The organism is Desulfatitalea tepidiphila, from assembly GCF_001293685.1.
In the GTDB taxonomy this organism is placed as follows: Bacteria; Desulfobacterota; Desulfobacteria; order Desulfobacterales; family Desulfosarcinaceae; genus Desulfatitalea; species Desulfatitalea tepidiphila.
Map to the genome: position 1 here is coordinate 2,791,542 of NZ_BCAG01000003.1, position 48,501 is coordinate 2,840,042.

44 protein-coding genes and 1 tRNA gene (1 of these 45 cut by a window edge) are annotated in these 48,501 nt (G+C 57.6%); 32 read left to right on the forward strand and 13 right to left on the reverse strand.

The window, feature by feature from the left end; translation table 11 throughout:
* The 24 genes from DFT_RS16920 to DFT_RS17035 form a co-directional block, all read left to right on the forward strand.
* A protein-coding gene (locus DFT_RS16920) for a PP2C family protein-serine/threonine phosphatase (protein ID WP_152972033.1) crosses the window boundary here: on the forward strand, positions 1-41 show its 3' end. It extends 751 nt beyond the left edge of the window; only the last 41 of its 792 coding nucleotides appear in the window; its start codon lies off the left edge, out of view; the stop codon is at positions 39-41.
* A gap of 154 nt (positions 42-195) precedes the next feature.
* Positions 196-894 carry a type 1 glutamine amidotransferase gene (locus DFT_RS16925; RefSeq protein WP_054032321.1) on the forward strand — a complete coding sequence of 233 codons (699 nt, stop codon included), beginning with the start codon at positions 196-198 and terminating at the stop codon, positions 892-894.
* 33 nt (positions 895-927) lie between these two features.
* Positions 928-4,632 (forward strand): nitrate reductase subunit alpha, encoded by a 3,705-nt coding sequence (locus DFT_RS16930; RefSeq protein WP_054032322.1) that lies wholly within the window; start codon positions 928-930, stop codon positions 4,630-4,632.
* Positions 4,622-6,046: a nitrate reductase subunit beta gene (gene narH, locus DFT_RS16935; RefSeq protein WP_054032323.1), complete on the forward strand. Its 1,425-nt coding sequence runs from the start codon at positions 4,622-4,624 to the stop codon at positions 6,044-6,046. The genes DFT_RS16930 and narH overlap by 11 nt, the downstream gene beginning before the upstream one ends.
* Before the next feature lie 15 nt (positions 6,047-6,061).
* The gene (narJ, locus tag DFT_RS16940) at positions 6,062-6,643 is read left to right on the forward strand and encodes a nitrate reductase molybdenum cofactor assembly chaperone (protein ID WP_054032324.1); all 582 of its coding nucleotides are present in this window, start codon (positions 6,062-6,064) and stop codon (positions 6,641-6,643) included.
* Position 6,644: 1 nt separating this feature from the next.
* Complete coding sequence (narI, locus tag DFT_RS16945) at positions 6,645-7,319, forward strand: respiratory nitrate reductase subunit gamma (protein WP_054032325.1); 675 nt, start codon at positions 6,645-6,647, stop codon at positions 7,317-7,319.
* 47 nt (positions 7,320-7,366) lie between these two features.
* Positions 7,367-7,684, forward strand: a complete 318-nt coding sequence (locus DFT_RS16950; RefSeq protein ID WP_054032326.1) for a hypothetical protein — start codon at positions 7,367-7,369, stop codon at positions 7,682-7,684.
* Between the two features lie 9 nt (positions 7,685-7,693).
* Complete coding sequence (locus tag DFT_RS16955) at positions 7,694-8,803, forward strand: tellurite resistance/C4-dicarboxylate transporter family protein (protein WP_054032327.1); 1,110 nt, start codon at positions 7,694-7,696, stop codon at positions 8,801-8,803.
* 179 nt (positions 8,804-8,982) lie between these two features.
* Positions 8,983-10,167, forward strand: a complete 1,185-nt coding sequence (locus tag DFT_RS16960) for an IS4 family transposase (RefSeq protein ID WP_054032328.1) — start codon at positions 8,983-8,985, stop codon at positions 10,165-10,167.
* Between the two features lie 159 nt (positions 10,168-10,326).
* Positions 10,327-11,319 (forward strand): dihydroorotate dehydrogenase-like protein, encoded by a 993-nt coding sequence (locus DFT_RS16965; RefSeq protein WP_054032329.1) that lies wholly within the window; start codon positions 10,327-10,329, stop codon positions 11,317-11,319.
* 41 nt (positions 11,320-11,360) lie between these two features.
* Positions 11,361-11,918, forward strand: coding sequence for a hemerythrin domain-containing protein (locus DFT_RS16970; protein ID WP_054032330.1), 558 nt, complete (start codon positions 11,361-11,363; stop codon positions 11,916-11,918).
* Between the two features lie 13 nt (positions 11,919-11,931).
* Positions 11,932-14,217 carry a nitric-oxide reductase large subunit gene (locus DFT_RS16975; RefSeq protein ID WP_054032331.1) on the forward strand — a complete coding sequence of 762 codons (2,286 nt, stop codon included), beginning with the start codon at positions 11,932-11,934 and terminating at the stop codon, positions 14,215-14,217.
* 113 nt (positions 14,218-14,330) lie between these two features.
* The gene (locus DFT_RS16980; protein WP_054032332.1) at positions 14,331-15,359 is read left to right on the forward strand and encodes a uroporphyrinogen decarboxylase/cobalamine-independent methonine synthase family protein; all 1,029 of its coding nucleotides are present in this window, start codon (positions 14,331-14,333) and stop codon (positions 15,357-15,359) included.
* A 54-nt stretch (positions 15,360-15,413) separates the two neighbouring features.
* Positions 15,414-16,439, forward strand: coding sequence for a dihydroorotate dehydrogenase-like protein (locus tag DFT_RS16985; RefSeq protein WP_054032333.1), 1,026 nt, complete (start codon positions 15,414-15,416; stop codon positions 16,437-16,439).
* 19 nt (positions 16,440-16,458) lie between these two features.
* Positions 16,459-17,163, forward strand: a complete 705-nt coding sequence (locus DFT_RS16990) for an ABC transporter ATP-binding protein (RefSeq protein ID WP_054032334.1) — start codon at positions 16,459-16,461, stop codon at positions 17,161-17,163.
* Positions 17,156-18,394, forward strand: coding sequence for an ABC transporter permease (locus DFT_RS16995; RefSeq protein ID WP_054032335.1), 1,239 nt, complete (start codon positions 17,156-17,158; stop codon positions 18,392-18,394). The genes DFT_RS16990 and DFT_RS16995 overlap by 8 nt, the downstream gene beginning before the upstream one ends.
* A gap of 52 nt (positions 18,395-18,446) precedes the next feature.
* Positions 18,447-19,178: an outer membrane lipoprotein-sorting protein gene (locus DFT_RS17000; RefSeq protein WP_054032336.1), complete on the forward strand. Its 732-nt coding sequence runs from the start codon at positions 18,447-18,449 to the stop codon at positions 19,176-19,178.
* A 27-nt stretch (positions 19,179-19,205) separates the two neighbouring features.
* Entirely contained in the window at positions 19,206-20,480 is a 1,275-nt protein-coding gene (locus tag DFT_RS17005; protein ID WP_152972034.1) for a hypothetical protein, read from the forward strand.
* Positions 20,481-20,528: 48 nt separating this feature from the next.
* Positions 20,529-21,134 carry a CBS domain-containing protein gene (locus DFT_RS17010; protein WP_076750612.1) on the forward strand — a complete coding sequence of 202 codons (606 nt, stop codon included), beginning with the start codon at positions 20,529-20,531 and terminating at the stop codon, positions 21,132-21,134.
* Between the two features lie 12 nt (positions 21,135-21,146).
* Positions 21,147-21,683 carry an HPP family protein gene (locus DFT_RS17015; protein WP_054032338.1) on the forward strand — a complete coding sequence of 179 codons (537 nt, stop codon included), beginning with the start codon at positions 21,147-21,149 and terminating at the stop codon, positions 21,681-21,683.
* Between the two features lie 40 nt (positions 21,684-21,723).
* Positions 21,724-22,902: an FprA family A-type flavoprotein gene (locus tag DFT_RS17020; RefSeq protein WP_054032339.1), complete on the forward strand. Its 1,179-nt coding sequence runs from the start codon at positions 21,724-21,726 to the stop codon at positions 22,900-22,902.
* 126 nt (positions 22,903-23,028) lie between these two features.
* Positions 23,029-24,672: a hydroxylamine reductase gene (gene hcp / locus DFT_RS17025; RefSeq protein ID WP_054032340.1), complete on the forward strand. Its 1,644-nt coding sequence runs from the start codon at positions 23,029-23,031 to the stop codon at positions 24,670-24,672.
* Positions 24,673-24,806: 134 nt separating this feature from the next.
* A complete protein-coding gene (locus DFT_RS17030; RefSeq protein WP_054032341.1) occupies positions 24,807-26,012 on the forward strand; it encodes an adenylate/guanylate cyclase domain-containing protein in 1,206 nt (401 codons plus the stop codon).
* 44 nt (positions 26,013-26,056) lie between these two features.
* Entirely contained in the window at positions 26,057-26,626 is a 570-nt protein-coding gene (locus DFT_RS17035) for a flavin reductase family protein (protein WP_054032342.1), read from the forward strand.
* 327 nt (positions 26,627-26,953) lie between these two features.
* Here DFT_RS17035 and katG read toward each other — a convergent pair whose 3' ends face one another.
* The 10 genes from katG to DFT_RS17080 form a co-directional block, all read right to left on the reverse strand.
* On the reverse strand, positions 26,954-29,161 hold the full coding sequence (gene katG / locus DFT_RS17040; RefSeq protein ID WP_054032343.1) for a catalase/peroxidase HPI: 2,208 nt from the start codon (positions 29,159-29,161) through the stop codon (positions 26,954-26,956).
* Positions 29,162-29,363: 202 nt separating this feature from the next.
* Entirely contained in the window at positions 29,364-29,810 is a 447-nt protein-coding gene (locus DFT_RS17045) for a Fur family transcriptional regulator (protein WP_054032344.1), read from the reverse strand.
* 530 nt (positions 29,811-30,340) lie between these two features.
* Entirely contained in the window at positions 30,341-30,475 is a 135-nt protein-coding gene (locus tag DFT_RS27025) for a hypothetical protein (protein WP_268750681.1), read from the reverse strand.
* A gap of 229 nt (positions 30,476-30,704) precedes the next feature.
* On the reverse strand, positions 30,705-31,106 hold the full coding sequence (locus DFT_RS17050; RefSeq protein WP_054032345.1) for an SRPBCC family protein: 402 nt from the start codon (positions 31,104-31,106) through the stop codon (positions 30,705-30,707).
* A 108-nt stretch (positions 31,107-31,214) separates the two neighbouring features.
* A complete protein-coding gene (locus tag DFT_RS17055; RefSeq protein ID WP_152972035.1) occupies positions 31,215-31,685 on the reverse strand; it encodes a hypothetical protein in 471 nt (156 codons plus the stop codon).
* Positions 31,686-31,741: 56 nt separating this feature from the next.
* Complete coding sequence (locus DFT_RS17060; RefSeq protein WP_054032347.1) at positions 31,742-36,445, reverse strand: pilus assembly protein; 4,704 nt, start codon at positions 36,443-36,445, stop codon at positions 31,742-31,744.
* 80 nt (positions 36,446-36,525) lie between these two features.
* Positions 36,526-37,077 (reverse strand): PilX N-terminal domain-containing pilus assembly protein, encoded by a 552-nt coding sequence (locus DFT_RS17065; RefSeq protein ID WP_054032348.1) that lies wholly within the window; start codon positions 37,075-37,077, stop codon positions 36,526-36,528.
* An 11-nt stretch (positions 37,078-37,088) separates the two neighbouring features.
* A complete protein-coding gene (locus DFT_RS17070) occupies positions 37,089-37,496 on the reverse strand; it encodes a type IV pilus modification PilV family protein (RefSeq protein ID WP_054032349.1) in 408 nt (135 codons plus the stop codon).
* 31 nt (positions 37,497-37,527) lie between these two features.
* Entirely contained in the window at positions 37,528-38,439 is a 912-nt protein-coding gene (locus DFT_RS17075) for a prepilin-type N-terminal cleavage/methylation domain-containing protein (RefSeq protein WP_054032350.1), read from the reverse strand.
* 13 nt (positions 38,440-38,452) lie between these two features.
* On the reverse strand, positions 38,453-38,959 hold the full coding sequence (locus tag DFT_RS17080) for a GspH/FimT family pseudopilin (RefSeq protein ID WP_161807190.1): 507 nt from the start codon (positions 38,957-38,959) through the stop codon (positions 38,453-38,455).
* Positions 38,960-39,434: 475 nt separating this feature from the next.
* On the opposite strand from DFT_RS17080, the gene DFT_RS17085 reads away from it, so the two are divergent.
* From DFT_RS17085 to DFT_RS17120, 8 genes are all read left to right on the forward strand, one after another.
* Entirely contained in the window at positions 39,435-39,755 is a 321-nt protein-coding gene (locus DFT_RS17085) for a zinc ribbon domain-containing protein (protein WP_054032352.1), read from the forward strand.
* A 37-nt stretch (positions 39,756-39,792) separates the two neighbouring features.
* Positions 39,793-40,254: a phosphohistidine phosphatase SixA gene (sixA, locus tag DFT_RS17090; protein WP_054032353.1), complete on the forward strand. Its 462-nt coding sequence runs from the start codon at positions 39,793-39,795 to the stop codon at positions 40,252-40,254.
* 107 nt (positions 40,255-40,361) lie between these two features.
* Positions 40,362-41,282, forward strand: coding sequence for a YiiX/YebB-like N1pC/P60 family cysteine hydrolase (locus tag DFT_RS17095; RefSeq protein WP_083453565.1), 921 nt, complete (start codon positions 40,362-40,364; stop codon positions 41,280-41,282).
* Positions 41,260-41,982 carry a TVP38/TMEM64 family protein gene (locus tag DFT_RS17100; RefSeq protein ID WP_054032355.1) on the forward strand — a complete coding sequence of 241 codons (723 nt, stop codon included), beginning with the start codon at positions 41,260-41,262 and terminating at the stop codon, positions 41,980-41,982. Before DFT_RS17095 ends, DFT_RS17100 begins: the two co-directional genes overlap by 23 nt.
* 19 nt (positions 41,983-42,001) lie before the next feature.
* A complete protein-coding gene (locus DFT_RS17105; RefSeq protein ID WP_054032356.1) occupies positions 42,002-43,546 on the forward strand; it encodes a mercuric reductase in 1,545 nt (514 codons plus the stop codon).
* Between the two features lie 9 nt (positions 43,547-43,555).
* Positions 43,556-44,308 carry a DUF3047 domain-containing protein gene (locus DFT_RS17110; protein WP_076750614.1) on the forward strand — a complete coding sequence of 251 codons (753 nt, stop codon included), beginning with the start codon at positions 43,556-43,558 and terminating at the stop codon, positions 44,306-44,308.
* Between the two features lie 143 nt (positions 44,309-44,451).
* The gene (locus DFT_RS17115) at positions 44,452-44,904 is read left to right on the forward strand and encodes a DUF302 domain-containing protein (protein WP_054032357.1); all 453 of its coding nucleotides are present in this window, start codon (positions 44,452-44,454) and stop codon (positions 44,902-44,904) included.
* 517 nt (positions 44,905-45,421) lie between these two features.
* Complete coding sequence (locus DFT_RS17120) at positions 45,422-46,024, forward strand: hypothetical protein (protein ID WP_054032358.1); 603 nt, start codon at positions 45,422-45,424, stop codon at positions 46,022-46,024.
* Positions 46,025-46,099: 75 nt separating this feature from the next.
* On the opposite strand, the gene DFT_RS25970 is transcribed toward DFT_RS17120, so the two are convergent.
* The 3 genes from DFT_RS25970 to DFT_RS26300 form a co-directional block, all read right to left on the reverse strand.
* Positions 46,100-46,223: transfer RNA gene (locus DFT_RS25970), tRNA-OTHER, on the reverse strand.
* Positions 46,188-47,303, reverse strand: coding sequence for a tyrosine-type recombinase/integrase (locus DFT_RS17125; RefSeq protein ID WP_054032359.1), 1,116 nt, complete (start codon positions 47,301-47,303; stop codon positions 46,188-46,190). Before DFT_RS17125 ends, DFT_RS25970 begins: the two co-directional genes overlap by 36 nt.
* A gap of 459 nt (positions 47,304-47,762) precedes the next feature.
* Positions 47,763-48,501: hypothetical protein (locus DFT_RS26300; protein WP_161807186.1), on the reverse strand; the 739-nt coding region annotated here is incomplete at its 5' end.

The following is a 48,501-nucleotide window of genomic DNA, read 5'->3' on the forward strand; positions in this document are numbered from 1 at the left end:
GAGGCGCGGACAACATCACCGTTGTCCTGGCCCGGCCATGATCCCATCCCGACCAGGCCGGCTTTCCATGCGGTGCATGTTTCCTTTTGACATTTGACTTAAGTCAAGGCGTTCGGTTAAACTTCGTTTATCATTGATCCTGCCTTGACATTTCCTTTTCCTACGCCACTCCGAAACGGATACAGGGAGGCCTGAATGCGGGTACATGCCCTCTACCACGTTCCTTTTGAAGACATCGGCAGCATGGCGCCCTATTTCCAAAGGGGCGGCCACGGCGTGACCGTCACCCGCCTCTGGCAGGCGGAGCCGCTGCCGGACATGGCGAATTTCGACATGTTGATCGTCATGGGCGGCCCCATGGGGGTGCACGACGAGGCCCGCCACCCCTGGCTCGCCGACGAAAAGCGTTTCATAGAAGCGGCCATGAACCACGACAAAACCGTTCTGGGCATCTGCCTGGGCGCCCAATTAATCGCCCACACGGCCGGCGCCCCGGTCCGGCCCAACGGCCATCGCGAAATCGGCTGGTTCCCGGTCATCCGCGCCGATCAATCCCAAACGACCGTGCTGCGCGATGTGCTGCCCCCGGTCTTCGATGCCTTTCACTGGCACGGCGATACCTTCGACTTGCCGACCGGGGCCGTGCCCCTGGGATCGAGCCAGTCCTGCGTCAACCAGGGCTTCGTCATGGCCGACCGCGTGGTCGGCCTGCAGTTCCACCTGGAAACCACCCCCCGCTCGGCCCAGGCCCTGATCGACCACTGCGCCGAAGAGTTGGACGGCTCTACCTATGTCCAGGAACCGGCGGCCATGCTGGCCGACCCCCAGCGTTTTCAACAGATCAATGCCATCATGGAGAAATTGCTCGACGCCCTCTTCACACTTCACCCTTAAAGCTCCCCGCCCAGCGGGGCCCCGAGGTGTCCAATGAAAAACAGCCTGCTGAACCGACTGCGTTTCTTCCGCCCCAAAGGCTCCGCCCACGGCTGCAACGAGGAGACCGGCCCCGGCCAATGGACCCAGACGCGCTGCGGCCAGCGGGAATGGGAGGATCTCTACCGCCGGCGCTGGCAGTATGACAAGAAGGTGCGCTCGACCCATGGTGTCAACTGCACGGGCTCGTGCTCGTGGGACGTCTATGTCAAGGACGGCATCCTGGTGTGGGAGACCCAGGCCACCGACTACCCGGCCTGCGGCGACGGCTTTCCCAACCACGAACCGCGCGGCTGCCCGCGGGGCGCCACCTATTCGTGGTACACCTACAGCCCGGTGCGCCTGAAGCATCCCCTCGTGCGCTCGTGCCTGCTGGAGATGTGGCGTGCGGCCCTGGAAGCGAACGACGACCCGGTTTCGGCCTGGGCGGCCATCGCCGGCGATAACCAAAAACGCCGGCAATTCCAGCAGGCGCGCGGCAAAGGCGGTTTCGTGCGCGTGGATTGGGAAGAGGCCGCCACCCTGATCGCCGCGGCCCTGGTCCACACCATCCAAAAATATGGCCCGGACCGCGTTTTCGGTTTCTCGCCGATTCCGGCCATGTCCATGGTGTGCTACGCCGCCGGCGCGCGATTTCTGTCGCTCATCGGCGCATCCATGATCAGCTTCTACGACTGGTACTGCGACCTGCCGCCGGCCTCGCCCCAGATCTGGGGCGAGCAGACCGACGTGCCCGAAAGCGCCGACTGGTATGAAGCCTCCTATTTCATCGTCTGGGGCACCAACCTGCCCATGACGCGCACGCCCGACGCCCATTTCTACACCGAGGCGCGCTACCGCGGCGCCCGGGTGGCGGCCGTGGCGCCCGACTACGCCGAGTATGTCAAGTTCGCCGATACGTGGCTGCCGGCCCGGGCCGGCACGGACGCGGCCCTGGCCCTGGCCATGACCCACGTCATCGTCAAGGAGTTCTACATCGAGTGCCAGACTCCCTACTTCATGGAGTACGCCCGGCAGTACACCGACCTGCCCTTCGTGGTGGTGCTCGGAGAGGGTGCCGAGGCCTTAACGCCGGGGCGCTTGCTGCGCGCCGCGGACCTGGGCTTGACGACCAACAACGCCCAATGGAAAACCGTGGTGTACGACGCCACCGAAGGCGGCTTTGCCGTGCCCAACGGCAGCATCGGTTTCCGCTGGAACGAGGAGGGGCGCTGGAACCTCAAACTGGAGGCGGAGGGGCGGCCCGTCGATCCCCTGCTCAGCTTCGCCGATCAAAACGACGGCTGGGACAGCGTCGCCTTTGCGGTCTTCGCCGAGGCCGGGGCCGGCGTTAAAAAAGGATCAGTGCCGTATAAAACCTTGCCCACCGCCGGCGGCGAACTGCGCGTGACCACGGTTTTCGATCTCATGGCCGCCCAATTGGGCGTACGCCACGACAACGCAGCCTCCCCTTCGGACGGTTATCCATCCGATTATCCAATAGATTACAGCGATCCCAAGCCGTTCACCCCCGCCTGGCAGGAGGCGATCACCGGCGTGCCGGCCGCCGACGCCATCCGCGTGGCCCGCGAGTTCGCCGACAATGCCGAAAAGACTCGCGGCAAATCCATGATCTTTCTGGGCGCCGGCACCAACCACTGGTTTCACAGCGACATGATCTACCGCGCCATCATCAATCTCACCACCCTGTGCGGCTGCCAGGGGGTCAACGGCGGCGGCTGGGCCCATTACGTGGGCCAGGAAAAGGTGCGGCCTCAGGCGGCCTGGTCCCAGGTGGCCTTCGGCCTGGATTGGCAGCGTCCACCGCGCCAGCAGAACGGCACCTCGTTCTACTACTTCGCCTCCAGCCAGTGGCGCTACGACACCCTGCGGCCCGAGACCATCCGTTCGCCCCTGGCCGATGGTCCGGCGGCAGCCCACATGGCGGACTACAACGTGATCGCCGCCCGTCTGGGCTGGCTGCCATCGTACCCGCAGTTCGATCGCAACCCCATCGACATCGTGCGCGATGCCGTCGCCGCCGGCGCCGCCACGGACGAGGAGATCGTGGCTCACGCGGTGCAAAAACTCAAAGCGGGCGAGCTGCGTTTCGCCGTGGAAGACCCCGACCACCCGGCCAACTTTCCGCGCATGCTCTTTCTGTGGCGGGCCAATCTGCTGGGCGCCAGCGGCAAGGGCCACGAGTATTTCCTCAAGCACCTGCTGGGCGCCGACCACGCCGTGCTCAACACCGACAGTCCCCTGCGTCCCCAAGAGATCGAATGGCGCGAACCGGCCCCGGAAGGCAAGCTGGACCTGCTGGTCACCCTGGAGCTGCGCATGTCCACCAGCGCCATGTACGCCGACATCGCCCTGCCGGCCGCCGGCTGGTACGAGATGCACGACCTGAACACCACCGACATGCATCCGTTCATCCACCCGTTCAACCCGGCCATCGACCCGCCCTGGGAGACCCGTACCAACTGGGAACAGTTCAAGACCATCGCCGCCAGATTCTCCGAGCTGGCCGCCGACCACCTGGGCACGGTCAAGGAATTGGTGGCCACGCCCCTGATGCACGACAGCCCCGGCGAAATCGCCCAGGCCGAGGTGCGCGACTGGCGCCGGGGCGAGTGCGATCCGGTCCCCGGCAAAACCATGCCCAACCTGGCCGTGGTGTCCCGCGACTTTCCCAACACCTTTCGCAAGATGACCGCCCTGGGGCCTCTGGCCGCGTCGGCGGGCGTGGGGTCCAAGGGCATCATGTGGAAGGCCCAGGAGGAAGTCGAGGGGTTGAAGGCCTCCCTGGGCACGGTGGCCGAAGGGATCGCCCAGGGACAACCGGTCATGGAGACCGAGAAACAGGCGGCCGAAACCATCCTGATGCTGGCGCCCGAGACCAACGGCGCCACGGCGGTCAAATCCTGGGGCGTGCTGGAAAAGCGCACGGGGCTGGCGCTGCGCCACCTGAGCCTGCGCCGCGAAGGCGACCGCTTCCGCTTCGACGACCTGACCGCCCAGCCGCGCAAGATCATCACCTCGCCGGTGTGGAGCGGCATCGAGTCCGAAGAGCGGCGCTACTCGCCGTTCGTGATCAATATCGAGGAGAAGGTGCCCTTCCGAACGCTCACCGGCCGGGCCCAGTTCTACCAGGATCATCCCTGGATGCGCGACTTCGGCGAGCAGTTGCCCGTCTACCGGCCGCCCCTGGGCCGAACGGCCGACGATCCGGCGGGCGTGCGCCGCGAGCCGGAACGCGAAATCGTGCTCAACTACCTCACCCCCCACTCCAAGTGGTCGATCCACAGCACCTATTCCGACACCCTCACCATGCTGACCCTGTTCCGCGGCGGCGAGGCGATCTGGATCAATGACGCCGACGCCGGCAAAATCGGGGTCAAGGACAACGACTGGCTGGAGTGCTTCAACTCCAACGGGGTGGTGATGGCCAAGGCCGTGGTGAGCCCGCGCATCCCGCCGGGCAAGGCGTTCATGTACCATGCCCAGGAGCGGATGATCAACACGCCGGGTTCGGGGCTCTCGGGCAAGCGCGGCGGCACCCACAACAGCGTGACGCGCATCCTGGTCAAGCCCACCCACATGATCGGCGGCTATGCCCAGTTGAGCTACGGCTTCAACTATTACGGACCCATCGGGGCCCAGCGCGACGAATCGATCATCGTGCGCAAGGCCGGAAAGGTGGCATGGTATGAAGATTAAAGTCCAATACGCCATGGTGCTGAACCTGGACAAGTGCATCGGCTGCCATACCTGCAGCATTCCCTGCAAGAACGTGTGGACAAACCGCGAGGGCGCCGAATACATGTGGTTCAACAACGTCGAGTGCAAGCCGGGCATCGGCTATCCCAAAAAATGGGAGAACCAGCAAATTTATCGCGGCGGCTGGACCCTTGACGGCGAACGGTTGCAGCTCGTGGCCGGCGGACGGGTGCACAAGGGGCTGAACATCTTCCACAACCCCGACCTGCCGACGATCGACGACTACTACGAACCGTGGGATTACGACTACGGCCGACTGATCGACAGCCCCCGGCGCAACCATCAGCCCGCGGTGCGACCCCGTTCGCGCCTGACCGGCGAACCCCTCGACGTGAAGTGGGGCCCCAACTGGGAGGACGACCTGGCCGGCCTGACGGAAACCGGCGGCGGCGACATCAATTTCAAAAACCTGGAGATCCAGACCTACCTGCAATTCCGCAACGTCTTCATGTTCTGGCTGCCGCGACTGTGCGAACACTGCCTCAATCCGGCCTGCGTGGCATCGTGCCCGTCCGGCGCCCTGTACAAAAGGGACGAGGACGGCATCGTGCTGGTCGACCAGGAGCGCTGCCGGGGCTGGCGCTACTGCGTCTCGGGCTGCCCTTACAAGAAGGTCTATTTCAACTGGAAGAGCGGCCGGGCCGAAAAATGCATTTTCTGCTACCCGCGCATCGAGGCCGGCCTGACCACTCTGTGCGCCCACAGTTGCGTGGGCCGCATCCGCTACGTGGGGATGCTGCTCTATGATGCCGACCGCATCGCCCAGGCCGCGGCGACCCCGCGGGAGCAGGAGATCTATCCGGCCCACCTGGAGCTCCTGCTCGATCCGCACGACCCCGAGATCGCCCGTGCCGCAACAGCCCAGGGCATCGCGCCCAACGTGCTGGCCGCGGCGCAACGCTCGCCGGTGCACGCCCTGATCAGCCAGTGGCAACTGGCCCTGCCGCTGCATCCCGAGTTCCGCACCCTGCCCATGGTGTGGTACGTGCCGCCGCTCAGCCCGATCAGCAGCCATGTGGAAGACCCGGCGGCCACCGGCGAATTGATCGACCGCATGCGCATACCGGTGGCCTACCTGGCCAACCTGCTCACCGCCGGCGACGAGACCCCGGTGCGACGTGCCCTGGGGCGCCTGGCGGCCCTGCGCCACTTCATGCGCACCCGGCGGGTCGAACAGCGCGACGACACCCAGGTGCTCGATGCGGTGGGACTCGACACGACCGCCGCGGAAAAAATCTATCGACTGCTGGCCCTGGCTCCCCTGGCCGAGCGCTTCGTGGTGCCCACTGCAGCGGCGCAAGACGACACCCTTTACACCCGCCAGGGCCAATGCGGCCTGGGCGAAGCCCTTTAAAAGGAGGCGTACCCGATGACGACCGCAGCGCCGTCCAGCGATACCTTGCGACTGCTCTCCGTGCTGCTCGACTACCCGGACAACGGCCTGCTGATGGGTCTCGACCGAATTGCCGCCGCGGCCGAACAGATTGCCGAACCCGAGTTCAAGAGCGCTGCGCAGGGGTTCTTGGACTACCTGCGGGCGCACGCGCCGCTGCGCCTGCAGGAGAACTACACGGCCGCCTTTGACCTGCATCCGGCCGCGACCCTCAATCTGACCTATCACGCATACGGCGACAACGAAAAACGCGCCGCGGCCCTGGCGCGATTGCAGCACCTGTACGACCAGGCCGGCTGGGAGCGCACGGGCGGGGAACTGCCCGATTATCTGCCCCTGCTGTTGGAGTTTCTGGCGATCCACCCCCGGCCGGAAACCGCACTTCCGGTGTGGCAATGCCTGCACGCCACGCAAACCCTGGTCGCGGGCCTGGAAAAGAGTGCCCCGGCATACGCCATGCTCCTGCGCCCCCTGGCCCGCCTGGCGGCCGCAACCACCGGACTGGATGACGGCAGCAGCCAGACGCCGGTCCAGCCCCACGCCCACGAGGAGGATTAGCATGGACCTTTGGTATACGGTCATCTTTACGGTTTTCCCGTACGTGTGCCTGACCACCTTCGTGGTGGGCCACGCCTATCGCTACGTCACCGACCGGTTCGGGTGGAACGCCCGCTCCAGCGAGTTCCTCGAGAAAAAACGCCTCTTCGCCGGATCGGTCCTCTTTCATGCCGGCATCATCCTGACCGTTTTCGGACATGCCGGGGGCCTGCTCATCCCCCAGCGCGTGTTCGACCTGTTCGGCATCGATGCCCAGGGGCATATGACCCTGGCCTACTGGAGCGGCCTGGCCGTCGGCATCGCCGCCTTTGCCGGGGTGCTGCTGCTGGCCTGGCGGCGGTTGAGCGTGGCGCGCCTCAAGGCCGTCACCACCCGCAACGATCTCGTCGCGCTGGCAGGCCTGGTTGCGGTGATCGGCGTCGGACTGTACAATGTGGTGTTCGGACATTTCAACGTGCTGTACACGGTGGCGCCCTGGATCCGCGGCATCGTCACCTTCACCCCCGACCCTGGGCTGATGCGGGAGGTGCCGTTGAGCTACCAGATTCATGTCGTCGCGGCCTGGGCCCTGCTCGGCTTTTCGCCGTTCAGCCGCCTGGTGCACATCTGGAGCGCGCCCCTGTTTTACCTCCTGCGACCGCCCATCGTGTTCCGGCGCCGAGTGAGGCAATTCTGACCATGGCCGCTTTTATGCCAGTACCTGACGCGTGGGAGAACAGGCTTATGGCGTTGGACCGAGACCCCTTGAAGCGGACATTGGCGTGGGTTATCCTGCAATACCTGATCTGGACGTTGGTTTGCTCTTCGGCTGCAATGGCATGGGCGGCGGACGATCCCGGCGGATCGCGTCTGGCCGAAAATAGTGCCGGACAAGCGGTCGCAAGCGACGGTCAAGTCAACCTCCCCCCTGGGAACGATACGCCCGAAACCGATGCCGACCGGTTCTTCCGGGCCTATATGCTGCCGGGCACGGCCGTGCTCGTTCTGATTGTGGCAACCGTCCTGACGGCGGTCTTTTATCCCAAATCCGGAAAAAAGTAGGGTCTGCCCATGGAATCAAAGAAAACCAGCGCAACACCCGAAGCAAAGCGCCCCAAACCATCGGCGCCCGGCCGGGCCGTTTCCCAGGACATCATCGCCAGGGGCATCAAAGAGCTCAACCCGGCCTATTTCGCCCTGGTGATGTCCACGGGTATTGTCTCGATTGCCGCCCACTATCAGGGTTTCGAAAATATTGCATTGACCCTCCTTGGGATCAATGCTGTTGCCTACATGATTCTCTGGGCCATGTACATCGCCCGGATCGTTTGGTTCACGCAGCGATTCCGCGAGGATTTTCGTGACCACATGCTCGGCATGGGGTTCTTCACCGCCGTGGCCGCCTCTGGTGTGCTGGGCAGCCAGACGCTGCTGTTGACCGGCCGTTTCCCGGTGGCCGCGGTGCTTTGGTGCGTGACGGTGGCCCTATGGCTCTGTCTGATTTACGGCCTGTTCACCGGATTGATCACCAAGGAAGAAAAGCCCTCCATCGCCCAGGGCATCAACGGCGGATGGCTGCTGGCCATCGTGGCCACCCAGGCCGTCACCGTGCTCAGTACCGCCCTCGCTCCCTTTTTTCAGCTTTACCGGGAACCCGTTCTTTTTCTGGCCTTCATCACCTGGCTGTTCGGCGGCATGCTCTATATCTGGGTGATCGCGTTGATCTTCTACCGCTACCTGTTCTTCCATTTCTCCCCCCAGGACCTGACGCCGCCTTACTGGATCAATATGGGCGCCGTGGCCATCACCACCCTGGGAGGCACCGGATTGATCGCCAATGCCTCGGCCTCGCCCTTTATGCTCGAATTGACGCCCTTTTTGAAGGGCCTCACCCTTTTTTTCTGGGCCACTGCCACATGGTGGATTCCAATGCTTATCATCTTGGGTGTGTGGCGCCATGGGTTCCGGCGATTCCCTTTGCGTTACAGCCCGCTATTCTGGGGAGCGGTCTTTCCCCTCGGTATGTATACCGCCTGCACCCACCGCCTTGCCGAAGTCACCCAGGCGCCAATGATCGCCGTCATCCCCAAGGGATTTGTTTACGTGGCCATGACGGCGTGGCTGGCCACCTTCTTCGGAATGGTGCACGGCATCGTGGCGGGTCTATACAAAACCAAGTAAACTTCCAACAAATGTTTGATTCGAGAGAGGTGCTATTTTGAATGACAACGTCAAAACACTCTTGTCCAAAAACGGATTTAAAATGAAGTAATCCACTAAAATATTGAAAAAAAGCCCCCTTGTAAGGCATGGTTTAGCTGCGAAGAAAAACCGATAGCCAACAACAAGGAGGCACCCTGATGGTACGATATGCCAGTCTGTTTAGTCAATTGGTTGCTCTGTTTCACCGAGGTCAATTTCATGGTCTGGTCTTTCGTCACCAAGCCGAACGATATGCAAAGAGCTTCAACAGCTGGGATCATTTTGTAGCCATGCTATTTTGCCAACTTGCCCAAGCCAAGAGTCTGCGTGAAATATGCGGCGGTTTGTCGTGCTGCCTGGGCAAGCTGAGGCATCTTGGGGTAAAAAAGGCGCCCAACAAGTCGACCCTTTCCTATGCCAACGCCCATCGGCCCTGGCAGATGTTTCAGGACCTGTTTTATCAGACCCTTGATATGTGCAAATTGGCTGGCACCGGCAAACACCGCTTCAAGTTCAAAAACAAGCTGCTATCGCTGGACAGTTCGACCATATCCCTGTGTCTGTCGCTTTTCCCTTGGGCCAAATTCCGTCGCACCAAAGGAGCTGTCAAACTGCACTTGCTTCTGGATCATAATGGGTATTTACCGACCTATGCCTATATTTCCAACGGTAAAAAGCATGATGTCACGATTGCCCGCAAGGTGCCCTTGTCGCCTTATTCTATTGTAGCCATGGACAGAGGTTACAACGACTACAATCTGTTTGCCCACTGGACCGAAAACCATATTTTCTTTGTCACCCGCTTAAAGGACAATGCTGACTATACCGTCGTTGAAGAGCGCTCTGTACCGCAGCATAGAAACATCCTGGCCGATCAGTTAATCCAGTTCAATGGCCACTACGCCCGGAAAAAGTGTTCGCACATTCTTCGCAAGGTCGTTGTCTGGGAAAAAGAGCAAAACCGTCAAATCGTTCTATTGACCAATCATCTTGAATTTGGGCCAACCACCATATCGGAAATCTACAAGGATCGTTGGCAGATAGAACTTTTTTTCAAAGCATTGAAACAGAATCTGAAAGTCAAAACCTTCGTTGGTACCAGTGAAAACGCCCTCTACATCCAGATTTGGACAGCATTAATTGCCATGCTGCTGATCAAGTACCTTCAGTTCAGATCCAAGTTTGACTGGTCCCTATCGAATCTGGTGGCATTTTTAAGATGGAACCTTTTTACTTACAGGGACATATGGGATTGGATCGATAGTCCATTTGATGTTCTTCCCATAACTCCCAAGCCTGTCCAACATCTACTACCGTTCAGGGGTGTTGGACAGCATCCTTGAAAAAACTGCAACCTGGTACATGAAAATGAGGCCCTGTGATTATAACCACCCGAAATTATAACTGGCCCAGGCCACTTTCAGTTTTATTTTGGACAGCAGTGACGTCAAAAGATGAATCAAAACCCGAAGCATCCCGAAGCACGGGAGTCAGGAGCAATCATGGACATCACGACAACTTACTTAGGCCTGAGGCTCGCCAGCCCCCTTATCGTCGGCAGTTCGGGGCTGACCGGTTCGGTGGACAAAATCGCGGCTTTCGCGCGACATGGCGCGGGGGCGGTGGTACTAAAATCGATCTTCGAAGAAGAAATCCTCTTCGAGTACGAAGACATCATGAAAGAAGCGCAAGCCGAGGGTGTCAACCTGGATCAGTTCGACTATTACGACTACCATCTCAAAGGAAAACGGATAGACAAGTACATCGAATTGATCCGATCCGCCAAAAAGACAGTGGATATCCCGGTCATCGCCAGCATCAACTGCATCTTCTCCCACGAGTGGACCGCCTTTGCCGACCGCATCCAGGAGGCCGGCGCCGACGCGTTGGAGCTGAACATGTTCTTTCTGCCGTCGGACTTCGAGCGCTCGGCCCGGGAGCAAGAGGAGGCCTACTTCCGCGTCATCGATAAAGTTCTCGCCGCGGTCTCCATACCGGTAGCCTTGAAGATCAGCTATTATTTTTCCAATCTCGGGCCCATGATCCAGCGGCTGTCGCGCACCGGCGTGGCCGGACTGGTGCTCTTCAACCGCTTCTTCAGTCCGGACATCGATATAGATGCGTTGAAAGTCAAACCCTCCTTCGTTTTCAGCACGCCGGTCGAACTGGCCATATCGCTGCGCTGGATCGCCATCATGGCCCGCAAGGTCGATTGCGATCTGGCCGCCTCCACGGGCGTTCACGACGGCGAGGGCCTCATCAAGCAGCTTTTGGCCGGCGCTAAGGCGGTACAAACGGTGTCCAGCCTCTACCGCCAGGGGCCCGAGCATGTCGAGACCATGCTGAATAGGTTGAAAGAGTGGATGCAGTCCCACGGATACCAGCGTTTGGTGGATTTCCGCGGCAAGCTGAGCCAGGAGGCGGCCAGCAATGCGGCCGTTTACGAACGGGTGCAGTTCATGCGCTATTTCGGAGGTGAAAAGGACGTTACGTAAGTTACGATCTGCGGAAAGTCGACGTTTGAAAGGAGGTCCCCATGAAGGCCACCCAGGAGTTGAAAAACGAGCACCGCGGCATCGAACAGATGCTGCGGGTCCTGAGTGTCGTCGCGGAGAAAACCGAGCGCGGTGAAGCCTTGCAGGCTCCACATGTCGATGGCATCATGGAATTCTTGACGATCTTTATCGACAAGTGCCACCACGGCAAGGAGGAGGAGTTTCTCTTCCCGGCACTGGAAGCCGCCGGGGTGAAGCGGGAAGGCGGCCCCATCGGCGTCCTGTCGAGCGAGCACGAGCAAGGGCGTTCGCTGGTGGCCGGCCTTAAAAAGCATCTATCCGCTCACCGCGCCGGCGACCGCCGGGCTGCCGGCGACATCCGGAAAACCGTTCAAGCCTACGTGACGCTGCTGACCCAGCATATCGCGAAGGAAGACACCGTTCTGTTTCCCATGGCCGACGAGAGACTCGACGCCAAACAGGACGAGTCGCTTTTCGAGGCTTTCGAACGGCTGGAACGCGAGCGCATCGGTGCCGGAAAGCACGAGGCGTTCCATGCCCTGTTGGATGAACTTCAGAATACCTACCTGAGAAAATGATGGAGGGTCCCGAATGCACGCAGAGAAATCGCCCCGGCAGGAGCTTTCTCCCTGGTGGCGCCGCAGTGTGGCGCTGGTCTTCTTTATCGGCATGGCGGTGTTGATCTTCATTTCGGTGCAAGCCTATCGCCATGCGCCGCCCATACCGGCCAAAGTGGTCGGTTCCGGCGGCGAACCGATTTTCACCGGTCGGGACATCGAGACAGGCCAACAGGTTTTCTTAAAATACGCGCTGATGCAGAACGGCTCGATCTGGGGGCATGGGGCCTACCTGGGACCCGATTTTTCGGCGCGCTATCTCCATGAACTCGCTCTGGACGCCGGCAACGCGATGGCCCGTGAGCTGTTCGGCCGTGATCTTTCGGCGCTCGACGAGGGGCAACGTGCGTCTATCGACGCGCAGGTGGCGCTCCTGCTCAAACAGAACCGCTACAATGCCACGACGGATACACTTCTGTTTACACCGGCCGAAAAAGCCTCCTTTCAGCGGCAGTTGGGATATTGGGCGGACTATTTCACGCATCCCACAAATAACGGCGGTCTTCCAAGCAAATATATCGACGACCCGGAAGAGATCCGCCAGCTGAACGCGTTTTTCTCCTGGGCCGCCTGGGCCAGCGTAGCCAACCGGCCGGACAAACCCTATTCGTACACCAACAATTTTCCCTACGACCGTGCGGTCGGCAACCTTCTCACCAGCGACGCCATCCTGTGGAGCGCGCTGAGCGTGGTGATGCTGCTCGGGGGGCTGGCGCTGGTGCTGTTCACCTTCGGGCGGTTCGATTATCTGGGATGGAAAGGGGGAGAACAGGACATCCACCCCATCATGCGACCCGGCGAAGCGACCCCCGGCCAGAAAGCGGTGGTCAAATACTTCGTGATCGTGGCCCTTCTTTTTTTGGCGCAGGTCATGATCGGGGGCGCTCTGGCCCACTACCGGGCCGATCCCGGCGATTTTTATGGCATCGATCTGGCCCAGTTTCTGCCCAGCAACATCATGCGCACCTGGCACCTGCAGCTCGCCATTTTTTGGATCGCCACCGGCTACGTCGCCGGCGGACTGCTCCTGGCCTCCTCCCTCGGCCAGAATGAACCCCAGGGCCATACAACGGGCGTTCATCTGCTTTTCTGGGCCCTGGTGGTGTTGGTGGTCGGCAGTCTGTTGGGCGAAATCCTCGGTATTCACCAACTCTTCGGGACCTTGTGGAGCTGGTTCGGCCACCAGGGATGGGAATTTCTCGAACTGGGAAGGTTCTGGCAGGTGATCCTCGCCGTGGGCCTCAGCTTCTGGCTGTGGCTACTATATAGGGCAGTCGGGCCCGCCCTGAAAGACCCCGGTAAAAAAGAGATCGGCTGGCTTTTCCTTGGAGCGGCCGCCTCCATTCCGGTATTTTACCTGCCGGCCTTTTTCTTCGGCTCGACCACAAACTATGCGGTGGTCGATACCTGGCGTTTCTGGATCATTCACCTCTGGGTGGAGGGCTTTTTCGAATTGTTCGTCACCGTTCTGGTGGCTGTCACCTTCTACCAGCTCGGGGTCGTGCGCCGCATCAACGTGATCCGGGTCATCTATATGGACGCCATCTTGTTTCTCTCCGGGGGCATTATCGGCACGGCTCACCATTGGTACTGGACCGGCCAGACCAACTTCACCATGGCCCTGGCCGCCATGTTCTCGGCCCTCGAGGTGGTGCCCCTGACCCTCCTGACGCTGGACGCATGGGATTTCATGAAGTTGACCGGCACGCAGAGCGGTGCCAGCACAGCTCGCAAGGTGATTCCCCATAAATGGGCCTTCTACTTTCTGATGGCCGTGGGTTTCTGGAACTTCGTGGGCGCCGGCGTCTTCGGCTTTTTGATCAATATGCCGGTGGTGAGTTTCTACGAGGTGGGGACGGTGTTGACCCTCAACCATGGACACGCGGCCCTGTTGGGCGCCTTTGGCATGCTGGCCATGGCCCTGCTGGTGCTTTGCCTGCGCCATGTGCTCAGCGACGCCCAGTGGGTGGTTCCCGAAAAATGGGTGAAGGTCTCTTTCTGGGGTATGAACGTGGGCCTGGCCCTGATGGTCATTACCAACCTGTTCCCGGTGGGCGTGCTGCAAATCTGGGATGTGCTCACCAACGGATATTGGCATGCCCGGGGCCTGGAATTCATGGCCCAGGATCGTATCCGAATGCTGGAATGGGCCAGCCTGCCCTCGCACGTGGTCCTGATCGCCCTGGGTGTCGTTCCCATGGTGATCGCCGCGGGCCTGACCTATTTAAAGATCCGGCAGCCGGCCTCGGAATTGACTTAAGTCAAGACACCGGCCCCAGAATTCGTATAGGGTTGCAAGGCAAACCCAGCGGAACCGATTCACCTGAAGATGCAAAACACCTCTATCTGACCGGAACAAAGGAGAAAACGGCCATGCCCAACCCCATTCCCGGCAACCTGCTGACCACCGCCATGGCGGTGATGCCGCACACGGACGTGGACCGCGCCCTTCAAATGGCCCTGTCGCTCGACGTGCCGTTCTGGCCCCAGTTGCCCAACTACAGCTACTACGAAGACATGTACGTCCAGGCCGCCGAGCACTTTCCCGGCATTGTCCTGGACCTGGAAAAACGCAGCCTGCGCTTTTCTATGGACAAGTTCGCCGAGGAATTGGAAACGACGTTGATGCACTTCGACGAACCGGAGATGTTCGACATCAGCGAAACCTACTCCGCCGTCTACCATCGCTTCCTGGCCATGGACCTGGCCGACCGGCCGGCCATCCGGGGGCAGCTCGAGGGGCCCATCAGCTTCGGGTTCAACATCCTGGACCAGGACGAACGGCCCATTCTCTTCGACGATACCGTGCGGCCCTTCATGCTCGACTTCATGGCCAGGCGGATCAACGTCCAGCTCGCCCGGCTGCGAAAATTGAACCCCAATGCCTTCATGTTCGTGGACGAGCCGGGGTTGCAGTTTCTCTTCTCGGCCATGGCCGGTTACGGCGATCTCAAGGCCAAGGGGGACCTGGACCATTTTTTCGCCCAGGTGGAGCGGCCCCGCGGCATTCACCTGTGCGGCAACCCGGACTGGGATTTCCTGCTCAACCTGGACTTGGAGGTGCTCTCCCTGGATGTCTACACCAATGCGGAGGTCTTCGCCTCCTATGCCAAATCCATCGGCAAATTTCTCGATCGCGGCGGCGTAATCGTCTGGGGCATCGTGCCCACCGGGTTCGAGGCCTTCAGCCAGGAGGAGATCCCCACGTTGATCCAGCGCCTCGAAACGATCTGGACCACCTTGTGGGGCAAGGGGATCGACCGTGAACAATTGATCTCTCAAGGTATGATCTCGCCGGCCACCTGCTGCCTGATCAACCCGGACAAGGAGCGCACCGTGGAGCGCGCATTTGCCGCCGTCAATCAGATGGCTGCCGCTCTACGGGAGAAGTACCTGCACTGAACCGCAACGGCGGACAATGTATTTTAAGCTTAACCTGAATGAGAGGAGGTAGGCATGGATCTGACGACCAGTTACATGGGCATGGAGTTGACGAGCCCGATCATCGCCGGCAGCTCGGGCATGACCGGATCGATGGATCAGGTCAAAAGGCTGGCGGAAAACGGCGCCGGTGCCGTGGTGCTCAAGTCGATCTTCGAAGAGGAGGTGATGAACGAGTACGCCGATTTCATCAAGACCGCCCGGGTGCAGTACGGCGATCCCCAATACTTCGACTACGACGGTCAGCGCAGCCCCATCGAGTATTACGACTACGTGTTGCGCGAAGAGAATCTGAAAAAATACATCGAACTGGTCGAAGCGAGCAAGGCGGCGGTGACGATTCCGGTGATGGCCAGCATCAACTGCTTTTTCTATTCGGTGGAGTGGCTCTCCTATGCCGTGAACCTGGAAAAGGCCGGGGCCGACGGTCTGGAGCTCAACATGTTCTTTCCGCCCACCGACTTCGAACACTCGCGCGAAGAAAAAGAGGCCCTCTATTTCAAGATCGCCAAACAGGTGACCCAGGCCGTTTCCATCCCCGTGGCCCTGAAGATCAGCCCCTACTTCACCGACCTGGGCCCCATGATTCAGCGCTTATCCAAAACCGGCATCAAGGGCATCGTCCTGTTCAACCGCTTTTTCAGCCCGGATTTCGACCTCGACAAGCTGGAGGTCAAGCCGTCGTTCGTCTTCAGCACCCCGTCGGACCTGGCCCTCTCCCTGCGATGGGTCGCCGTCATGGCCAACAAGGTCGACTGCCACCTGGCCGCCTCCACCGGCGTTCACGACGCCGCGGCGGTGATCAAGCAGTTGCTGGCCGGTGCCCATGCCGTGCAGGTCGCCTCCTGCCTCTACAAGAACGGGCCGAAGTACATCCGGGAGATGCTCGACGGCGTCGAGGCATGGATGACCGGCCGAAGGTACCGCACCCTTTCGGATTTCAGAGGCAAATTGAGCCAGGAGCGCAGCGCCGACCCGGCAGTATACGAGCGGGCCCAGTTCATGCGCTATTTTGGCGGCAAAAAGAATGTGACCCTTTAAACGGACTGGAACCCTGAACATGACATTGGTCCAGGCATCGAATGTTTCCAAGGATTACGAGACCGAAGAGGTGACCGTCCATGCGCTGCGGGGGGTGACGTTCGACATCGAACCCGCCTCGTTCGTCTCGTTCGTCGGGCCGTCGGGCAGCGGCAAGACGACCCTGCTCAACCTGATCGGCTGCCTGGACAAGCCCTCGTCCGGGCAGCTGCTCGTGGCCGGCACCGACATCGCCGCTCTCGACCGGAAAGAGGGCGCCGCCTTCAGGGGCAAGCACCTGGGATTCATCTTCCAGGACTTCAACCTGATCCCGGTCCTGACCGTGTACGAGAACATCGAGTACCCCCTCATCATGGTGCAGAACGTCCCGCCGGCCGAACGCAGGGAACGGATCGCGAACATGATCGACGCGGTGGGCATGAGGGCCCAGGCCAACAAATACCCCCACCAGATCTCCGGCGGACAGAAACAGCGCGTGGCCGTGGCCCGGGCCCTGGTCACTCACCCCGCTCTGGTTTTGGCCGACGAACCCACTGCCAACCTCGATTCCCAGACCGCCTACACGGTGATCGCACTGATGAAACGCATGCGCGATGACCTCGGGACCACTTTCATCTTCTCCACCCATGACACCAAGATCGTCGGCGAGGCCGAACTCATCTTTCACCTCGACGACGGGTGTCTCGCGACCGGGGAAGGGAAAGGGGAGGCGCCGCATGTTTAACCTGTTCAAAATCGCCATGCGCAACCTGATTCGCTACAAGCGCCGTACCCTGCTCACCGCCTCGCTGATCACCTTGGGCGTCGTCTTCGTGCTGGTCTTCGTCTCGATCAGCGGTTCCTTCAAAGCCATGATGATCGGCCAGATCACCGATTCCATGCTGGGCCACCTGCAGATCCACCGCAAGGGATATGTCGCCTCCATCGACAACCTGCCGCTGAACCTCAACATCCAGCCGCAGGCGTACCGGCAGATCGCCGCCAGGCTCGCCGCCGATACCCGTGTAGCGGCCTTTTCGCCGCGCATCAAATTCGGCGGCATGTTCAGCAACTTCGTGGAAACCACCAACATCCGGTTGAACGGCATCGATCCGGAAAAAGAACTGCAAACGACGCCCCTGCTGACCGCCCGCATCGCCGAGGGAGAAAAGACGCTTATACCCGGCGAGCTGTGGGTGCCGGTCCTCCTGGCCAAAGGACTGAAGGTGAAACTGGGCGACACGGTGGTCATCGTGGCCACCAACGCGGATGGCTCGGTCAACGGCAAGCAGTTCACCGTCTCCGCGATCCTGGAGAGCGTCACCGGTCCCGGCGGCCGCGACGGCTATCTCCACATCGAGGATGCCGCCGACATACTTCGCATGAGCGAGGCCGAAATCAGTGAAGTGGTGGTTCGGCTGAAGCAATTCGATCGCCTGGACGAAGCCAGACAGCACTTGACCCGCGAGACGGCGGACACGGTGGACAAGCAAGGCCGGCCGATGCTCGAAGTCCACTCCTGGGAGCAGCTCTCGCCCTTTTTCAACATCGCCAGCATGATCGACGTCATGACCTTCTTCATCAAAATCATGCTCGTCGCCATCGTGCTGATCAGCATCATGAACGTGATGATCATGGCCGTTTACGAACGCATCCGGGAAATCGGCACCATCGCCGCCATCGGCACGCCGCCCGGCCGGATTCGGACCCTGTTTATCATGGAAGGCTTTTTCCTGGGCGTCATCGGCGCCGTCGTGGGCAACCTGATCGGCATCGGACTGGTGGTCGTGCTCAACCTGATCGGCATCGAGTTCGACTTCGGCCAGCAGAAAGGTCTGCTGCTCACCACCACCCTCGATCCCATGGATGTACTGGTCGTGTCGGTCATCGTCATCGCCGTGGCCGTGGCAGCCAGCCTCCAGCCGGCGTTCAAGGCCTCGCGCATGGAACCGATCCAGGCCCTCAGGCATGTGTAGGAGAACCGCCCGCGATGCCGATACCGTCGGCGTCCATCAAAGGAAGTGATTCATGCTTAAATTACTCGGATTCATTCTCACGCTGGCCATGGCCTGGCCGGCGCATGCCATCGACGGCAACGCGCTGCTCAAGGAGGTGGACCGCAATCTCAATCCCGAATCGTACGAGATGTACCGCAAACTCATCAACTTGGAGCCAGACGGCCGCAAAAAGGAGTTCACGCTCTTTTCGGTCAAGAAAGGCGCCGACAAGGTGGCTGCGCTGTTCCTGGCCCCTGCCAGCGAAAAGGGGCGCAGCACCCTTCGGCTGGGCGACAACATGTGGCTCAACATTCCCAACGTCGGAAAACCGATTCGCATCACGAGCCTCCAGTCCGTGGTGGGCGGGATCTTCAACAACGCCGACATCCTGAGCCTGGACTATGGCGATGAATACGACGTGGTCCAAACCGAACAGCCCGACCCGGCGCACTTGCTGCTCCTGCTCAAGGCCAGGACCCGCACGGTCGCCTACGACCAGCTCAGCATGTGGGTGGACAAAGTTCGGACCCTGCCGACCCGGATCGAATGCAAGACTGCGGATGGCATGTTGATCAAAACCCTGCACTTCAAGGAGATCAAGGATTTTGGCGGCGGCATCGTCCGGCCGTCGGTGATCGAAACCGACAGTCCGCTTTATCGAGGCTACACCTCGATCATGCTCTTTGCCGGTATCAAAAAGCGGGAATTCAAGGACGAGGTCTTCACCCTGACCTTCATGCCGAACCTGGAATCGTTGCGATAGATGAAACCTTTGAGGATTGCCTTGCTGATGATGGCACTGACCATTTTTCCGCACCGGAGCTGGTCGGAAGAAAAGTATACGTTCGATCTCGCCGAGATCGAGAAAAAGCCGTATCAGCTCGCCGGCTATGTCGAAGCCCGACCCGTCCTCTATGGCCTGGATCACGACGCCGCCCTGTATCGATTGCGTTTTTTCGATGATCCCCGGGGAAACACCCGCTGGGAGATCAATGGCCGGCTGCGGCTGGAAGGCAGTTACGAAAAGAGCATCTTCCGTATGTTTGCAAGAGTCAACACCGATCTGTCGTATGATCACGACGGCGGCGAGGAACGCACCACGGTTTACGAGGCTTATGTTTCGGCCAAGCCGTCGGCGTCGCTCAAGCTCGATGCCGGCAAAAAGACCCTGAAATGGGGCAAGGGATATGCCTGGAATCCCGTGGCCTTCGTGGACCGCCCCAAGGACCCGGAAGATCCCGAACTGGCCATGGAAGGCTATGTCATGGCCACCGCGGATTGGATCCGGAGCTTCGACGGCCCGCTGACGACCGTGGCGTTCACGCCGGTGCTGTTCCCGGTCTACGACCATGTCAACGACGACTTCGGCGAAACGGAAAAGCTCAACTTTGCCGGGCGGCTCTATTTCCTCCTGTATGACACGGACCTGGACGTGATGTTCATGGCGGGCGGGAGCCGGCCGGACCGATATGGTGTCGATTTTTCGCGCAACCTGACCACCAACTTCGAAATTCACGGCGAATACGCCTGGCTGCCCAACACCCGCAAGCTGGTCCTCGACGCCGGAGGCACACCGCGGCGAACCAGAGAAGATGCACACGCCTTCCTGGTCGGCCTGCGCTACCTGACCGGATTCGATCTGACCACTATCGTCGAGTTCTATCACAACGGTGCCGGTTTCGACAGGGAGGAGATGAAGGCCTTCTATGACCTCGTCGATCGCGGCTACGCCAGCTACCAGGACACGGGCAACGCCAGCGGGCTCGCCCAGGCCCTGCAACTGGCCGGCAGCGGTTACTCGCAGCCCAGCGCCATGCGCAACTATCTCTACGTCCGGATGAGCCAGAAAGAACCGTTCGACATCCTTTACCTGACGCCCGCGCTGACCTGCATCATCAATACGGACGACGGCAGCCTGAGCCTCACCCCGGAGCTGTTCTACACCGGCATCACCAACCTGGAGCTGCGCCTGCGGGCGAGCCTCATCGCCGGCGACGGCCGCAGTGAATTCGGCGAGAAGCAGAACGACTACCGCTTTGAAGTACGGGCGGGCTATTTCTTTTAAAAGGCCTGTAAGACCAACAACAACCTGCAACAGAATGGAGCATCACCCGTGAATGCAGCGAATCTTCGAGAGTGTGCCCCCGTCGATATCTCCGATGAGGACGTCATGGCCGCCATGAAAACTATGCAGGGCTATATCGACATCACCCCGGCCGACTTTCGGGAGGTCTACCGGGTGGCCTACGCCCTGGCCCAGGAACGCATGTTGAACGCCTTGAAAGCCGCCGACATCATGACCCCGACGGTCCACGTGCTCGACGCCGACGCCGATTTGATCGCCGCCGCCACCCTGCTGGCCGACAAGGGCATCTCGGGCGCGCCGGTGACCGACAGCGACGGCCGCATCGTGGGCGTGATTTCCGAAAAGGACTTTTTGCGCCGAATGGGCGCTGGTCCGGGCGGATCGTTCATGCGGGTCATCGCCCACTGCCTGAAGAGCAAGGGATGCGTGGCCACGCCCATGGCCGGCCGCACCGTGCGCGACATCATGAACGCGCCGCCCATCACGGCCGCGGCCGACATCTCCATCGGCGCCATCTCGGCCCTGCTGATGGAGAAAAACATCAACCGCTTGCCGATCCTGGACGCGGCGGGCAAACCGGTCGGCATCGTCACCCGCTCGGACCTGGTCAACTCGTTCTGCATGCTCGGATAGACAGGAGAATCCATGAAGTTTTTCGAAAAAATGCTGGGGCACACCCAGAGCCCGCCCCGGGTCGGCGCGGTGGAAATCCTCTGGTCCTGGATCGGCAGTTTCGCGGGCATCGCCCTGGTGGCACTGATCCATTACAACCTGCTGGACCGAACGGCGCTTTCCATGATCATCGGCTCGTTCGGCGCCTCGGCCGTTCTCATCTACGGCGCCATCCGCAGCCCCCTGGCCCAGCCGCGCAGCCTGATCGGCGGCCATGTGCTCTCGGCCGTGATCGGCGTGGCGGCCTTTCAGTTCCTGGGCCAACTGCCCTGGCTGGCGTCGGCCGCGGCCGTCTCCACGGCCATTGCCCTGATGCATTGGACCAAGACCCTGCACCCGCCGGGCGGCGCCACGGCCCTGATCGCGGTCATCGGCGGCGACAGCGTGCACCAGTTGGGCTATCTCTACGCGGTCATCCCCGCCGGACTGGGCGCCCTCGTCATGCTGATCATCGCCCTGCTGATCAACAACATCGCGCCCAACCGGCGATATCCCGAATTCTGGTTTTAAATCCCATAGATTTTTTACCCAACAGGAAGGAGTATTCGTCATGCAGAAAAGAAAGATCATGGAAAACATCTACTGGATGGGCGCCATCGATTGGGATCGACGGCTTTTCGACTCTTTGATTCCGCTTCCCGACGGTACCTCGTACAATGTCTATCTGGTCCAGGGCAGCGATAAAACTGCCCTGCTGGACACGGTCGATCCCCCTATGGCCGGCGAATTGCTCGCCCAATTGGCCGACGTGAAGAAAATCGATTATATCGTGTCGCACCATGCTGAACAGGACCACTCCGGCACCATCCCGCTCGTGCTCGAACGGTATCCGGAAGCCAAGGTGGTGGCGACACCCAAGGCCAAGGGCATGCTCATGGATATCCTGGACATACCGGAAAACGCCTTTGTCACAGTGGGTGACGGCGACACCCTCTCCCTGGGAGACAAGACCCTGAAATTCATCCACACCCCCTGGGTGCACTGGCCGGAAACCATGGTGACCTATCTAGCGGAAGACAAAATTCTCTTCAGCTGCGATTTTTACGGCTCTCACATCGCCACCACCGATCTTTTCGTCACCGACCAGGGCCGGGTGCACGAAGCCGCCAAGCGCTATTTCGCCGAGATCATGATGCCGTTTCGGACCATCATCGCCAAAAACATGGAAAAGCTCAAAGCGTATGAGATCGGCATGATCGCGCCGAGCCACGGCCAGATCTACGACCGTCCGGCCTGGATCCTGGAGGCCTACCAGGATTGGGTGAATGGTGCCCCGCACAACGTGGTCGTGCTGCCCTTCGTCTCCATGCACGGCAGCACCCGGCAAATGGTGGATCGCCTGACCGCCGCGCTCGTCGAACAAGGGGTCCGCGTGGAGCTGTTCAACCTGGCGGTCACCGATATCGGCAAGCTCGCCATGGCTCTGGTCGATGCCGGCACCATCGTCGTGGGCGTGCCCACCGTCCTGGCCGGTCCACACCCTTTGGCCGCCTATGCGACATTGCTGGCCAACGCCCTCAGGCCCAAGGCCAAGTTTCTCTCGATCATCGGCTCCTATGGTTGGGGCGGCAAGACCGTGGAAACCCTGGCCGGAATGATTCCCAACCTCAAGGTCGAGGTGCTGGATCCGGTCTTGTGCAAAGGGGTTCCCGCGGCGTCCGATTTTCAATTAATAGACCAACTGGCCGCCGCGATCGCTCGGAAACATGAAGAGAACGGCCTGCGATAGGCCGGTTAGATATAATAAATGAACAGGGTTAAGAAGAACGATCAAAACGCCGCTAAAATCATTTTTATTCACATATATGCATATAACGCGCGTATAATAGGAACGGACCAACTAAAGGAGTAAGCCATGTTTTGTTTTCAATGTCAGGAAACGGCCAAGAACACCGGTTGTACGGTCAGAGGGGTTTGCGGAAAGCCCGAGGAGACCGCCGATCTGCAGGACCTGCTGATTCACGTGTGTAAGGGGATCGGCCTGTATGGCGAGAAGTTGAAAGCCAGCGGTACAGTCGACAAGGACGCCGCCCACTTTATCGTCAAAGCGCTCTTTACCACCATCACCAATGTGGCCTGGAACGACGATGTGCTCGTCGAACGGATCAAGGAAGGCCTCAAGGTGCGCGATGCCGTCAAGGCCAAGGCCGGCGCCATGCCCGGCGCGCTTCCCGATTGCGCCACCTGGGCTGCCACGGACAAGCAGGCCATTATGGACAAGGCTTTGTCCGATGAGGTGCGCATCACGGCCGCGGCCAACGAGGATGTGCGCTCCCTGCGCGAGCTGCTGATCATCGGCTGCAAGGGCATCGCCGCCTACGCCGATCATGCCGCCATTCTCGGGTTCGAAAAAGACGAGATTTACGGCTTCCTTATGGAGGCCCTGGCATCGACCACCAAAGACCTTTCGGTGGACCAGATGGTCGGGCTGGTGATGAAAGCCGGCGAGACGGCTGTGACCACCATGGCCCTGCTCGACGAGGCCAACACCACCTCCTACGGCCATCCGGAAATCAGCCAGGTCAACATCGGCGTGGGCAAAAACCCGGGGATCCTGATCTCCGGGCACGACCTGAAGGACATGGCCGAACTGCTAGAACAAACCGAAGGTAAAGGCGTGGATGTCTACACCCACGGCGAAATGCTGCCGGCCAACTACTACCCGGCTTTCAAGAAGTACAAACACTTCGTCGGCAACTACGGCGGGTCGTGGTGGCATCAGAACCCGGAATTCGAATCGTTCAACGGACCGGTCCTGCTCACCACCAACTGCCTGGTGCCCCTTAAAAAAGACAATACCTACCTCGACCGGCTCTACACCACCGGCGTGGTCGGCTATGTCGGGGCCCCCCACATTCCCGACCGTCCGGCCGGCGGCAGCAAGGACTTTTCGGCCCTGATCGCCAAAGCCAAGAGCTGCCCGCCGCCCACAGAAATCGAAAACGGTACCATCGTCGGCGGTTTTGCCCGCAACCAGGTGTTGGCCCTGGCCGACAAGGTCATCGAAGCTGTGAAGTCGGGCGCCATCAAGCGATTCGTGGTGATGGCCGGTTGTGACGGCCGCCAGAAATCGCGCTCCTACTACACCGAGGTGGCCAAAAAGCTGCCCAAGGACACGGTGATCCTCACCGCCGGTTGCGCCAAGTACCGTTACAACAAGCTGAATCTCGGCGACATCAGCGGCATTCCGCGCGTGCTGGATGCCGGCCAGTGCAACGACTCCTACTCCCTGGCCGTGATCGCCCTGAAGTTGAAGGAGGCCTTCGGACTCAACGACATCAACGACCTGCCCATCTCCTATGACATCGCCTGGTACGAACAAAAGGCGGTGGCCGTGCTGCTGGCCCTGCTCTATCTCAATGTTCAGGGCATCCGGCTGGGACCGACCCTGCCCGCCTTCCTGTCGCCCAACGTGGCCAAGGTGCTGGTGGAAAAATTCAACATCAAACCCATCGGTTCCGTGGAAGAAGACGTCGCCGCCATGATGGCCGGGAAATAAAACCAACGGACCGGACCCTCGAGCCAAAAGAGCAAGAGACCGGTCCGGCATAACATCGGCTTGGGGCAAGCGGTGTGTATCCTCGTTTGCCCCGAGTCCCTTTCGCATCAAGAGCGCAAGGGGGAAGCGAAACGATGGAGAAATACTACAAGGAGAGATTCGAGGCCCAGCGCCGCCTGGCCAGAAAGGTGGCCCCCATCATGGAAGCCAACGAAATTCTAGAAAAGATGCGCTCGGAACTCAAGGAGATCGTTCCCGTGGCCATGGAGACCTGTATTCTCCTGATGGACCCCCATGCCATCGAATACACCCGTCCGCTCCAATGCGCTCTGTTCGACAAGCCGGTCAATTGCCTGCAATGCAAGCGTAACCGGCCGGCCGTCCAGAAAGCCATTGCACGGCGCAAGACCGTGGTGGCGCCGGGCGGTGCCCCGGTGTTACGGCCCGACGGCACGGTAATCGAGATCGGCCCCGAAGCCGCCCTGCCGGTGTTCGAGGAGGGAGAACTGCTTGCCGTGGTCAGCGTGGTTGCACCGCCCGGCACGCTCTTTTCCCGCAAGGAGTTTTTCCTGCTTCAGGATTTCGGGGAGACGGTCGGCAACCTGCTGGTCAGCGCCAGGAAACATTGGGCCGTGACCCAGGAAAAGATGCGCATCAACCAGATGCTGATCCACCTGTCGCCTTTCGTGCCCCACTCGGTGCGCAAGCTGGTGGAAAAAGACCCGGAAAGCATCGACCGCGAAAAGGAAAAAAAGGAGGTCAGCGTCCTGTTTCTCGACCTGGAAGGCTACACCAAACTCAACCTGGACCGGCCCGAGGATGAAGTCAACGCCCTGGTGGAACGCATCTTCTCCAGCTTCGTGGACCCTATTCACCGCTACCACGGGGATATCAACGAAACGGCAGGTGACGGTCTGATGATCATCTTCAAGGAGGACGACGCGCGCACCAATGCCGTCAACGCCATCAAGGCCGCCATCGATATCCAGGAGAAGAATCTGGCACTCAACCGTCAGCTCGGCCCCGGTGCCGATGCGGTCAACGTAAATATGGGGATCAACAGCGGCGAGGCCCTGGTGGGCATGACCCGCCTGAAAGGCACCCTGAGCATCCGCATGACCTACACGGCCACCGGATCGGTGACCAACCTGGCCGCCCGCCTGGCACAGCACGCCAAGGGCGGCGAAATCCTTTTCGCGGAAACCACCATGCGGATGATCCAATCAATGTGGCCCATAGAAGACCGCGGCACAGCCGCGCTCAAGGGCATCGACACGCCGATCCACATCTATGCACTGCCGGAACCGGTGTGGTGCGGGGCGCAGGTTTGCAACCTTTAAGCCTGCATGTCAACTGGCCTAAAAAGCCCGAAGGAGCAGGAAATATGAAAAAAATCAAGCTCGGCGCGCAGACATTCGTCTATCCCATGCCCGCTTTTTTGATCGGGGCCGATGTGGCCGGCAAAGCCAACTTCATGACGGCGGCCTGGAGCGGCATCGCCAACAGCAGCCCGCCCATGGCCACCGTAGCCTTGCAGCACCATCGCCATACCCTGAAAGGTATTAAAGAAAACGGAACTTTTTCTATCAACGTGCCGTCGGTAGATCAGGTCAGGGAGACCGATTACTGCGGTATCGTCTCCGGCGCCCGTAAAGACAAGACCAGGGACTGCGCCTTCGAGGTTTTCTACGGAGAGTTGGAAACGGCGCCGCTCATCGCCCAGTGTCCGTTGAACCTGGAGTGCAAGGTGATTCACATGTTGAACCTGGGCAGCCACACCCTTGTGGTCGGTCAGGTCGTGGAAACCCATGTCTCCGAGGCGTGCACGACAGACGGGCTGCCGGATGTGGCCAAGGTGAAGCCCCTGGTTTACAGCGCCGGCGCGGAAAAAGCCTATCACGGTGTGGGCGCGGCTCTGGGCCTGGCATTCAGCGCAGGAAAAGAGCTCAAGTAGCTCGTTCGCTTGTTTCCGCCCGCGATGTGATCATATGGGTCGATGCAGAGCATCCCTCTGGATATCCCGCGTTCCACACGGGTGAATGTTGACTGAACGTCCGAAAATGGTCGGCGGGGGGTCGAGACGCTGAAAGAAAAGGCGGCGCTTCGGATGTTGCCGAAACGCCGCCCCCATTTGTTGCCGATAGCTTCAGTGTGCGATCCTAACGGCCGAATTTTTGGCGATGGTGATCGCTGAAGACCTTCTCAGAAAGCGCCATGCGTGTACCCGTTTCCTGGGATGAAATCGTTCACCGCGAAGCGGGGCGAGCCGCATTCACGACGATCAGGCCAGGTCGAAGCGGTCCAGGTTCATCACCTTGTTCCACGCAGCGACGAAGTCGTTCACGAACTTCTCCTGGGAGTCATCGCATCCGTATACTTCCGCCAGGGCACGGAGCTGGGAGTTCGAACCAAAGATGAGATCGACGCGGGTGCCGGTCCACTTGAGTTCGCCCGTTGAACGATCGCGCCCCTCGAACACGTTTTCATCCGAGGTCGCTTTCCACACCGTGCCCATGTCGAGCAGGTTCACGAAGAAGTCGTTGGTGAGCGCCTCCGGCCGCTGGGTGAAAACGCCGTGCCGGGTTTGCCCGTAGTTGGTGTTCAGGACGCGCATGCCGCCGATGAGAACCGTCATTTCGGGAGCGGTGAGCTTCAGCAATTGGGCCCGATCGATCAGCAATTCCTCTGAGGACACGCTGAATTTGGCCTTGAGGTAATTACGGAATCCGTCCGCCTTGGGTTCGAGTACGTGGAACGCTTCCACGTCGGTCTGGTCCTGGGTTGAATCCGTGCGCCCCGGGGAAAAGGGAACGGTCACAGCGTGACCGGCGGTTTTGGCAGCCTGCTCGACGCCGGCGCATCCGCCCAGGACAATCAGGTCGGCGAGGGAAACCCGCTTGCCGCCGGACTGGGTGCCGTTGAACGCCTTCTGTATTCCCTCGAGGGTCTGAAGGACCTTCTTCAGTTGGTCGGGCTGATTGACCTTCCAATCTTTTTGTGGGGCAAGACGAATGCGCGCGCCATTGGCACCACCTCGGTAGTCGGAACCACGGAAGGTGGCGGCCGATGCCCAGGCGGTCGAAACCAGTTCAGATACAGTCAGTCCCGAAGCAAGAATTTTCCCTTTCAGGTCGGCGATGTCTGCTGCGTCGATCAGCTCATGGTCGGCAGCCGGCACCGGGTCCTGCCAGATCAGCTCTTCTTCCGGGACCTCCGGGCCGAGGTACCGTGAGCGGGGGCCCATGTCGCGGTGGGTCAGCTTAAACCAGGCGCGGGCAAAAGCATCCGCGAATTCTTCGGGGTTTTCCAGGTAGCGGCGCGAGATCGGCTCGTAAATGGGATCGAACTTCAATGAGAGGTCCGCCGTTGTCATCATGGGACGGCGCTTCTTGGACGGGTCGTGGGCGTCGATCACCATATCCTCGTCATCCACGTTCTTGGCCAGCCACTGATTTGCGCCGGCCGGGCTCTTAACCAGCTCCCAGTCGTATTTAAACAGCACCTTCAGATAACCCATGTCCCATCGGGTCGGATTCGGCTTCCATGCGCCCTCGATGCCGCTGCTGATGGTGTCGCCGCCTTTGCCGCTGCCGTAACTGCTCTTCCAGCCGAGACCCTGCTCCTGGATGGGGGCGGCTTCGGGTTCGGGGCCCACATGCGTCGCAGGGCCGGCGCCGTGGCATTTGCCGAAGGTGTGCCCGCCCGCCACGAGGGCGACGGTCTCTTCATCGTTCATGGCCATGCGGGCGAATGTTTCGCGGACGTCGCGTCCGGAAGCGATCGGATCCGGGTTGCCGTCCGGTCCTTCCGGGTTTACGTAGATCAACCCCATCTGAACGGCCGCCAGGGGGTTTTCCAGATCCCGCTCGCCGGAGTAACGGCTCTTGGGCTTGTCGCTCGTGGCCAGCCACTCCTCTTCCGAACCCCAGTAGATGTCTTCTTCCGGTTCCCAGATATCCGAGCGCCCGCCAGCGAAACCGAAGGTCTTGAATCCCATCGATTCGAGGGCGCAGTTGCCGGCGAGTATCATCAGGTCGGCCCAGGAAATCTTTCGGCCGTATTTCTGCTTGATCGGCCATAGCAACCGGCGCGCCTTGTCCAAGTTCACGTTATCGGGCCAGCTGTTGAGCGGGGCAAAACGCTGGTTTCCGGTACCCCCGCCCCCACGGCCGTCGCCCATGCGGTAGGTGCCTGCACTGTGCCACGCCATTCGTATAAAGAGCCCACCGTAGTGCCCCCAGTCGGCCGGCCACCACTCCTGCGAATCGGTCATGAGCGCATACAGGTCCTTCTTCAGCGCCTGCAGGTCGAGCTTTTTGAATTCCTCAGTGTAATTAAAGGCTTCTCCCATGGGATTGCTCAGGTTCGAGTGCTGATGCAGAACCTTGAGGTTCAACTGATTCGGCCACCAGTCGTGTATCGAGGTGCCGCCGCCGGCAATGGGTCTCTTCATTGCGCCCGTTACAGGGCACTTGCTCTCTTCACTCATAATGCCTCCTTCTTTCTCTTTTTTCGATTCATACACTACGCTTTCGCGATATCCTGCTCGGTGTCCATCCACCGGCCAACATCGCGACAGCGAACCTATGGACGGGATTCATCTTTATTAAAGATCGAACTGTCCCATCTGTTCCATTGATAAATATGAATATTAAATGATAATCAATACCAATAACAGGTGAAAAAATATATTACGCTTTCTCTGATGCCATGCAATCGCTGCATATACCGAAAAAGTCCAGGCGGTGACTCAAAATTTTAAAATGCGTCTCTTCGGCAACCTCTTTTTTCATGATGTCCATACTATCCAGATCCGGATCGACGATTTTTTTACATCTGATACAGATGACGTGCGGATGGGGGTGAGGCTTGTTTCCATCGTACCGGTTGCTCCCATCAGGGAACCCCAGTTCAAGAACCTCACCAAGCGATTTAATAAGTAAAATATTTCTGTACACAGTTGCAAGACTCATTGTCGGAAAATCGCCTTTGACAAGATCATAAACATCCTCAGCGCGGGGATGGCCATCACTTTTGGCGAGAATACCAACGATAGCCAGCCTCTGGGGTGTAATTTTGTGGCCATGATCCCTAATTTTTCGGACGATGGTCTCAAATCTCTCTTTAGGATCTGCCAACCGAGGTTCCTTTTCTCAATTAATATTTGTTATCAAATAACATCGTCTTTCCTTTCCGTCAATACCCATTTTGTTGGCTCGTGTGCGCAACTTTCCGGCTTTAGCAAAATGGCTCAGCCAACCTCTCGGCAATCTGGAAATCGCCGGCATTCTCGAACGCCATAAAAAGCCCGGGCCACGTCAGGTGGGACGACGGCTGGCCCGAAATCGGAGTTGGGCGATATGCTTCCCCCAGACGACCTGTCTGCTCAGCTTTAATGAAAAAGATGGCAAATCAGGATAGTATGACGCCATGCCTGGCACACAGCAAAAGGGCAGAGCCTCAATAGAGGCCCTGCCCTTTTTTTTAACCGAAACGTCCGCGTATCGTGATTTTCTGCCTGTAATGTGATGAAGCTCTGCCGTTGAACCTTTTTCAGCTAAAGTTTACATCCTGCTCCATCTACCTGTCCTTTAATGCACCGATTGACGAAGTAACCTAGTACCGATACGGTCAGCATGATTCCGATCATAAGGCACCTTCCTTTTTGCTATCCCTGAACGTCGATTCCCATATCGCACCCCAGATGCTCGTCTGGGGTGTCGCACTTGAAATTCGCTTCGCGGGTGTCTACGTGTCCTTCGTTGCTCTCATCAAAGTAGTCTTGCACGCTATTGTCGGCCATGATGTCACCTCACTGATGATTGGTTGGTTTGGGGTATTCATTCCTGCTGTGTTGGACATAAGGTGCGTCAGCATGAAAGAGATGCAATGCGGACCGAATAGGCGCATATTGAGAGGTAAAATCTACCATACGCAATCCAGCCAAGGCCGGTCATTTACTACCCTGGTGCGGAAAAACACTATCAAGGCATCACCAGCCATGCGCAATCGTTCAGTGCGGGGGAAGGATCTCAGGGAGTCGATTTATCCAGTGCCTTTTTGATTGCCTCGGTGCACTGCTCGACGGTCTCGCGGATGGGGGCGGCAATCTCGTCGGGCAGCACATCGGTGATCCATACCAGACGGGTCCGGCCTTCGGTTCCGGCACAAACCTGGAACGAAGCGTTGTGGTGGGTGGCCCGGCCGCCGACTGAAGCGTAGACGAGCCGTCGGGCCTGGTCGTCGATGGTGACAATCAGCTCGCGCACCAACAGGCCGCTGGCAAAGGTAACGACCCTGCAATTGCCATCCATGCGGGTATCCGCCAGAACACCCGGCACGAGGCGCGTATGGACGGCGGCGACGTCGCGAACCGCGTCCCAGACGTCGTCCGGATCGGCCTGGAGGGAAATCTCCTTGTAAATTGTGGCCACGCCGATAGTTTCCGCGTTTCTACGTCCTGTTGCAGATTTTTGCCAACGAAGGTGTGTCTTCACAATCTCCGCTGTTCAACCCTTAACAAGAAGTCATTCCATCAATGTCTATTCTGGTGTTTCACTCGTCCATTGCCAAGCGGCGCCGTCGGCAATGCGTTTAATGTCAATACGGAACGCCACGCGCCGACCCTTTTCGACAGCGTAGCTCACTTGGACATCGCAGGGGACCAACATCTCTTTTAGGCCCACTTCTTTCCCATCCGGGCCTATGATTAGGGTTTCAGGACTAACCTTGAACTTGCCACCTAATGTGTAGACCCATTGCAGGCTCTTTTTACTAATGGTCACATTGGCTTTGGAAATGACAACACCAAGGCCCCCTCCCTCCTCGTTGTTTCGAACACTTTTCGGGGGTGCTGCCGTAGCCGATACAGAAAATGCCAGAAAAAGCAGGGCCATCCCTATCGTTAGAAAATCAGTCGCGGCGAGCCTCAAATTTCTCATCATATTATATTTTTTGGTATAAAATCTCATGGTTGTGCTCCATTTTGTATTTTCTGATGTAGTCGTTGCCATTCCTGAAACGCCCCCTTTTCCCTGTTTAGATTACACAGGGAAAAGGGGGCAGCTTTTTATGGACAGGGTTGAGGCCCGGGTTCGACTTGCACCTTGCCGCTCTTGAGCACGCCGGGGTTATCCTGCTCAAGTGGTTTGATTGCACCCGTAGAGGTCTGAATATAAGCCCTGGAACCTTCCTCGCGTCCAACATGGATATTGGGCGTAATAGTCATGCCCTTTCCTAAAGAAGCTCTCTTGAGTACCAGAGCATCGCTAACGCTCACATCGGTCGGGTCCAGACCGATAATCGATTGGTAATAGGCCGTACCGGTGAGGTAATAAAGGGCGTAGACCATGCTTTCCCCATCGAGACCGCAAGGATCGTCAGTGGGTACATAGCTGGTAAATGTCAATACATCACCCGCCAGTACGGCTTCACCCAAATTCCGTTCGCCTGCTTTGTAATCGAGGTCGATTCGCCAACCGCTGTAATTGTTCTGGATTTCATCGACCAAAGCATAAAAGTCGCTGAAGCCCGTGACCGTACTACCGTTGTTGTAAACTTTGACATTGGTGGTATCCAGCAAACTGGTCACGGCGACCTGGTTGTGGTTGAACTTCTTTTCACCGCTCACGAGCGTGTAAGGTTCTTTTACACCGTAGTAGGATTGCTGGTCCGAATTTAGCTTATCATCCTGGGAGTAGAAACGACCAGTCCCGAAGAACAGCCAGCGATTTTCGGACTTGTCCACGCCCGCCATTGCATGGGCCATGATGGGCTGGCCGTTGCTAAGGGCGGGGCTGCTTTTGTCGGTCAGATCCAGCAAGGTGCTGTCGAGGGTCCAGTTGGCCGGATTCTTGGGATCGGAGCCGTTCTCGAAAACGAACCGCCGCATCTTGCCGTTCCATCCGTCTGCGTGGTTCCCGTAACTGACACCGAAATAGGCTGCATCGGCGGTAAAATTCAGGTCCCAATCCACGGTAATGGGCTTGGAGATGCTGCTCTCCTCCTCCGGGAATTGCACCAGGTAATGCGGATCAGCCGAAGCTGCGGCGGTGTAGGTTTTGGGGCCGCTGCCGGTGAGGGCGACCACCTTGCCGTTGTTGGCCAGTTCCACCAGATCGATGGCATACATGACGGCTTTTTGAGTGCTGGTGCCATCGATGAGGGCATCATAATTGGCGCCATTGTCTCCAGCGTCATCCTCCGAAATGGGTCCTGATCCGAAGAACAGGTACCACTGGTTGGATTGTTCCGTGTAAGTGGTCTGGTTGAAGTCTCTTACGGTGATGACGCCCGGATGGCAGGTTGTAAAACCAAGCTCCGGAAATGTGATCTCGGCCAGCAGTTTGGGCGGCTGTTCCGGATTGGTGATATCGAAGATGGCGAAAGCCGAGGTCATGGCTTTATCCACAGCGGCATTATAGACGCCATCTTTTTTATCGATGTCCGCGGCGATTTTACCGCCGCCAAAACGCATGCCGCACACCATGAGCGTGGCCCAGCCATTGGGGTTGGTAGAATCGGTGGCCCCTTTGGACGGGTAGATACGGGCATCGAAAACACGGGGCTGCAGGTCCATGTAGTAGACGTGCTGGTAATCCGGTTGGGTGCGCCAGTACAAATGGGGGAGCAGGTTGAACGGCACATAGGCCCACAGTTCCGCGCCCAGATCGAACTCATGGTAGGGGCCGCCGTCAGTCACCTCGACGCCGGAGTTGTTGTAGGGCTTGAGGGCGAACTTGTTCTCGCTGGCGCTGAAGAAGCCGGAATTGAAAGCATGCACCATGCCGTCATTGGCGCCCACGTATACCACGTTTCGCCGGAATTGGTATCTTTTGTAGAAGGCGGAATACCCCTTGTCATTATAGAGCAGGTCGAAATTCTCCGACGGTGCGCCCACTACCGTGGGCGTGGAGTAGACAATATCCCCAAGCCGCCAGGTTTCAAAAGTGCCGTCTCCCTCGGCGTCGTACTGGCGGTTGCGGAAAGCGGCAATTTCCAGGCCGCCGATGGCATCGGAAGCCTGGTCCTCTCCCCGCGTGTAATTGACCACCCGCCTGAGTTGCCGGCTGACCAGGGACTCAAAGAGGGTGTCCGTAGGAAGAATGGGCGGATTATAAGGTTGATAGGGATGGATATAGGCGAAAAAGTCGGCGGGATCGCTCACCTGGGACCAGCTGGGGTCACTAGACGCCACGAAATCCTTGGTCTCGCCGCTGTCCGCCACCATGTCACCGTCTGCGTCCGCAAAGGTGAAAATATATCGCTGTTCAGCAGTGGACGTATAGGATCGTTGATTGACTGCGTCGGTCAAATGGTTGAGCCAATCGTTGGAAGACCAGAGGTAACTGAGGTCGCTCATTTTGAATTCGGATTTGCCGTCTATCGTGAGAGGCCCTTCATCGTTGTCGTCAAAAATCCCATCGGCGTTTGTGTCTCTATACTTTTGGGCGGTCTCTTCTCCAAAGTAGATAAAGAGGTCTTCGTCCAAATCCAGTTGATGATTGCCATTGGTGTCTTCCCGCACGTTGCCGTGGGCATCGGCCAACAGGGAATGGACCTGGCCCACCCATTTGACGGTATTGCCGTTGATGGTTTCCGCGGGATAGAAGATGGATTGATAGATGGCACCCTCACCGGACCGGGAGTTGGAGACGACCGAGGCCGCCGTACCCGATGAGGCGCGTTTTAAAATGCTCTCGATGGCCGCCAGCAATTGCGCCTCCAGCTCATAGCCGTCGGTGGCTTCGTAATAGGTGTCGGGAACGCCGTCGCCATCCGCATCCCACTCCATGCGCTGGTCGGCCGGGTCGGTGTAGGTTCCGTTGGGTAGACCGTCATCATTCAAGTCCTCGAAACCACCGTTCCGGGCAGCATCCATCAAAAGGCTGCGGCCGTTGGGATCCTTGTCAAAGGCGTAGACCGTATAAAGCAGAAGATTTTGGATATCCGTCAAATCCGAACGCAAATCCGAAGTGCGTGCGTAAAGAGCGACATCGTCCAGGTAGTCCGTACCCCCGGAGGGATAGTTGCATCCGCTGCCTGTGCTTTCGTTGCAGGAGGTGAAGTCTTTGTTGTCGCCGTCGAAATCCTTAAGGAAGCTTGGAATTTTGCTGTCCTTGGTAGAGGCGCCGTCGGTGAGAAGCAGGATAAAACTCTTGGCGCAATATAATGAAACCTGATCGTCCTTGTCCCAGTATGGATCCTTTAGCGTGTTTTTACCGATACTGAACAATTGGGATTGATTGGGATAATCGAGGCCCGAAGCCACCGGCTCCTGGGCAAAATACTGTGTTGCCACGTATAATGTTTCCGCCAGGGGTGTCCAGGTGTTGCAGGGCATGCCTTGCAGCCCTGGCAGAAAGTTTGTGCCGAATCCATTATCGATAGGGTTCTGCACATAGCCGCCGCTGTCACCACTACCGGTGCCGCTGTTGAACCACATATTCCCCCAGCGGGCCCGGTCGCCGATGCGCTGCAACACGCCGGCCAGGTTGCCCTCGTAGAAATCCCTGGGCTCGATGGCGATGTATTTTTGAATATCGAGCTTGTAATTGGTGCTGCTGACGTTGAGATATCCCTTCTCGGTCACCCCGTAAGAATAACTGCCTTTGTATGGGGATGTGGCCGGTCCGGAAGCGCTGGAAAAAGTTTTCCAGTAGGTGCCGTAGCCATAGGCTTCGGATTCACACTGGTTCTGCTGGTTTCCGCCACCCGTGCGCGATGTGGCCTTGCCGCCCATGAGCACTTTGCGCAGCACATCCACCCGGCGCATGGCCATCCAGTTCATCCAATTACCGTCCCACAGGCCGTTGCTCTTCACCGCCGGCGCGATATCGCTGTCGGTGATGGTGGCTGCGGCGCCGGTCATGGTTTGCACGTTCCAACTGTTGGTGGATGGCACGTAGCTGATCTTTTTGTATTTGGGCCAGAAGACATTGCTGCTGTATGTGTAGAAATAATCCGGATTGAAGTATCCGTAGTATCGGGTTCCGGCAGCCTGGTCAATATAGGTGACATGCAGCATCGGACCGATCGCCTCGCCGCTTTCCCGTGATTGGGCCTCGCGGTGGCCGGTAAGCGTCGGAAAGGCGGTTCCATCGAACCGGAAGAGCATGGCATTTCCGGCTGCCCAGCCGCTGCGACCTACCAACGCCTGCACAATGGCCGTCAGATCGGGAGTACTATAACGCGTGCCGGCGACCCAGTCGCCCGGTGTCCATGCGACTTCCACTGGGGGGGCAATGACCAACCGGTCGGAAATATTGAAATCATCCGAGACATCGAGAAAAGGCGCATCGTCGGCGTCTTCCGCCCGGATGACCAGGTCGGTAGTCACGGAAGTGCAGCTCGTTTTTGCGGTGAATTCGATACGCGCCGATACGATGGTCGCATCTTTCGGCAGTGTAACGTTCTGAAAACGAACAGCGACATAATCGCTGCCGAAATCCAGATCGTTGGCGCTGCCGCCGCCGTCGCGCATCGCACCGCTGGTCGGGCTCTGTTCCATGTCGTCTCTTTCCAGGACCACGGGAAAGCTGACGGTGGTCCCGTTATAGGGGGTGCCGGTATATCCGTCCGCATAGGCGAGGGAATTCATACTGCCCGAATTGTCCAGGGCGATCATAATATTGGGTTTGGCCGCATTGGTGGCAAACACAGGCACCTTGACATATTCTTCCATGGTGGGCGTTTTCCAGTCGGCATGACTCGGGCCGGCAGCAGCCCAGGTGATTGCAACAAGCAGAATCAACTTCTCGAAGATGCGTTTCATATCAGTTCTCCATGATTGTGATGATCTGAAGTCTGCACGCCCTTTAAGGCGAACAACCGTTGAGTGTCGGTCGGTTTGCTTCAAATCACATGACGCCAACCGGTGACCACGCGTGCCTGGCTGTTGGCCGGCCCCCGTCCTAAACCGCTGATGGTGTAGACTCTTTGGGTGCCACCCTTCGCCGAAGTCTTTCCCCGTCCCGCATATCCCTCATTCATATTGTCCCCACTTCCAGGCAACGGTCCGACAGTACAATAGGTGCATGCCGTAACATTGGATTCAGACAATTCCTCCATCTCGACATCGGTACCAACGCCCACCATATTTTCCCAAAAGTCGGTTTTATGGATGAAAAGGTCGGCAGAATTGCCAAAGTTGAAAGGCGTTGCCTCAGCACCAAAATCGCGATTTTCAATATTTTGCTCGATCAATTCCGGCATCAAACCATCGCAAACCGCTTCGGTGGCATACCAAGTCATCTTATGCAATTTGTCATGAGAGGCCACTTGCAACTCGATGGTGGCGGTTCTTGTGGCAAGAACACCGATCACGGTGACCACCGCCAGGATAAGCACCACGATAACCAAAGCGGATCCATTTTCGTTATGAAGCCTTTGATGATGACGATTCATATGCACCTCTTTTAAATGATATCTTGTTTGATATAGACCAAATTGAGGTTTTTGGGAGTGCCGCGTTCCAGCCAGTTCACCGTGACATCCACGCGCATGGTGTTCCGCACGATCGCATCCCGTTGGACGTTGTAGGTAATGGTATAATTACCGTTTTGGATCGGGCCGTGGGCACCTTCGGTGAGATCGGCGTCCGTCATGTAGTCCAGCGGCCTGAGGTTTTCCACTTGATTGGCCGCGACATTGGCCCCCTGGGTCAGACTTTGCGCAGTGCTGTTCCCATTGATGGAGCTGATCTGCATGCTCGCCGCCGCGAGCACGCCAACGGTGAAAACAAAAACGGCAATAATGGTTTCGATCAGGGTGAACCCCGCTTCAGTCTTCTTGCGGTTCTGAATCGTGCGCATCGAACGTTTCATCTCGGCAACTCCTTTTCCCGGAATTCCCGGGTTAAATGCCCATGTAGCGAAATTGGACGGTATGATCCATCAACTGTCTTCTGAAGTTATCTTGAAAACCACCGGCTTGGGCGGGTACCACCCGATCGCCCACCACAAACTGATCGGTACTGTTGTATTGTGGATCGATGTTGCGAGTCCTGGCCACCATCCAGATTCGGACCATGCGTATCTGGTTGAGGGGGACCGGTGGATTGATAAGACCCGCCGCGCCATCTGCCGCCTCGATGACGAAGTTGCCGCCGGCATCGTTGATATCGATGATGCCATCGTCGTTGGTGTCCAAATTGGTATCCAGCGTATTGTTATTGTCCGAATCCACGGCCCAAATGATATTGTTATTGGGGGTTCGGTCTAATTCACCGTCCCCATCGGTATCGATAGCAAAGGCGAATCCGATCGCGTCGATACCTTCGGCCACCAATTGACGTTGACCGTTCGTATCCCTGGCTAAATCGAAGATGTTATCCGCATTGTCATCGTATAAGAGGTAGGAAAAAGTCGGTTCATCCAGGATGCCATTGCTGTTTGTGGCCGCATTGTTGGGATCGAAATCGTAAGCGAGAGTCAAAGCAGGGCTGCCAAGCGGAGCTGCCGTTACAACAGGCGCGGTAACTTCATTGGTGATGTCGTATCGACGGACGTCGGTGATGCCGAAAAGCCCTGTCGACTGAGGATCATACCCTGCGATACGGATGTCCTCCTCCAGGATATAAACAGCACCCCGCAATTGCTGCTGCATTTGCGCCACCTGACGCACCATGTTGGCGGCCCGTTGCTGGCTGATGGAATTGGAAACCATCGCGACCCCTACGATCGATGTGACGATGATGGCAATCAGCAGCTCTATAATCGTAAAACCCTTGTCGGTTGACACGATTGAATGACGTTTTTTGGCGTCCATGTGGCGTGTTCTCCTATGTCCAGGTTCCCGTGCCGGGGTTGTAGAGTTTCTGGGAGATGCCGCCGGCTGCAGACACCCTCAAACGAAAAGTGAGATTTCCATTCTGATTGGTCACCAAAATGGCGGCTGGAATCGTAGTGCATAGCCCTTGAGGGTTGAAGGTGATCACACCGGATGAAGCCTCCGGAATATTGGTGAAAGCGACACCACCGGGATACCGACCCAAGTCGACGACTTCTCCGTTCAGGGAGATGGTATATTGATTGGCGGCCGGCGCGTTGATCGTAATCGTGCAGTTGGCGTTTTCCTTGATGGCCATCAATTTCGCGCGTTGGAGATCCATCAACAACTGATCGGCCGCATTGCGAACGCCTCTTTCACGCAACCAGGTCAGGGTTGAAGGCGCAGCTATGGCCAGCACGATTGCAGCGATGGCGATGACAATGACCAGCTCTATGAGTGAGAATCCAGATGTTTTCTTGACATGTTTCGAAATTCCGTATCTCGTGCACTGTTTCATTTTGCCCTCTGCATGTTGTCGTTTGTTGCGCATCAAAAGATTCACCGCCGAATTAAGCAAAAAGCGTACCTAAATAGGGAAACCGCCATTTCAAAGCGGACTGAAATGGCCAATTTAGTAATTTATTTTATTTATTTCAATATGTTGTAAAATTTATAAATATTGGAAATACGGCTGCGGCAGGGCATTCGATCCCCCGACAAGACAAAATTTGGCTCAAATACTCTTAAAAAGTTTAATAGTCGGCAAGGGTAGGAGATTTCAAAACCAAATAAACCGGTCGAGGTCAGTCACCCTGTGAAACAGAATTGAACACGGGCACGTTTAAATCATTTAAGGGTCGGCTTCGATGATTGAGCAAAGAATCTCCACTACGGGTATCATGGCGCCTCCGTGAACCCACCATGGCTTGACCAACACCAATGGGATCATCATAATACAAACGATCTCAAAAAAAACAACGGGGCAAAAGGGCATGTTTTTCTTTATCGCCGGCGTGCAGCCCAGAAAAAGGACCATCGACGCCACTCCGCGGCGCTGCCCGCGATGCGGGCTGAATCAGGCCGCCGTCCAACGGGTGGATCACTACTTCAGCCTCTTCTTCGTGCCCCTGGTCCCCGTCAAAAGAGGCGAGCCGTTCTTGTATTGTCGACACTGCAATTCTGTGGTGGGAGATGGCCGGGGCGTTGAATTTTCCCAGATATCGCCTAATGAAAAGCCGCCCGCCTGCCGGCGATGCGGGCGGCCTCTGGATCCAGACTTCGCCTACTGCCCGTACTGCGGTGAGCGCCGGTGACCGCTATAATCGGGCTTAATCAAGACAGGAGGCTATCATGGCACTCTACCTGGTCCAACACGGAAAGAGCCTTTCCAAAGAAATCGACCCGGGGAAAGGGCTCTCCGAAGAGGGGATCGCCGAGGTTCAACGGATTGCCCAGGTGGCGGCCGGCTATGGTTGCAAGGTGACCCAGATCCGCCACAGCGGCAAAAAGCGCGCCCGACAGACCGCGGATATCTTCGCGTCCCACCTGAATCCCCAACATGGCGTCACCGACATCGACGGGCTCAATCCATTGGATGACGTGGCCGCTTTCGCAGCGAACCTGCCGGTCGAAGACAATCTCATGCTGGTCGGGCATCTGCCTTTTATGGAACGACTGACCGCCTATCTGATCATCGGGGTCATCGAGCCGGCAGTGTTCAAATTTCAAAATGGCGGCATCGTCTGCCTCGACCGGCATCCGGACTCCGGAAAGTGGATCATCAAGTGGGCGCTCATGCCGAATATCGGTTGAAAAGATAATGAAGGATCGGGGGCTGGTCTCATTGGCTTTGGCCGGATTGTTGCTCCAATTCAGATGATGGCAATATGTTTAAGGGAACCCATTGGTGAGGACTGGATATGGCCAGCATAAGAGACGCGCGACCCCAAAAAGAGATGAGTCTCATCGGGCGGGCCCTTCATAAGCGGCTTAACAGGCCTGTTGAGTCCTATGAGAAGCGAATGGTCAACAACATGACCACCTTGTATCAGGTCATCCGCAAGGGAGACATCGTGCTGGTCGAGGGCCGCGCGGAAATCAGTCGAATCATCAAACTGATGACCAACAGCACCTGGAGCCACTCGGCCATATATGTGGGAGACGCCCTCGAAAAATCGACCGATGAAAACGTCAAAAGGACATTGAAATATGCAGAAGAACCCCATCGCCGGCACATGCTGATCGAGGCAGATTCGGTAACTGGTGTCGCCGCTGCGCCCCTGAAGAAATACGCCGATGAAAATATCCGCATATGCAGGCCCTTTGGTATCTCGACGCAGGATTTGGAAGTCGTGGTCGCCGAGGTCATCACAAACCTGGGGAAGCATTACGACCACCGCAATATTCTCGATCTGGGCTTGATGCTTCTCCCCTCTTTCCTCAATCCTTTTAAAAAGAGAACCATCAAAGCCTGTTTAGGGGGCTGCTCGGAATACGAAGTCATTTGTTCCGGAATGATCGCCAAGGCGTTCCAAAAGGTCGGATATCCGATCCTGCCCGCCTTGTCGAAGACCACGGATCCCGCCAGACACGCAGCAAAGAACCCTTTCGGGTCGGCTTTGGTCATGCGCCATTACTCCCAGATCGTACCGAGAGATTTCGACCTGAGTCCCACTTTCGAAATCATCAAACACAACCTTTTCGGCATGGATGGTTTTGATTATCGGTCCATTTGGGCGAATGGCGGCCAACCGGGGCAGCACCTTTTAGGGTGCGACCTGTTAGGGACGGCGACTCCTGCGGAAAGGACGGGCGGCGATGGCACAGAAAAACCGCAATAAATGGATCGGCAAAGCGCCCGTGGTCGGGCTGATCGTGCTTGGCATGCTCGCCTTCTGGTATCTCGAGCTGGGGCAATATCTCTCCCTCGACTATATCAAGTCGTCCCAGGAAAGATTTCAGACACTCTACCAGTCCCACCGGGTGCTTGTGATTGCGGCCTACATGGGGATTTACATCCTGGTGACAGCCCTGTCCCTGCCCGGGGCCGCGGTGATGACGTTGGCCGGCGGCGCGCTGTTCGGTCTGGTCACCGGAACCGTGGTGGTCTCGTTTGCCAGCACCATAGGCGCCACCCTTGCCTGCCTTGTATCCCGCTTTCTGCTCCGCGAATGGGTTCAGCGCAAATTCGGCGAAAAACTGGCGACCATCAATGCCGGCATTGAAAAGGAAGGCGCGTTCTACCTGTTTTCCCTTCGTCTGGTTCCGATTTTCCCGTTTTTTGTGATCAATCTGGTCATGGGCCTCACCCCCATACGGTTGTTCACCTTTTTCTGGGTGTCGCAGATCGGCATGCTGGCCGGGACCATCGTCTATGTCAACGCCGGTAAGGAGCTGGCCAGGATCGATTCCTTGTCCGGCATTCTGTCGCCGGGGGTGCTGATCTCTTTTGCCCTGCTTGGAGTGTTCCCCATCACCGTGAAAAAGCTGCTGGCGCTTTACAAACGCAAGTTGCGCGTTGGGTTGAAAAAATCCGCCTGATCGAAGTTGGAGACAGAACATGTCAAACAAAGAGCCAGACAAAGAAAACGATAACACTCTCGTGAGTCCCTGGGATGCGCACAACCAACGACTGGCGTCCCATGTCCATCCGGTGGACTGGAAAAACCCCAAACCCGCTTCGCGCTACAACCTGGTCGTTGTCGGCGCGGGAACCGCCGGTCTGGTGTGCGCGGCGGGCGCGGCGGGTCTGGGAGCCAAAGTCGCCCTGATCGAGCGCCACCTGATGGGCGGCGACTGCCTGAACGTGGGCTGTGTGCCATCCAAAGCCATGATCCGGGCCGCGCGGGCCGCCGCCGCCGTGCGCGGTGCGGGCGATTTCGGTGTGCATGTTCCGGAGGGGGTAACGATCGATTTCGGCGCGGCCATGGAACGCATGCGCCGTTTGCGGGCGGACATGGCCCCCAACGACTCGGCGAAACGCTTCAGCGAACTGGGGGTCGATGTGTTTATCGGGGAGGGCCGGTTTGTCGATGCCCACACGGTCGAGGTCGCCGGCGAGCGACTGACCTTTAAAAAGGCGGTCATCGCCGCCGGCGCGCGCGCCGCGGCGCCCCCCATCGACGGATTGGACCAGGTGCGCTACCTGACCAACGAGACCGTTTTTTCCCTGACCGAATTGCCCAGGCGGCTGGCCGTCATCGGCGCCGGCCCTATCGGTTGTGAAATGGCTCAAACCTTTGCCCGCTTCGGCTCGGACGTACTGCTGGTGGAAACCGCGCACGGCATTCTGCCCAGGGAAGACGCCGACGCTGCCGGCATGGTTCTGGCGGCCATGCAAAAGGACGGTGTCAAACTTCTGTGCTGCGGCAAGCATATGAAACTGGCCAAGGCCGAGGGCGGAAAAATCCGACTGTCGGTTGACTCTCACGGCAAAGCGTATGATGAAGTGGTCGATCACCTGCTGGTTGCTGTGGGGCGCGCGCCGAATGTCGAAAACCTGGGACTTCAAGCCGCAGGTGTCGCCTTTACCCACAAAGGCGTGCAGGTCAATGAACGCCTGCAAACCACCCAGCCCGATATTTATGCGGCCGGCGATATCTGCTCGCCCTATCAATTTACCCATGCGGCCGACTTCATGGCGCGCATCGTCATCCGCAACGCACTGTTCTTCGGCCGCTCCGGCACCAGCGCCTTGAACATCCCCTGGTGCACCTATACCGAGCCCGAAATCGCCCATGTCGGGCTGTACGAAAAACAGGCCCGGGAGCGAGGCATTGACATCGACACCTTCACGCGCGACTTGCGCGAAGTGGACCGCGCGATTCTCGAAGGCCACACCAACGGACTGGTGCGGGTCCATGTGCGCAAGGGCACGGACAAGATCGTCGGCGCCACCATCGTGGCGGCCAACGCGGGCGACATGATTTCAGAAATCACACTGGCCATGACCCACAAACTGGGTCTCGCGCACATCGCCAACACCATCCATCCTTACCCGACACAGGCGGAAGCGATCCGGCAAATTGGAGACGCATACCATCGCACGCGGCTGACGCCCGTCGTCAAATCCCTTATTGCGCGATGGATGGCGTGGCGCAGATAAGGAGGACGAGTGGCGCTTATCCCCAAAACGGTGTTATACGTCTTCCTGATATCCAACGTGGCGTTGGCCACCGGCCTGCAGGCCGCCGAAGAGGTGTTCCTGCGCGAAGACTTTGAAACCCTCGACGCATGGGAGCCATTGTATTTTCGCGGGATAGACCGGCATACGGCTTATACCATCGAGCAGCAGGAAGGATCGAACGTCCTGGTTGCGAGGAGCAGTGACAGCGCCTCGGCCATGGTCCACAAACAGACGTTCAATGTCGCCGAGTTTCCAATACTCCACTGGCGCTGGAAGGTAGACAATGTCTATGACAAAGGAACCTACCGGCTCAAATCCGGGGACGACTATCCCATCAGGGTGTATATCCTGTTTGCCTATGACCCCGATACCGCGGGTTTCGGTATGAAGATCAAGTATGAGCTGGCTAAAGCCCTCTACGGCCGCTATCCGCCGCACAGCTCCCTGAACTATATCTGGACCAGCCGGCCCGAGGAAACCGATCCCGTCGCCAGCCCGTTCACGGATCGCTCGATGATGATCCCCCTCCGGTACGGATCGAAAGACGTCGGCCGGTGGGTGGAAGAGACCGTGAACATGCTGGAAGACTTCAAGCGCATCTTCGGCGGCCATCCGCCGGCTGAAGCGTCAATAGCCGTCATGAACGATTCCGACAATACCGGTGAGAGCGCCACCTCCTACATCCAGTTCATCGAAGTACGGAAGAGCGCCCCTGGCGGCAAAGATGCGCGACAGGAGTGATACGGCCGGCTCTACGGATGTCCATGGCGCCGGGATCACTGTCATCATCGCTCCAAAAACCCTGTCGAGCTTTGTAATCACATCAACGACACGGACCTAGATTGGCCAGAGGTGACAGAAGTATAAAAAGAAAGGAGTCTCCCATGAAAACATTTCATGTACTCGTGGCCGTCGTATTTTTCGCGACATGTTCCATCGCCGTCGCAGCCGATGGATTGGTCGAAGTAAAAAGTCCTTATAGCGTAAAAAAGACAGTAGACCGGCTCGAAGAGATCGTTCGACAACGCGGTTTGAACATATTCGCCCGGATCGACCATGCCGCAGGCGCGGCGAAGATCGGCCAATCGCTTCGGCCGACCGAACTGCTCATTTTCGGAAACCCGCAGGGCGGCACACCGCTGATGACGTGCGCCCAAACAGCGGGTATCGATCTGCCGCTCAAGGCACTGGTTTGGGAAGATGCGTCCAGGCAGGTCTGGCTCGGCTACAATGACCTGACCTACCTTGCCCGGCGCCATGCCGTCACAAATTGTCCGGTGGTTGAAAAGCTGCGGACGGTCATGGCGGCCATCGCCGAAGCAGCGGTCGCCCGCTGATAATGGACGATCTCCATTGAGCACCGACCACGGTGACCAGGCTATCGGGGAGCGTGCCGCGCACGGATTCATTGGGCTGGAGGTGTTCGAGTTTGCTCATCGTGAGAGGCTATAGCATGTCGTGAGGATTAATTGCAGAAGACTGCATCCGGGAGCCATCTAATTACTCATCTCAAAACCAAGTGATTAAAATATCAAATACGATCGAACGCATATTCCATTTAAAGCACACTTTGTCCCAATCGTCGATTTTTCTCTTTCTTATTTGCCGTTCTAATATTTATCAGGTATGAATATAGGATTGGTACGATCGGTGGGCCTGTTAATACCATTGACAATCAAGCCTATTTTTGGGAGGAAAATTCTATACCATAATAGATGTACCAGGAAATTTTTTTGCCCAATCCCTGCAATCCTCATTTGACATATCGCAACACGAACCTTGGCCGGACTAGAAAAAAGAATAAAGCTCCACCAAAAGCCTAAAAGTATCTTCTACAGAATGGAAGTGGCTGCGATGTCCGAAAGCATAGTTGTTCAATTGATCGGAGGGGTATTCACCCTCCTTACAGCGGTTGTAACAATTATTCTACAAGCCAAGATTAGTCGTTCGCAAACCGACAACCGATCTCACTCGTCCCACCCCGGTTCTGATTTGGAAGAAAAGCGACCAAAGGCCAATCGATGGTCCGCCAACCCCATCGCGACAGCAGTTTTCCTGTCAGCGTTATTTCTCATCGGCGTGACATTGATCAGGTTCGTAATACAGACTTCACCCGGACTAAATCGCAACTACGCCGACCTCATGCTCTTGGTCTTCACTTTTGCACTCATACTATTTTTCGCTTGGGGAGATGCTGTTTTTTCTCTTTTCGAACGTCAAGCAGCCATTCAACTCAAGATCCTCGCTGTCTACACTGGGATTAAGCTCTCGTACATATTTCAGTACCGGCAAGAATGTTTAAATGGTACACAATATCGTAGCTGGTTCTGCCCAAACATGGGCCTACCGCTCTATTTTGACTTTTTTTTCAACGGTTGGAGGCTTTGGGCGCTGATGGCTGTGATTGGAGGCCTTGCTGTCGAAGTGATGCATCGTACGCGGGATCAACGTACTTAATCCAATTGGGCAGAATGTCTTATTTCGACACTAAAAAAGGGGCCGCCCGATGAAGGCTGCCCCCTTGTTTTTATTTGGTGCCGGAGGTCGGAATCGAACCGACAAGGGCTTGCGCCCGGCGGATTTTGAGTCCACTCAATCCCGATGTTTGCATATAATTATTTCAGCTACTTACTTGTGCCGGTTCATCCATTTCTGCCATTTTTCTGCCATCTGGCCTCGGAATCTGATTCAGGATTTTGCGCTTGTGATCGGCGCCGGCGGCCTCGGCATACCACATGGGCATCGAGTAGTCCCTCCAATTGCCCAGGACGCGCAGCGTCTCCACGTCTCCACCGTTCTGCAGGAACATGCTGGCCCAGGTACGCCGGAGAATATGCCACGCTCGACGTGGTGGTAGGTCCACCCCTGCCCTTTTGGCTGCCTCGATAAATCCACCATGCAGACCGGTCTTAAATGGGTTGCCGTTGAGCATACAGAACACATGCTCCCCGCGCCGGTCCTGGCCCCGGATGATCTCCATGGCCCGATCCGACAATTCTATCTCCACCGTGTTGCGGTTTTTCGGATCGATCACCCAGGCGGTACCGCGCTCCAGATCCACGTCAGACCACTTCAATCCAGTGATCTCTGAAATACGCCATCCGGTATTATATGCAAACTCGATCATATCTCTTTTAACCGGATGCTTCATCTCGGCCATGATCGCGCCAACCTGCTCAGGCGTCAGGCATCCGGGCTTTTTGGGTCTGGCGATACGGTAACGGGAAACCTCCAGAAATGGATTGATGCCATTGAACTTGCCCCACAGCTTTGCTTTCTGGTAGATCTGACTTCCCAGGCTCAGATACTTGTTGACCGTGTTTTTGGACACTTCCTTGCCCTTGGCGATCTTGAATTTCTCCACCATGAACGGTGTGATATCCGATAACAACTTGCCCTTGAAAAACTCCTTTAAGATGCCGATGCGGCCCTTGTCGGTGCGCTTATCCTTATTTTCTTTCGACCAGTTTTCAAGGTAGGTGTCGGCAGCATCTTCGAACAATACCGGACGCCGGCCGTCATGGATGGAATAGGCTTTGTTGAATGCCCCCCTCTTGGCGTCGGCTATCTCGATGCTGCGGGCATCAAAGGCGCTCTGTTCACTGGTGGCATCTTTAAGAATTTTTCGGACGCGGGCGCCGGACTGCGGATGAATATAGTCGATGCCGTAGGACACACCCTTCTTGCCATCGACCCGGTACACGCCAGGATATTTTTTTGATTTGGTCACTGACATGAAAGCCCCCCTCGCTTGCCCCATTGAGGTGATCCCACGGGCAGGCCGGTGGGGTTCCGGCTTTTCGCCCCGTCGAGCTATCCCGTGGGCAGATACTTTCATCTATACATGGCATTGCAGTTGTGGTCAAAACCATATTCATGGTATCGATTCAGTCACACCTCAATCAAAGGGCATCTGATAATGAAAAGAGACGATGTTAAGAGGTCTATGCCTCATCTATGTGACCAATGGATAAAGGCCAGCAATAAAGAAAGTACTCCACTCAATCAATTGGGCTTTTACGACTTCTATCAATGGCTTCAGGAAAACCACAGGGAATATATCGAATTCAGAAGTGAAGCTGGCCCAATGTACGATCTTGAATTATGGTTCGATCAGAATTTCAAACAGGCTTGGTCAAGATAAAAAAGGCCCCGGCATCCACCAGGGCCTTGTCATGTCAATGGTGGGGTCAACTCACGCCGGACAAGCCATCGCCTTATAATATCTCGACTCGATCCCTCGGTGAGATACCGGGCGCCTTACGACCTGAGCGTACCGTTCGGCAATTCTCATGAATGCCTGCCGATGGGATAGTCCTTGGTCGACGTAGTTCTCGACCATGTTCACGACCTGCCCACGGGTCAGCTTGCCATCAATAGGGGGGTCATCGATAGGGGTTTCTTCCTGGAGTTCCTGGCCATCGAATAACGCCGCGTAGGTGTCGGCCATGCGCTTGACCTTTTTGTTCACTACGTCTCGGTCCCGGTTGAACATGCGGGCTACCTCGACCTGAGTGAAACCGAACACATTGCACAGCAGGAAAAATTTTTGATCGTCGTTAAATTTATCGGGCTTTGTGGCCTTGATGCCCTCGCGCCTGGCGTCCAGGGCCTCGATGATGCGCTCCACATGCTCCACGGCTTGACTGTACATGGAGACGATGCTGTTTTCCTCGACGCCATACTTTTCGGCCAGCAAGGGAATCGGCAGCCTGTTGAAAAACCGATCCACGAACACGGCCGTCTTTCTCAGACGTAGGTCCTCGGTTCGATATTCGGGGATGTCATCAGTTGAAAAATCATCAACGGTCTTTTGCCGGGTCCGTCCATCGTTTCCGATGGCTGAGTCCTGAAGTTCGGTGAAATGAACTTCCTGAGTCCTTGGATAGAGCGTGATCGAATCATGGTAATGCTTTTCCATCGTTCGACGATTA

What these genes read in the sequence shown, in the direction of transcription:
- DFT_RS17070 (WP_054032349.1), bottom strand. Translation starts at nt 37,496, where the DNA reads ATGAAACGTTCGATGCGCACGATTCAGAACCGCAAGAAGACTGAAGCG.
- DFT_RS17030 (WP_054032341.1), top strand. Translation starts at nt 24,807, where the DNA reads ATGGAGAAATACTACAAGGAGAGATTCGAGGCCCAGCGCCGCCTGGCC.
- DFT_RS17085 (WP_054032352.1), top strand. Translation starts at nt 39,435, where the DNA reads ATGTTTTTCTTTATCGCCGGCGTGCAGCCCAGAAAAAGGACCATCGAC.
- DFT_RS17055 (WP_152972035.1), bottom strand. Translation starts at nt 31,685, where the DNA reads ATGGCAACGACTACATCAGAAAATACAAAATGGAGCACAACCATGAGA.
- DFT_RS16950 (WP_054032326.1), top strand. Translation starts at nt 7,367, where the DNA reads ATGGCGTTGGACCGAGACCCCTTGAAGCGGACATTGGCGTGGGTTATC.
- DFT_RS17100 (WP_054032355.1), top strand. Translation starts at nt 41,260, where the DNA reads ATGGCACAGAAAAACCGCAATAAATGGATCGGCAAAGCGCCCGTGGTC.
- DFT_RS17020 (WP_054032339.1), top strand. Translation starts at nt 21,724, where the DNA reads ATGCAGAAAAGAAAGATCATGGAAAACATCTACTGGATGGGCGCCATC.
- DFT_RS17060 (WP_054032347.1), bottom strand. Translation starts at nt 36,445, where the DNA reads ATGAAACGCATCTTCGAGAAGTTGATTCTGCTTGTTGCAATCACCTGG.
- DFT_RS17075 (WP_054032350.1), bottom strand. Translation starts at nt 38,439, where the DNA reads ATGGACGCCAAAAAACGTCATTCAATCGTGTCAACCGACAAGGGTTTT.
- DFT_RS17115 (WP_054032357.1), top strand. Translation starts at nt 44,452, where the DNA reads ATGAAAACATTTCATGTACTCGTGGCCGTCGTATTTTTCGCGACATGT.
- DFT_RS16985 (WP_054032333.1), top strand. Translation starts at nt 15,414, where the DNA reads ATGGATCTGACGACCAGTTACATGGGCATGGAGTTGACGAGCCCGATC.
- hcp (WP_054032340.1), top strand. Translation starts at nt 23,029, where the DNA reads ATGTTTTGTTTTCAATGTCAGGAAACGGCCAAGAACACCGGTTGTACG.
- DFT_RS16980 (WP_054032332.1), top strand. Translation starts at nt 14,331, where the DNA reads ATGCCCAACCCCATTCCCGGCAACCTGCTGACCACCGCCATGGCGGTG.
- DFT_RS17015 (WP_054032338.1), top strand. Translation starts at nt 21,147, where the DNA reads ATGAAGTTTTTCGAAAAAATGCTGGGGCACACCCAGAGCCCGCCCCGG.
- DFT_RS16960 (WP_054032328.1), top strand. Translation starts at nt 8,983, where the DNA reads ATGGTACGATATGCCAGTCTGTTTAGTCAATTGGTTGCTCTGTTTCAC.
- DFT_RS17005 (WP_152972034.1), top strand. Translation starts at nt 19,206, where the DNA reads ATGATGGCACTGACCATTTTTCCGCACCGGAGCTGGTCGGAAGAAAAG.
- DFT_RS16990 (WP_054032334.1), top strand. Translation starts at nt 16,459, where the DNA reads ATGACATTGGTCCAGGCATCGAATGTTTCCAAGGATTACGAGACCGAA.
- DFT_RS27025 (WP_268750681.1), bottom strand. Translation starts at nt 30,475, where the DNA reads ATGGCCGACAATAGCGTGCAAGACTACTTTGATGAGAGCAACGAAGGA.
- DFT_RS17065 (WP_054032348.1), bottom strand. Translation starts at nt 37,077, where the DNA reads ATGAATCGTCATCATCAAAGGCTTCATAACGAAAATGGATCCGCTTTG.
- sixA (WP_054032353.1), top strand. Translation starts at nt 39,793, where the DNA reads ATGGCACTCTACCTGGTCCAACACGGAAAGAGCCTTTCCAAAGAAATC.
- DFT_RS17080 (WP_161807190.1), bottom strand. Translation starts at nt 38,959, where the DNA reads ATGAAACAGTGCACGAGATACGGAATTTCGAAACATGTCAAGAAAACA.
- narI (WP_054032325.1), top strand. Translation starts at nt 6,645, where the DNA reads ATGGACCTTTGGTATACGGTCATCTTTACGGTTTTCCCGTACGTGTGC.
- DFT_RS16965 (WP_054032329.1), top strand. Translation starts at nt 10,327, where the DNA reads ATGGACATCACGACAACTTACTTAGGCCTGAGGCTCGCCAGCCCCCTT.
- DFT_RS17120 (WP_054032358.1), top strand. Translation starts at nt 45,422, where the DNA reads ATGTCCGAAAGCATAGTTGTTCAATTGATCGGAGGGGTATTCACCCTC.
- DFT_RS16975 (WP_054032331.1), top strand. Translation starts at nt 11,932, where the DNA reads ATGCACGCAGAGAAATCGCCCCGGCAGGAGCTTTCTCCCTGGTGGCGC.
- DFT_RS17105 (WP_054032356.1), top strand. Translation starts at nt 42,002, where the DNA reads ATGTCAAACAAAGAGCCAGACAAAGAAAACGATAACACTCTCGTGAGT.
- DFT_RS17125 (WP_054032359.1), bottom strand. Translation starts at nt 47,303, where the DNA reads ATGTCAGTGACCAAATCAAAAAAATATCCTGGCGTGTACCGGGTCGAT.
- DFT_RS16955 (WP_054032327.1), top strand. Translation starts at nt 7,694, where the DNA reads ATGGAATCAAAGAAAACCAGCGCAACACCCGAAGCAAAGCGCCCCAAA.
- narJ (WP_054032324.1), top strand. Translation starts at nt 6,062, where the DNA reads ATGACGACCGCAGCGCCGTCCAGCGATACCTTGCGACTGCTCTCCGTG.
- DFT_RS16925 (WP_054032321.1), top strand. Translation starts at nt 196, where the DNA reads ATGCGGGTACATGCCCTCTACCACGTTCCTTTTGAAGACATCGGCAGC.
- DFT_RS16995 (WP_054032335.1), top strand. Translation starts at nt 17,156, where the DNA reads ATGTTTAACCTGTTCAAAATCGCCATGCGCAACCTGATTCGCTACAAG.
- DFT_RS16930 (WP_054032322.1), top strand. Translation starts at nt 928, where the DNA reads ATGAAAAACAGCCTGCTGAACCGACTGCGTTTCTTCCGCCCCAAAGGC.
- katG (WP_054032343.1), bottom strand. Translation starts at nt 29,161, where the DNA reads ATGAGTGAAGAGAGCAAGTGCCCTGTAACGGGCGCAATGAAGAGACCC.
- DFT_RS17095 (WP_083453565.1), top strand. Translation starts at nt 40,362, where the DNA reads ATGGCCAGCATAAGAGACGCGCGACCCCAAAAAGAGATGAGTCTCATC.
- DFT_RS17035 (WP_054032342.1), top strand. Translation starts at nt 26,057, where the DNA reads ATGAAAAAAATCAAGCTCGGCGCGCAGACATTCGTCTATCCCATGCCC.
- DFT_RS16970 (WP_054032330.1), top strand. Translation starts at nt 11,361, where the DNA reads ATGAAGGCCACCCAGGAGTTGAAAAACGAGCACCGCGGCATCGAACAG.
- DFT_RS17000 (WP_054032336.1), top strand. Translation starts at nt 18,447, where the DNA reads ATGCTTAAATTACTCGGATTCATTCTCACGCTGGCCATGGCCTGGCCG.
- narH (WP_054032323.1), top strand. Translation starts at nt 4,622, where the DNA reads ATGAAGATTAAAGTCCAATACGCCATGGTGCTGAACCTGGACAAGTGC.